General features: G+C 74.9%; 41 protein-coding genes (1 of these 41 cut by a window edge). 17 read left to right on the top strand and 24 right to left on the bottom strand.

All coding sequences use genetic code 11. The annotated features are described in order from the left end of the window. Window positions 1–100: 100 nt before the first annotated feature. The 5 genes from nudC to ACGFZP_RS06005 form a co-directional block, all read right to left on the bottom strand. Window positions 101–1,042 carry an NAD(+) diphosphatase gene (gene nudC / locus ACGFZP_RS06025; RefSeq protein WP_392929058.1) on the bottom strand — a complete coding sequence of 314 codons (942 nt, stop codon included), beginning with the start codon at window positions 1,040–1,042 and terminating at the stop codon, window positions 101–103. Window positions 1,043–1,154: 112 nt separating this feature from the next. Beyond that, window positions 1,155–2,567, bottom strand: a complete 1,413-nt coding sequence (locus ACGFZP_RS06020; protein WP_392929056.1) for a dipeptidase — start codon at window positions 2,565–2,567, stop codon at window positions 1,155–1,157. A gap of 213 nt (window positions 2,568–2,780) precedes the next feature. Continuing rightward, complete coding sequence (locus tag ACGFZP_RS06015) at window positions 2,781–5,669, bottom strand: ABC transporter permease (RefSeq protein WP_392929054.1); 2,889 nt, start codon at window positions 5,667–5,669, stop codon at window positions 2,781–2,783. Continuing rightward, window positions 5,666–6,442, bottom strand: a complete 777-nt coding sequence (locus tag ACGFZP_RS06010; protein ID WP_392929053.1) for an ABC transporter ATP-binding protein — start codon at window positions 6,440–6,442, stop codon at window positions 5,666–5,668. The genes ACGFZP_RS06015 and ACGFZP_RS06010 overlap by 4 nt, the downstream gene beginning before the upstream one ends. A gap of 71 nt (window positions 6,443–6,513) precedes the next feature. Further along, window positions 6,514–7,155, bottom strand: a complete 642-nt coding sequence (locus tag ACGFZP_RS06005) for a PadR family transcriptional regulator (protein ID WP_392929051.1) — start codon at window positions 7,153–7,155, stop codon at window positions 6,514–6,516. 78 nt (window positions 7,156–7,233) lie between these two features. Between ACGFZP_RS06005 and ACGFZP_RS06000 the strand changes: the two genes are divergently transcribed. Further along, a complete protein-coding gene (locus ACGFZP_RS06000; RefSeq protein ID WP_392929049.1) occupies window positions 7,234–8,205 on the top strand; it encodes an endonuclease/exonuclease/phosphatase family protein in 972 nt (323 codons plus the stop codon). 30 nt (window positions 8,206–8,235) lie between these two features. Here the strand turns inward: ACGFZP_RS06000 and ACGFZP_RS05995 are convergent, their stop codons facing one another. From ACGFZP_RS05995 to ACGFZP_RS05980, 4 genes are all read right to left on the bottom strand, one after another. Then, on the bottom strand, window positions 8,236–9,453 hold the full coding sequence (locus ACGFZP_RS05995) for a PP2C family protein-serine/threonine phosphatase (RefSeq protein WP_392929047.1): 1,218 nt from the start codon (window positions 9,451–9,453) through the stop codon (window positions 8,236–8,238). A gap of 191 nt (window positions 9,454–9,644) precedes the next feature. Next, window positions 9,645–12,899, bottom strand: coding sequence for a UvrD-helicase domain-containing protein (locus tag ACGFZP_RS05990; protein ID WP_392929045.1), 3,255 nt, complete (start codon window positions 12,897–12,899; stop codon window positions 9,645–9,647). Window positions 12,900–12,931: 32 nt separating this feature from the next. Then, entirely contained in the window at window positions 12,932–16,285 is a 3,354-nt protein-coding gene (locus ACGFZP_RS05985; RefSeq protein WP_392929043.1) for an ATP-dependent helicase, read from the bottom strand. A gap of 84 nt (window positions 16,286–16,369) precedes the next feature. Beyond that, the gene (locus ACGFZP_RS05980; RefSeq protein ID WP_392929041.1) at window positions 16,370–16,753 is read right to left on the bottom strand and encodes an MGMT family protein; all 384 of its coding nucleotides are present in this window, start codon (window positions 16,751–16,753) and stop codon (window positions 16,370–16,372) included. A gap of 134 nt (window positions 16,754–16,887) precedes the next feature. On the opposite strand from ACGFZP_RS05980, the gene ACGFZP_RS05975 reads away from it, so the two are divergent. Continuing rightward, the gene (locus ACGFZP_RS05975) at window positions 16,888–19,617 is read left to right on the top strand and encodes a flippase-like domain-containing protein (protein ID WP_392929040.1); all 2,730 of its coding nucleotides are present in this window, start codon (window positions 16,888–16,890) and stop codon (window positions 19,615–19,617) included. 83 nt (window positions 19,618–19,700) lie between these two features. Here ACGFZP_RS05975 and moeZ read toward each other — a convergent pair whose 3' ends face one another. From moeZ to ACGFZP_RS05950, 5 genes are all read right to left on the bottom strand, one after another. Beyond that, window positions 19,701–20,879 carry an adenylyltransferase/sulfurtransferase MoeZ gene (gene moeZ, locus ACGFZP_RS05970; RefSeq protein WP_392929038.1) on the bottom strand — a complete coding sequence of 393 codons (1,179 nt, stop codon included), beginning with the start codon at window positions 20,877–20,879 and terminating at the stop codon, window positions 19,701–19,703. A gap of 263 nt (window positions 20,880–21,142) precedes the next feature. Then, window positions 21,143–22,132 (bottom strand): NAD-dependent epimerase/dehydratase family protein, encoded by a 990-nt coding sequence (locus tag ACGFZP_RS05965; RefSeq protein ID WP_392929036.1) that lies wholly within the window; start codon window positions 22,130–22,132, stop codon window positions 21,143–21,145. Window positions 22,133–22,199: 67 nt separating this feature from the next. After that, entirely contained in the window at window positions 22,200–23,312 is a 1,113-nt protein-coding gene (locus tag ACGFZP_RS05960) for a hypothetical protein (protein ID WP_392929034.1), read from the bottom strand. Further along, complete coding sequence (locus tag ACGFZP_RS05955) at window positions 23,312–25,012, bottom strand: DUF3492 domain-containing protein (RefSeq protein WP_392929031.1); 1,701 nt, start codon at window positions 25,010–25,012, stop codon at window positions 23,312–23,314. Before ACGFZP_RS05955 ends, ACGFZP_RS05960 begins: the two co-directional genes overlap by 1 nt. Window positions 25,013–25,502: 490 nt before the next feature. After that, entirely contained in the window at window positions 25,503–26,450 is a 948-nt protein-coding gene (locus ACGFZP_RS05950; RefSeq protein WP_392929030.1) for an alpha/beta fold hydrolase, read from the bottom strand. Window positions 26,451–26,683: 233 nt separating this feature from the next. Here ACGFZP_RS05950 and ACGFZP_RS05945 point away from each other — a divergent pair, with 233 nt between their 5' ends. The 3 genes from ACGFZP_RS05945 (at window position 26,684) to ACGFZP_RS05935 (ending at window position 28,173) form a co-directional block, all read left to right on the top strand. Further along, window positions 26,684–27,364: a TetR/AcrR family transcriptional regulator gene (locus ACGFZP_RS05945; protein ID WP_392929028.1), complete on the top strand. Its 681-nt coding sequence runs from the start codon at window positions 26,684–26,686 to the stop codon at window positions 27,362–27,364. Between the two features lie 135 nt (window positions 27,365–27,499). After that, on the top strand, window positions 27,500–27,727 hold the full coding sequence (locus ACGFZP_RS05940; RefSeq protein WP_392929026.1) for a DUF3107 domain-containing protein: 228 nt from the start codon (window positions 27,500–27,502) through the stop codon (window positions 27,725–27,727). Window positions 27,728–27,855: 128 nt separating this feature from the next. After that, entirely contained in the window at window positions 27,856–28,173 is a 318-nt protein-coding gene (locus ACGFZP_RS05935; RefSeq protein WP_392929024.1) for a hypothetical protein, read from the top strand. A gap of 24 nt (window positions 28,174–28,197) precedes the next feature. On the opposite strand, the gene ACGFZP_RS05930 is transcribed toward ACGFZP_RS05935, so the two are convergent. Further along, window positions 28,198–28,923 carry a ferritin-like fold-containing protein gene (locus tag ACGFZP_RS05930; protein WP_392929022.1) on the bottom strand — a complete coding sequence of 242 codons (726 nt, stop codon included), beginning with the start codon at window positions 28,921–28,923 and terminating at the stop codon, window positions 28,198–28,200. Between the two features lie 754 nt (window positions 28,924–29,677). On the opposite strand from ACGFZP_RS05930, the gene ACGFZP_RS05925 reads away from it, so the two are divergent. The 5 genes from ACGFZP_RS05925 to ACGFZP_RS05905 all read left to right on the top strand — a co-directional run bounded on the left by ACGFZP_RS05925 (window position 29,678) and on the right by ACGFZP_RS05905 (window position 34,875). Then, entirely contained in the window at window positions 29,678–31,393 is a 1,716-nt protein-coding gene (locus ACGFZP_RS05925; RefSeq protein ID WP_392929020.1) for a DEAD/DEAH box helicase, read from the top strand. Window positions 31,394–31,538: 145 nt separating this feature from the next. Further along, on the top strand, window positions 31,539–32,426 hold the full coding sequence (locus ACGFZP_RS05920; RefSeq protein ID WP_392929019.1) for an alpha/beta fold hydrolase: 888 nt from the start codon (window positions 31,539–31,541) through the stop codon (window positions 32,424–32,426). 336 nt (window positions 32,427–32,762) lie between these two features. Further along, window positions 32,763–32,909 (top strand): hypothetical protein, encoded by a 147-nt coding sequence (locus ACGFZP_RS05915; protein ID WP_392929017.1) that lies wholly within the window; start codon window positions 32,763–32,765, stop codon window positions 32,907–32,909. A 320-nt stretch (window positions 32,910–33,229) separates the two neighbouring features. Next, a complete protein-coding gene (locus ACGFZP_RS05910; RefSeq protein ID WP_392929014.1) occupies window positions 33,230–33,868 on the top strand; it encodes a DUF6758 family protein in 639 nt (212 codons plus the stop codon). 146 nt (window positions 33,869–34,014) lie between these two features. After that, complete coding sequence (locus ACGFZP_RS05905) at window positions 34,015–34,875, top strand: PHP domain-containing protein (protein ID WP_392929012.1); 861 nt, start codon at window positions 34,015–34,017, stop codon at window positions 34,873–34,875. A 77-nt stretch (window positions 34,876–34,952) separates the two neighbouring features. On the opposite strand, the gene ACGFZP_RS05900 is transcribed toward ACGFZP_RS05905, so the two are convergent. After that, complete coding sequence (locus ACGFZP_RS05900; protein WP_392929010.1) at window positions 34,953–35,591, bottom strand: suppressor of fused domain protein; 639 nt, start codon at window positions 35,589–35,591, stop codon at window positions 34,953–34,955. Between the two features lie 442 nt (window positions 35,592–36,033). On the opposite strand from ACGFZP_RS05900, the gene corA reads away from it, so the two are divergent. Further along, the gene (gene corA / locus ACGFZP_RS05895) at window positions 36,034–37,158 is read left to right on the top strand and encodes a magnesium/cobalt transporter CorA (RefSeq protein ID WP_392929008.1); all 1,125 of its coding nucleotides are present in this window, start codon (window positions 36,034–36,036) and stop codon (window positions 37,156–37,158) included. Between the two features lie 58 nt (window positions 37,159–37,216). Here the strand turns inward: corA and ACGFZP_RS05890 are convergent, their stop codons facing one another. After that, window positions 37,217–38,179, bottom strand: a complete 963-nt coding sequence (locus tag ACGFZP_RS05890; protein WP_392929006.1) for a DMT family transporter — start codon at window positions 38,177–38,179, stop codon at window positions 37,217–37,219. Between the two features lie 147 nt (window positions 38,180–38,326). On the opposite strand from ACGFZP_RS05890, the gene ACGFZP_RS05885 reads away from it, so the two are divergent. From ACGFZP_RS05885 to ACGFZP_RS05870, 4 genes are all read left to right on the top strand, one after another. Continuing rightward, window positions 38,327–38,896 (top strand): hypothetical protein, encoded by a 570-nt coding sequence (locus ACGFZP_RS05885; RefSeq protein WP_392929005.1) that lies wholly within the window; start codon window positions 38,327–38,329, stop codon window positions 38,894–38,896. A 215-nt stretch (window positions 38,897–39,111) separates the two neighbouring features. Then, complete coding sequence (locus tag ACGFZP_RS05880; protein WP_392929003.1) at window positions 39,112–40,395, top strand: magnesium transporter MgtE N-terminal domain-containing protein; 1,284 nt, start codon at window positions 39,112–39,114, stop codon at window positions 40,393–40,395. An 85-nt stretch (window positions 40,396–40,480) separates the two neighbouring features. Continuing rightward, complete coding sequence (locus ACGFZP_RS05875) at window positions 40,481–41,047, top strand: DUF1003 domain-containing protein (RefSeq protein ID WP_392929661.1); 567 nt, start codon at window positions 40,481–40,483, stop codon at window positions 41,045–41,047. Between the two features lie 56 nt (window positions 41,048–41,103). Beyond that, complete coding sequence (locus ACGFZP_RS05870; protein ID WP_392929001.1) at window positions 41,104–42,264, top strand: Mrp/NBP35 family ATP-binding protein; 1,161 nt, start codon at window positions 41,104–41,106, stop codon at window positions 42,262–42,264. Window positions 42,265–42,349: 85 nt separating this feature from the next. Here ACGFZP_RS05870 and ACGFZP_RS05865 read toward each other — a convergent pair whose 3' ends face one another. The 4 genes from ACGFZP_RS05865 to sigE all read right to left on the bottom strand — a co-directional run bounded on the left by ACGFZP_RS05865 (window position 42,350) and on the right by sigE (window position 45,597). Next, window positions 42,350–43,024, bottom strand: coding sequence for a hypothetical protein (locus ACGFZP_RS05865; protein WP_392928999.1), 675 nt, complete (start codon window positions 43,022–43,024; stop codon window positions 42,350–42,352). Window positions 43,025–43,235: 211 nt separating this feature from the next. Next, window positions 43,236–43,679 (bottom strand): sec-independent translocase, encoded by a 444-nt coding sequence (locus ACGFZP_RS05860; protein WP_392928997.1) that lies wholly within the window; start codon window positions 43,677–43,679, stop codon window positions 43,236–43,238. Between the two features lie 170 nt (window positions 43,680–43,849). Then, a complete protein-coding gene (locus ACGFZP_RS05855; RefSeq protein WP_392928995.1) occupies window positions 43,850–44,863 on the bottom strand; it encodes an anti-sigma factor family protein in 1,014 nt (337 codons plus the stop codon). Further along, complete coding sequence (gene sigE, locus ACGFZP_RS05850) at window positions 44,860–45,597, bottom strand: RNA polymerase sigma factor SigE (protein WP_392929659.1); 738 nt, start codon at window positions 45,595–45,597, stop codon at window positions 44,860–44,862. Before sigE ends, ACGFZP_RS05855 begins: the two co-directional genes overlap by 4 nt. Before the next feature lie 326 nt (window positions 45,598–45,923). Between sigE and ACGFZP_RS05845 the strand changes: the two genes are divergently transcribed. Next, window positions 45,924–46,532, top strand: coding sequence for an O-methyltransferase (locus tag ACGFZP_RS05845; RefSeq protein WP_392928993.1), 609 nt, complete (start codon window positions 45,924–45,926; stop codon window positions 46,530–46,532). A 136-nt stretch (window positions 46,533–46,668) separates the two neighbouring features. Here the strand turns inward: ACGFZP_RS05845 and ACGFZP_RS05840 are convergent, their stop codons facing one another. After that, window positions 46,669–46,836, bottom strand: coding sequence for a DUF3117 domain-containing protein (locus ACGFZP_RS05840; RefSeq protein WP_014137929.1), 168 nt, complete (start codon window positions 46,834–46,836; stop codon window positions 46,669–46,671). Between the two features lie 297 nt (window positions 46,837–47,133). On the opposite strand from ACGFZP_RS05840, the gene ACGFZP_RS05835 reads away from it, so the two are divergent. Beyond that, window positions 47,134–47,934, top strand: coding sequence for an enoyl-CoA hydratase-related protein (locus ACGFZP_RS05835; RefSeq protein WP_392928991.1), 801 nt, complete (start codon window positions 47,134–47,136; stop codon window positions 47,932–47,934). 54 nt (window positions 47,935–47,988) lie between these two features. Here the strand turns inward: ACGFZP_RS05835 and ACGFZP_RS05830 are convergent, their stop codons facing one another. Further along, window positions 47,989–48,594, bottom strand: a complete 606-nt coding sequence (locus ACGFZP_RS05830; RefSeq protein WP_392929657.1) for a DNA-3-methyladenine glycosylase I — start codon at window positions 48,592–48,594, stop codon at window positions 47,989–47,991. 47 nt (window positions 48,595–48,641) lie between these two features. Further along, a protein-coding gene (locus ACGFZP_RS05825; protein ID WP_392928989.1) for a DivIVA domain-containing protein crosses the window boundary here: on the bottom strand, window positions 48,642–48,983 show its 3' portion. It continues 78 nt past the right edge of the window; only the last 342 of its 420 coding nucleotides appear in the window; the start codon falls outside the window, past its right edge; the stop codon is at window positions 48,642–48,644.

Genomic DNA, 48,983 nt, shown 5'->3' with positions numbered 1-48,983 from the left:
GGTTCCCCGGCCGCGGCGCGTGCGCGCACCTCCGGTGGCCGATAAGGGGGTGTGGGGTGGGGGGCGCCCCTTGGTGGCCCCCCCCCCCCAATTCGACCTATTACCAGCGTGCCGCGGAGGGCAGCGGCTCGCCGTACCAGAGTTCGACCAGATGACGTGCGATCGAGATCCCGGACGGCGGCAGGATCTCGCCGGCCGCCATCCCGGCCTTCAGCTCCTCCCGGGAGAACCAGCGCGCCTCGGCCAGCTCCTCGCCGTCCACGGTGATCGCCGTCCCGTCCGGGTGGGCCTTGCCCATGAAGCCCAGCATCAGGCTGGACGGGAACGGCCACGGCTGGCTGGCCACGTACCCGACCTCGGCGACCCGGACCCCGGCCTCCTCGAAGACCTCGCGGACCACCGCCTGCTCGATCGACTCCCCCGGCTCGACGAAGCCCGCCAGGGTCGACCAGCGGCCCTCCGGCCAGAGCGCCTGCCGCCCGAGCAGGCAGCGGTCCTGGTCGTCGGTGATCATCATGATCACCGCCGGGTCGGTCCGCGGGTAGTGCTCGGCCGCGCAGGAGGTGCAGCGCCGCACGTGCCCGGCGCCGGCCTTCTCGGTCGGGTGGCCGCAGCGCGAGCAGAAGCTGTGCAGCCGGTGCCAGTGCTCCAGCGCGACCGCGTGCACCAGCAGCCCGGCGTCCCGGTCGGACAGCATCGCGCCGACCTCGCGCAGCCCGGCCGGACGGGCGTCGCCGTCCAGTCGGCCGGGCAGGCTCTCGCCGGCCATCGCGAAGTAGGAGACGCCCTCCTCGTCGGTGCCCAGGAAGTAGCGGTCGCCGGTCTGCGGCGCCTCGAAGGAGGGCAGCAGCACCAGCTCGGTGCCGTGCCCGGTGTCCACCACGAAGGCCTCGCCGCCCGCGATCGGCAGCACCTTGGTGGTCGGGTGGCTCCAGGCGGCCGCCAGCCAGGGCTCGTCGAACCGGTGCTGGGCCGCCCGGTCCACCCCGGCCCGGGCCAGGGCCAGCTGCTGCGGGCGTTCGGTATCAGGCACGGTGCTCACTTCGTTCCATCCCCACGTGATGAGTCATCTGGGATCAGTGGTCGGGCGGCGGCGCCCCACCGCCGGGAGGCCGCGGCGCCCCGGCAGGCCAGGGCCAGGGCCAGCGGCGCCCTCACGCGTCCTCGCCGCCCGGCCGCCAGTTCTCGGCCAGGTCGCCCCACAGGTAGGCGGCCGTCTCGACGCCCTTGGCCAGCAGGTCCAGCTCGACCTTCTCGTTCACCGAGTGCCAGCCGTCCGAGGGCACCGAGATGCCGAGGAAGAGCACCGGCGCGCCGAGCACGTCCTGGAGGTCGGCGGCCGGGCCGGAGCCGCCCTCGCGGGTGAAGAGGATCCGCTGCTCGAAGGCGCGCCCCATCGCCCGGACGGTGGACTGCAGCGCCGGGTGGTCCAGCGGCGTCAGGCAGGGCCTGGTCGCCCCCGGGAAGACCAGCTCGTACCGGATGCCCTCGGGCACCTGCTCGGCCACCCAGGCGCGGACCGCCTCCCGGACCTTCTCCACCTCCTGCCCGGCGACCAGCCGGAAGGAGAGCTTCAGGTGCGCCGAGGCCGGCACGATGGTCTTGCCGCCGGGGCCCGTGTAACCGCCCCAGATGCCGTTGACCTCGGCCGTCGGCCGGGCCCAGATCCGCTCCAGGGTGGAGTAGCCGGCCTCGCCCAGGGTGGCGGAGGACTTGGCGACCTCCAGCCACTGCGCCTCGTCGAAGGGCAGCTCGGCGAAGAGCTCCCGCTCGCGCTCGGTCAGCTCGACCACGCCGTCGTAGAAGCCCGGGACGGCCACCCTGCGGTCGGCGTCGTGCAGCCCGGCGGCGAGCGAGGCGGCGACCGCGGCCGGGTTGGGGACGGCCCCGCCGAAGGAGCCGGAGTGGATGTCGGTCTGCGGCCCGTACAGGTCGATCTGGGCGTCGGCCAGGCCGCGCATGCCGGTGCAGACGGTCGGCGTGGTCTCCGACCACATGCCGGTGTCCGAGATGATCACCACGTCGGCGGCGAGCCGCCCGGCCTCCCGGCGGACCAGGTCCGCGAAGTGCGGCGAGCCGGACTCCTCCTCGCCCTCGATCAGCAGCTTGAGGTTGACGGCCGGCGCGGTGCGGCCGGTGGCGGCCAGGTGCGCCCGGACCCCCAGGGTGTGGAAGAAGACCTGGCCCTTGTCGTCGGCGGCGCCGCGGGCGAACAGCTGCTTGCCGACCACGGTCGGCTCGAACGGCTCGGTCGCCCAGCCGTCCTCCTTGGCGGCGGGCTGCACGTCGTGGTGCCCGTACACCAGCACGGTCGGCGCGGACGGATCCCCGGACGGCCACTCGGCGAACACCGCCGGCAGGCCGTCCGTCTCCCACACCTCGGCCACCGGGAAGCCGGTGTCGCGCAGCTTCGCGGCCAGCCACTCGGCGGAGCGGCGGACGTCGCCGGCCCGCGCCGGGTCCGCGGAGACCGAGGGGATGCCGAGCCATTCGGAGAGGTCGGCGAGGAAGGCGGCCTGGTGCCGGTCGATGAAGGAGCGGACGACGCTGTCCGGAGTTCTCGTCATACGGACGACTTTAGTTCGCCCGTGCGGGTGTCCGCCCCGGGCGTTCGGCCTGTGGTCGCCCCGGGGGCTGTAACCTCCGTCACCCCGGCCACCCCGGCCGCCCGGGCCGGCGACGCCGCCTCGGCCCGCCCGGACCCGACGACGCCACCCCCGGCCGCACGGGACGGCGGCCGGGGGTGGCGAAGGGGCGGGGCGAGGGCGGGGCGAAGGCGGTCAGACCGTCCGGCGCAGCAGCGAGATCCGCGAGCGGGTCAGCAGGGCGGCCAGCGCCACCGCGAGCACCGGCAGGACGATCACGGTGAGCGCCATGGTGGGCCAGGGGAAGACCACCACCGTCTGGTCCGCGGCCTCCTCCGCGGGCATCCCCGGGTAGGACTGCGCGATGCCCTCGACCTTGCGCAGCGCGACGGCCGGCACCACGCCGCAGACGGCGCCGAGCAGGGTGCCCATGGCGGCGATGACCCCGCACTGGAACCCGGAGAGGGTCCGCCGGATCCGGGGTGCCGCGCCGACCGCCGCGAGGGTGGTCAGGTCGCGCTGGGAGTCGGCGGCGGCGAGGCCGGTGGCGATCCCGGCCGCGCCGAGGGCGACCAGGGCGGCGAAGGCGGTCAGGCCGAGCGAGATCAGGTCGCGTTCGGGCCGGAAGCCGCGCTCGACCTCGAACATGGTGCCGTCGGACAGCTTGTCGAGCCCGCCCATGGCCTTCTGCTCGGCGCTGTCCGGCGGCGCCGTCCGGGGCAGCCAGACCGAGCCGGCGTCGCTGCTGGTCAGGCCGAGCCGGCGGACGGTGTCCGGGCTGACCACGGCCTGGGCGCCGACCGGGACGACCGCGGTGGCCAGGACGGCGTCGACGGTCACCTCGCTGCTGGCGGCGGTGGAGCGCTCGCCGGGCTTCTCGTCGGCCGGGTTGGTGGGCTCGGTCAGCTTCAGCACCGCCTTGCCGTCCTTCAGGTAGGCGGCGTTGAAGACCACCGCCTTGCCTGCGGCGAGCGCCTGGCCGGCGGCCGGGTCGTCGGCACCGTACAGGTTGTGCAGGAGGGTGGCGTCACCGGCCATCAGGCTGCCGAAGGAGTTGCCGCCGAACCTGTGGCCGCCCTTGCAGCGCTCGTCCTCCCTGAGGGTCCGCTGGGTCTCCGGGTTGGAGAAGTCGAGGACGTCCTGCTCGTAGACCGGGCAGCGCCGCTCCTTGGGCATGACGAGGCTGACGTAGCCGCAGGTGAGGCCGTCGGTGCTGCAGTCGCTCCTGTAGTTGACCCGCTGGACGTCGGCCCGGGGGCCGAGGCCCGGGACGGTGGACTCGACCACGGCGCGCTGCTGGGGCAGCATCCGGCCGTCGGCGGTGGCGCCCCAGCCGCTGTTGAGGGTGACGGCGTTGGCGGGGGCCGAGGCGGTGTAGTCGCGGCGCTGCTGCTCGTCGCTGCTGGCGGTGTAGATGCCGACGGCGACCGAGCCGGCGACGGCGGCCATCACCGCGGCGACGGCGGGCGCGGTGCGTCCGCGGTGGCGCACCGAGTCGCGCAGGGCGAGTCGGGGGCCGAGCGGGAGCCAGCGGCCGATCCGTCCGAACAGGCCGACCAGGTAGGGCGTCAGGGCGACCATGCCGAGCTCGGCGATGATCGAGCCGCCGAGGACGGCGGTGCTGCGGTTGCCGAAGCCCGCGGTGGCGCCGAACAGCGCGAGGGCGGAGCCTCCGAGGAGTGCCAGCAGGCCGAGCAGGGCCAGCTTGCGGTTCGGCGGCTTGAGCGAGTCGCGGCCGGTGAGCGCGGCGACGACGTCCTGCCGGGATGCCTGGACCGCCGGGACGACGGCCGCGAGCAGTCCGGTGACCAGGCCGATGACGAGGACGCCGGAGAGGTCCAGCGGCTGCAGGTCGAAGTGGCCGAACCGCTGGCCGGCGAACTGCTCGGCCTGGGTGCGCAGGAGGGCTACCAGGCCGACGGCGAGGCCGAGGCCGACGACGGCGCCGCTGACGCCGAGGACGATGCCGCCGCCGAGGACGACGGCGCGGACGTTGGCGCGGTCACCGCCGCCGGCGGCGAGCAGGCCGAGCTGCCGCCGGGAGCGCCTGGCCCCGACGGCGAAGGCGGGGCCCGCCAGGAGCACGATCTCCAGCAGGGCCATGCCGGCCACGGTGGCGAGGATGACGACGGAGGTCTTGTCGAAGTACCTGGTCCCGCCGGAGTGTTCGGCGTCGCGCTGGGCGTAGAGCGGCACGTCGGAGCGGGCGGGCGGGTCGAGGATGACGCTGCGGGAGGCCACCGTGAAGCCGTGCTTGTTGAAGTCCGCCACCTTGGGCCAGTCGAGCGCGGCCCCGGCCGGGAGCTTGACCAGCCAGCGGGTGGGCTCGCTGTTCTCGGCGGCGCGGCCGCGGCCGCGGTCGGGGACGGACAGCTTGGACAGCGGCTCGATCAGCTCGCCGGGGCGGGCGATCAGGGTGGTGGCGGCCAGGTCGTCGGGGTACTCGGCGACGGCGGTGATGGTGTACGGGGTGGCGTCCATGCCGCGCGGGGCGGTGTGGTCGCCGAGCTTGAGCCCGGCCCGGTCGAGGAACTCCTGGGTGGCGGCGATCTCGTGGGCGGCGCCGGGCGCGCGGCCCTTGACCAGGTTGACCCGGCCCTGCCAGACCCGGTCGTTGAGGTCGGCCTCGACGGTCTGCACGTTGAGCAGGCCCTCGGCGGTGCTGGTGGCGATGTAGGGGCCCTGGCGGACCGGGACCAGCGTGCTGCCGGGCGGGAGCAGCTGCTTGACGAGCTCCGGGGGCTCGGTGTCGAGGCTGCGGCGCTGCTCGGGGGTGTACTGGGGCTGCCCGTTCTCCTTCCTGGTCTCCTTGGCGTCGTCGACGGTGAAGTCCTCGTCCGGGTCCGGTGCCTGCAGCACGACCGCGCCGCGGTCGATGAGGTGGACCTCGGCGTCGGAGCGGCCCATGGTGCGCACGACCCGCTCGCCGGGGTCGAGTTCGGCGCTGCGGAAGACGACGTCCGCCCCGGTGACGCCGAGGACGGGCAGCGCGACCATGGCGACGACGAGGGCGCTGCGGCCCTTGGCGCGCAGGGCGTCGCGGCGGGCGATGCGCAGGGCGACCCGCCAGGCGCTGAGCCTCACTGTTCCACCGGGCCCTTCCCGCTGTTGGCGGCGGCGGTGACGAGCAGGCTGCCGGCGTCCTGGCTGACGCTCTCGTCGACCATGCGGCCGTCGCGCAGGAAGACCACGCGGTCGGCCCAGGCGGCGTGCCGGGCCTCGTGGGTGACCATCATGGCGGCGGCGCCGGCGTCGCAGCGGGCGCGCAGGACGGCGAGGACGGACTCGCCGGTGGTGGAGTCGAGGGCGCCGGTGGGCTCGTCCGCGAGGACGAGGCGGCGCTCGCCGATCAGGGCGCGGGCGATGGCGACGCGCTGCTGCTGGCCGCCGGACATGTCGTCGGGGAAGCGGTCGGCGAGCTCGGGGATGCCGAGCTCCTCCAGGGCGGCGAGGGCCTCGCGGCGGGCTGAGCGGCCGGAGGCGCCGTCGAGTTCGCGGGGCAGCGAGATGTTCTCGGCGGCGGTGAGGGCCGGTATCAGGTTGTAGTCCTGGAAGACGTAGCCGACCGAGCGGCGGCGCACCTCGGCGAGCCGCTTGCGGTTGAGGCCGCCCAGGGCGACGCCCTCGACGAGGACCTGGCCGGCGGTCGGGGTGTCCAGGCCGCCCGCGAGGGTCAGCAGGGTGGACTTGCCGGACCCGGAGGGGCCCATCACGGCGACGAACTCGCCCGGGTGGACCTTGAGGTCGACCCCCCGCAGCGCCTGCACCTCGGATGCGCCCTGGCCGTGGACCCGGGTGACGTTGTCCAGGTGCAGCACGGGTTGGCCGGTGCTCCTGGTCGGATCGGTGTGGGACACACTTCCCCCTGCTGTTCTGGGCCCGCACCGCTGAGCGGGAGGGGCCGGTGGTTCGTCAGGTCCGTACGGGGTCAGGCCTTGGCGGGTCGGCGCCCGGTACGGGTCTTGGCGGCCTTGGCCGCCTTGGCCGTCTCGGCCATCTGTGCCTCGGCGGCCCTGGCCTGTTCGATCTCGGCCTGCTGGGCGAGCCTGGTCTCGCAGTGGTCGAGCCAGCGGATCTCGGCCTCGGTCTGGAAGATCAGCTGTTCCAGGACGAGCAGCCAGGCGAGGTCGGCGCCCTGCGCGGCGCCGGGTCGGCGCTCGCCTGCCAGGGCGCGGCCCTTGAGCCGGGTGTAGTCCTGGAGCGCCTTGATGCTGTGGCGGCGCTGGCCCTGGACGACGGCGGGCACGTCCACCCCTGGGACGGTGACCGCCATGGCGAGCTTGATCGCCAGTTCGTCGCGCGGCGGGTTGGTCCGCGGCACCGGGGTGTCGAACCAGGACCGCAGCTCGGCCCGGCCGGCCTCGGTGGCCGCGTAGAACTGGTGCCCCTCCTCGTCCTCCCCGGCGGGCTCGACCAGTCCGTCCCGCTCCAGGCGGGACAGCGTGGTGTAGACCTGGCCGACGTTCAGCGGCCAGGTGGCGCCGGTGCGCGCCTCGAACTCGGTTCTCAGCTGGTAGCCGTAGCGGGGGCCCTGGTCGAGCAGGGCGAGCAGACCGTGACGGATGGACATACCGAGTATGTATACCCGGTATGCCCGGCGGGCTCAAGCCGCGCCCCCTCCCCCGCCGAGCGGGTACCGTCGTGCGGTGTGAGCCAGTTGCGCATCGCCACCTTCAATCTGCTGCACGGTCAGCCGCTCGCCCCGGACGGCGCTCCGGCGCCCTATCCCGCCGACGCCGGCGGGCCGTTGGCGCAGGCGGTGGCCGAGTTGGACGCCGACGTCCTGGCGCTGCAGGAGGTGGACCGGTACCAGTCGCGCTCCGGTGGCACCGACCAGGCGGCCGTCGCCGCCAAGGCGATGGGCGCCGCCGACTGGCGGTTCGCGGCCGCCCTGCACGGCCGGCCGGCGCCGGTGGCCGGCTGGGTGCCGGATCCGTCGGCGCCCGCCGGGATCCAGGTGTACGGCCCGGGCGAGGTCGGCGACGGCGCCCCGCCCGCCTACGGCACCGCGCTGCTGACCCGGCTGCCGGTGCGGCACTGGCGGGCCCGGCGGTTCGCCCCGGCACCGTTCGGGCTGCCGCTGCGGGTGGCCGGGCGGCGCGGGCTGACCCCCGTGCCGGACGAGCCGCGGGCGGCGCTGGCGGCCGTCCTGGAGGGCGAGCACGGCCCGTTCACGGTGGTGGCCGCACACCTGTCGTTCGTGCCGGGCTGGAACATGGCGCAGCTGGCCGGGATCCGCCGCTGGATCTCCGACCTGCCGCAGCCGTACCTGGTGCTGGGGGACTTCAACCTGATCGGCGCGGTGCCCCGGACGGTGCTGGGCGGGGCCACCGCGCTGGACCGCACCGCGCCGCGGGTGCGGGTGCGCGAGCTGCGCGCGGCCCGGCGGGCCCGGCCGCAGCTCGTGGCGGAGCGCCGGCGCCGGGTGCGCGAGCCCCGGGCCCGGCTGCAGGGCTGGTACGACCTGGCCCGCACGCCCACCTACCCCTCGCACCGGCCGGCCGTGCAGTTCGACCACGTGCTGGCGGTGGGCGTGCCCCGGAGCGCGGTCGGTCCGGCGCGGGCCCCGCGGACGGCGGTCTCCGACCACCGCCCGCTGGTTGTCACGGTCGGCCTCTGAGCTCCGGGCCCGGTCGGCCGCCGAGCACGGTCAGCCGCTGAGCTCGGCCTCCGGGCTCAGCCCCCTGGGGTGGGCCAGCTGCCCGTTCTGGTGGGGCAGCTGGGGGATCGGCCCCGGCGGGTCGTACTGGAGGAGCAGCATCGCGGCGTCGTCCCCGAGTTGGCGGCCGACGTGGCGTACCACGTCCTCGTGCAGGCGCTGCAGCACGTCCACCGGTCGGCCGTCCGCGCAGTGCGGCAGCCGTTCGGCGAGCGGGTAGAAGACGCCGGAGCGGTCGCGGGCCTCGATCACACCGTCGGTGAACAGCAGCACGCGGTCCCCCTGGTGGAGCGGGACGCGGTGGACGGGCGGGCGGACGTCGGCCGGGTCGAGCACGCCGAGCGGGGGCACCGTCTCGGCGAGCTCCAGCGGTCGGACGGGCTCGGTGCCGCGCAGCAGCAGCGGCGACGGGTGGCCGCAGTTGACGATCTCGGCGGTGCCGTCGGGGCGGACCCCGATCAGTACCAGGGTGACGAACTCCTCCTCCACTCCGGGGTGGTCGTTCTCGTGCAGGGCGCGGTCGAGGCTGACGGCGAGCCAGCCGGCCACCCGGTCCAGCGCGGGCTCCTGGTGGGCGGCCTCGCGGAAGGCCCCGAGCACGGCGGCGGCGGTCTCCACCGCGCCGAGGCCCTTGCCGCGGACGTCGCCGACCACGGCCCGTACGCCGTGCCGGGTGTTGACCACCTCGTAGAGGTCCCCGCCGATCCTGGCGTGCGCGGCGGCGGCCTCGTAGTGGACGGCGGCCCGGACGGTGCCGACCCGCTCGGGGACGGGCCGCAGCAGCACCCGGCGGGCGATCGAGGCGACCAGCTGGGCGTCGGCGAGCGCCTTCTCCTGGCGCAGCCGCAGGGTGGCGCTGACCCAGCCGATCGCGGCGACCAGGACGATGGCGAAGACGGTGGCGCTGTGCACGGACTCGCCGAGCGCGTCGCTGTAGGCGGCCATCAGGAAGGCCACGGCCTCGGTGCACAGGCCGATGGCGAGCGGGTACCAGGTGCGGCGGCTGACCACGGCGGCCAGCGCGGGGACGGCGGTGAGGGCCGGTTCGACCGTCACCTCGGTGTTGCTGAAGTAGTCGAGGGCGACGACCAGCGCCATGCCGATGAACGGCAGCGCGAGCGCCGTCCTCGGCCAGGTGCCGGTCGTGCCCGGAGCGGTCCCCGGGGTCGGCCCGGCGAACCGCTCTCTGATCCATCCGGTCGCGCTCAACTTCGGTCTCTCCAGCAGAAGACGCCGGTGCCCGTGGGCACCTGCGGTGATGACTGAGGGTTAGGGAATGCGGGCCTCGCTGGCGGCCGGAGCACGGGGGTTGACCGGTTACCGACCCCACAATAGGCACGAAACGTGCACTACGCACAGGTTTCGCCCGATGCCGTGATGACTTGAATGCTCTCCGTGACTCATTCTTCACTGTTCCCGATCAGGAGCCGTTCCAACTCTTTTCGGTCGGGAAGTCCTGCGGGTTGTTCGATCCGGCCGCTGCGGACGTACAGGAAGGACGCCGTGACCTGCTCCAGCGGAACGCCCAACTGTTCGGCCCAGGCCACCCGGTAGACCGCGAGCTGGAGCGGGTCGGCACTCTCCTCGCGCTGCGTCTTCCAGTCCACCACTTCGTAGCGTGACGCGCCTCCCGATTCTGACCGCCCGTCACCCTCCCGGTAGACCGCGTCGATCCGGCCGCGCACCACCCGGCCCGCCAGCACCAGCTGGAACGGCGCCTCCACCCGGTACGGCGTCCGGTCCGCGTACGGGGTGCGCAGGAACGCCTCCTTCAGCCGCTCCAGGTCCTGCTCGTCCTCGATGCCGTCGTCGTCCGCTCCGGGCAGCGCGCCCGGACCGAGCAGCAGCAGCGGCTCGATCCTGGACTGCACCCAGGCGTGGAAGCGGGTGCCCCGGCGGGCGGCGGGCTGCGGCGGACGCGGCATCGGACGGGCCAGGTCGTGCGCGAAGCCGTCCGGATCGGCGGCCAGCCGCAGCAGTTGGGTGGCGGAGAGCGCGGCGGGCAGCGGCACCTCCCGGACGCTGCGCCGCGAGCGCTCCAACTCGCCGATCAGGGCGGTCAGATCGCGGTCCCAGGACTCCACCTGGCGGCGGTCCTCGGCGGCCATCGGCTCCGGCTCGGGGGCGCTCTGCCCGGCCAGCCGGCGGTGCACCACCTCGGCGACCCGGCGGCGGGCCTGCTGGGCGGCCGGGTCCAGCGGCATCGGCCAGGGCCGCTCCACGGGCGCCGCCAGCGCCGGGTTCTCGGCGCCCTTGAGCGGCTGCTCGGCCCACTGCTCGACCTCGCCCGCACCGGGCTGCTCGCAGTGCGCCCGCAGCTCCTCCAGGAAGGCGGACGGCCCGCGCACGGTCTTCTGCGAGGGGCCCCACCAGTGCCCGGAGGCCAGCAGCAGCGAGCGCGGCCGGGTGAAGGCGACGTAGCCCAGCCGCAGCTCCTCGGTGGCGGAGTGCGCGGCGAGCTCCTGCTTGAAGGCGGCCATGGACTTGTTGTTCCACCCGCCGCGGACGTCGGGCAGGGTGGCCGCGTCGCCGCGCAGGGCGTGCGGGAGCACCCGCTTGGTGCTGGTCCACCGCTCGCGCGGGCTCCCGGACGGGAACGCGCCCTTGACCAGGCCCGGGACGGCGACGACGTCCCACTCCAGGCCCTTGGACTTGTGCACGGTGAGCACCTTCACGGTGTCCTCCCCGCCGGGCAGGCTGCTGTCCAGGCCGCGCTCGTACTCCTGGGCGGCCCGCAGGAAGCCGAGGAAGGCCGACAGCCCCGGGTCCCCGTCCAGGTCGGCGAAGCCCGCCGCGACGTCCAGGAAGGCGTGCAGGGTCTCCCGGCGGCGGGCCGCCAGCGCCTGCGGGGAGGCCGCGAGCTCGACCTCCAGGCCGGTGACCGCGAGCACCCGGTGCAGCACGTCCATCAGCGGCTCGGCGAGCGAGCGGCGCAGCTCGCGCAGCTCCCGGGCGAGCCGGGCGAAGCGGACCCTGGCCTCGGCGGAGAACGCCAGCTCGTCGGGCTGGTCCGGGTCGAGGAAGGTCTCCAGCGCGTCGGCCAGCGACACCACCTCGGTGGGGTCGGCCTCGGCGACGGCGGCGGCCAGCGCCTCCACCCCCTCGGGGCGGGCGGTGCGGACCAGCTCGGCGGCGCGCCGGCCGAGCAGGGCGAGGTCGCGCGGGCCGATCCGCCAGCGCGGGCCGATCAGCAGCCGGACCAGCGCCGCGTTGGCGGTCGGGTCCTGCAGCACCTCGCAGGCCGCCACCAGGTCGGCCACCTCGGGAAGCTGCAGCAGCCCGCCGAGCCCGACGACCTCGACCGGCACCTCGCGGGCCACCAGGGCCGCGTGGATGTCGGGGAAGGCCGCGCCGCCCCGGCAGAGCACCGCGATCCGGCCCGGGGCGGTACCGGTGCGCACCAGGTGGGCGACCGAGTCGGCCAGCCAGTCGACCTCCTCGGCGTGGGTGGGCAGCAGAGCGGCCCGTACGAAGCCCTCCTGTTCGGCGCCGGGTGCCGGGCGCAGCGCCTCGACGCCCTCGTGCATGGCGCGCAGCGGTGCGGCCAGCCGGTTGGCGAAGGCGAGCAGCCGGCCGCCGCTGCGGCGGTTCTCGCTGAGCGCGTACCGGGCGGCGGGGGCGGCGTCGGCCTTCGGGAAGTGCCGGGGGAACTCGTCCAGGTTGGCGACGGAGGCGCCGCGCCAGCCGTAGATGGCCTGGCAGGGGTCGCCGACGGCGGTCACGGCGTGGCCGCTGCCGGTGCCGGTGCCGCCGCCGTCCGGGCCGGCGCCGAACAGTCCGGCGAGCATCAGGCGCTGGGCCACCGAGGTGTCCTGGTACTCGTCGAGCAGGACGACCCGGAACTGGCCGCGGAGCAGTTCGCCGACCTCGGGCCGCTCCTGGGCGAGGCGGGCGGCGGCCGCTATCTGGTCGCCGAAGTCCATCAGTGCGCCGGCGGCCTTGCGGCGGCGGTACTCCTCGACCAGGCGCAGCAGTTCCAGTCGGGCCCGGGCGGTGCCGGGGACGGCCCGCAGGTCGTCGTTGCTGAGCCGGGCGGTGGCGAGGGCGTCCAGCAGGTCCTCGTCGTGGGCGCGCAGGGCGGCCGGCTCGACCAGGTGCTCGGCGAGTTCGCCGTCGAGGGCGATCAGGTCGGCGACCAGGTTGGTGAAGGTGCCGGTGAGGGCGGGGAACGGGCCGCGGGCGGAGCGCAGCACCTGGGCGGCGAGCTGGTAGCGGGTCGCGTCGGCGAGCAGCCGGACGTCGGGTTCGATGCCGATCCGCAGGCCGTGCTCCTTGAGCAGCCGGCCGGCGAAGGCGTGGTAGGTGGAGATCTCGGGCTCGCCGAGCGGCTCCTCGCCGTACCCGGCGGCGCTGCCCCACTCCTCGGCCGCGGGCACCCCGACCCCGCCGGCCCGCAGGGCGGTGCGGACGCGTTCGGCGAGCTCGCCGGCGGCCTTGTTGGTGAAGGTGAGGCCGAGCACCTCCTCGGGCCGAACGGCGCCGGAGCCGACCAGCCAGACCACCCGGGCGGCCATCACGGTGGTCTTGCCGGAGCCCGCGCCGGCCACGATCACGGCCGGTTCCAGGGGGGCGCCGATGGCCGCCATCTGCTCCGGGTTGAAGGGGATGCCCAGCAGGTCCTTGAGCTGGTCGGGGTGGCTGAGCACGGCGGTCACCCTTCGAGGCTAACCGCAGGCGCCGACAACCCTCACTCCACCAGCTGCGCACCGTCCCGCTGGGCGGAGCAGCTGCGGCGGAAGCCGCAGCGGTCGCAGCCGCCGCCGGTCTGCGGGACGAAGTGCTCGGCGAGGACGCGGCCGGCCGCGTCGGCGAGCAGTCCCTCGATCCACGGCTCGCCGTCCGGCGGGCCCTGCTGCTGCACCTTGGGCGCGTCCGGGGCGGCCTTGGCGGCGGGCTCGCGCAGGTGCACCAGCTCGGCGCCGCCGGTGTGCGGCGGGCCGCCCTCGAAGCCGGGCAGCTCGTTGAGCGCGCCGGCCCGGACGGCCAGCTGGTAGACGGCGAGCTGCTTGTGCTCGGGCAGCGACTTGTCGGAGGGGATCTGCTTGCCGGTCTTGAAGTCGACCACGTAGGCCCGGCCGGCCTCGTCCTTCTCGACCCGGTCCATCGAGCCCCGGATCTGCACCGCGACGCCGCCGACCTCCAGGGTGACGTCGAAGCCGTGCTCGGTGGCGACGAGGTCCCGGCCGCGCTCCAGCACGTGCCAGTTGAGGAAGCGCTCCAGGGCGGCGCGGGCCGCGGTCTTCTCCTGGTGGGACTTCCAGGGCGCGTCGAAGGCGAGCGCGTCCCAGACGGTGTCCAGGCGCTCCATCAGCACGGCGAGGTCCGCCGGGGTCCGCCCGGAGCCGACCTCGTCGGCCAGGGCGTGCACGACGTTGCCGAAGCCCTGGGCGGCGGAGCCGGCGCCCCTGGCCTTGACCTCCTTGTCCAGGAACCACTGCAGCGAGCAGTTCTCCAGCTGCTCCAGGCCGCTGCCGGACAGCCGCACCGGCCGGTCGGCGTCGCGCAGCGGCTCGGGGGCGGCGGTGGCGTCGTCCAGGCCCCACCAGCGGTCGGGGTGGGCGGCGGGGACCAGCGGCAGGCCGTCCTCGTCGGCGGCCGCCGCCAGGGTGGCGAGCCGTTCGGCGGCGGCCCGGCGCAGTTCCGGCGAACGGGCCGGGTCGACGGTGACCGCGCGCAGCTCGGCGACCAGGGCAGGGACGGACAGCGGGCGGCGCGGGCGGTGGGTGACGTCCTCGACGGTGACCTGCGGGGTGCGCCGCAGCACCCGTCCGGTCCGGGGGTCGACGTCCTCGCGGTACAGCTCGCGCAGGAACCGGGAGGGTTCGTCGCCGTCCTCGGCGGGCGCCTTGACGGCGGTGACGATCAGCCGCTCGCGGGCCCGGGTGGCGGCGACGTAGAAGAGCCGGCGCTCCTCGCCGAGCAGGGCGGCCGGGGAGAGCGGTTCGGCGAGGCCGTCGCGGCCGATCCGGTCGGCCTCCAGCAGCGAGCCGCGGCGGCGCAGGTCGGGCCAGAGGCCGTCCTGGACGCCCGCGACCACGACCACCCGCCACTCCAGGCCCTTGGAGCGGTGCGCGGTCATCAGCCGGACGGCCTCGGGGCGGACGGCCCGCACGGTGAGGGTGTCGGCCGCGATGTCCTGGGCCTCCAGCTCGGCGAGCAGGTCGAGGGCGCTGCGGTGGCCGGTGACCTGTTCCTCGGCGCGGGCGGCGGTCTCGAACAGGGCGCAGAGCGCGTCCAGGTCGCGGTCGGCGTTGCGGCCGGCGGCGCCGCCGCGCAGGGCGGCCCGCTCCAGGCGCTCGCGCCAGCGCCGGCTGCCGTCCCACAGGTCCCAGAGCGCGTCCTCGGCGGTGCAGCCGCCGGCCAGCCGTTCGCGGACCTTGCGCAGCAGGGTGCCGAGGTCGCGGGCGCGGCGGGCGTACGAGGGGTCGAGGGCGACCAGCCGCTCGGGTTCGGCGAGGGCCTCGCGGATCAGCTCCTCGGCGGGGCGCAGTGCGGCGGCGGGCAGGCCGGCGGCGCGCAGGGCGGCGCGTTCCTCCTCGCGCAGGGCGCGGCCGAGGCGGCGCAGGTCGGAGCCGTCCATGCCGCCGAGGGGGCCGGTGAGCAGGCCGTGGGCGAGTTCGGTGGTCAGCGGGTCCGGGGCCTCGGGGCCGGGCCGCTCGGGCCCGGGGCGGCGGGCGGCCTGCTGGGCGCAGACCCGCAGGGCGAGCAGCAGCTGGGCGACGGCCGGCTCCTCGCGCAGCGGCAGGTCGTCGCCGTCGATCTCCAGGGGGACGCCGGCCGCGCCGAGCGCGCGCCGGACGCCGGGGATGGAGCGGGCGCCGGCCCGGACGAGGACGGCCATCTCGCCCCAGGGCACGCCGTCCTCCAGGTGGGCGCGGCGCAGCAGGTCGGCGATGGAGTCCAGCTCGGTGCCGGGGGTGGGGTAGGTGTACACCTCGACCCGGCCGCCCTCGCGGGCGGGCAGCAGGGCGCGGTGCTGGGCGAGCTTGTCGGCGGGCAGCCGGCCCATCGGCATCCGACGGGCCAGCTCGCGGGAGGCGGCGAGCAGCACGGCGCCGGAGCGGCGGGAGACCCGCAGCACCTTGACCTCGGCGGGGCTGCCGTCGGCCTGGCGGAAGGTCTGCGGGAACTCCAGGATGCCGTTGATGTCGGCGCCGCGGAACGCGTAGATCGACTGGTCCGGGTCGCCGACGGCGATCAGTTCGCGTCCGCCGCCGGCCAGCTGGCGCAGCAGCCGGACCTGGGAGGGGTCGGTGTCCTGGTACTCGTCGACGAAGACGACCTCGTAGCGCTGCCGCAGCTCCTCGCCGACCTCGGGGCGCTCGGCGAGGAGCACGGCGCGGTGGACGAGCTCGGCGTAGTCGAGGACGCCGCGCAGGTCGAGGACGTCGAGGTAGTCGGCGAGGAAGTGGGCGGCGGCGGCCCAGTCGGGGCGCTGGACACCCTCGGCGAAGCGTTCGAGCTCGGCCTCGCCGAGGCCCAGTTCGCGGCTGCGGGCGAGTACGGCGCGGACCTCGTCGGCGAAGCCGCGGGTGGTCAGGCAGGCCCGCAGGTCCAGCGGCCAGCCGATCCGGGAGGTGCCGAGGCGGGTGTCCTCGGCGCCGCCGGCCAGCAGTTCGCGGACCATGACGTCCTGCTCGGGGCCGGAGAGCAGGCGCAGCGGCTCGGCGTAGTCCTGCGGGTCCTGGTGGGCGCGGAGCAGGGCGTAGCAGAAGGAGTGGAAGGTGGTGGCCTGCGGGGGGCGCAGGGCGGTGGACCGGGGGCCGGCGGCCGCGGCGCCGAGCCGGGCGGACATCCGGTCGCGCAGCTCCGTCGCGGCCTTGCGGCTGAAGGTCAGGACCAGGATCTTCTCGGGGTCGGTGCCGTCCTCTATCCGCCGGGCGACGGCCTCCACCAGGGTGGTGGTCTTGCCGGTACCGGGCCCGGCGAGCACCAGCAGCGGGCCTCCCGCGTGCTCGACCACGGCGCGCTGGTACTCGTCCAGCACGGGCGGGGCGGGCTGGGCGAGGGGGCTGCGCACCAGACGGTAGGGGGAGCTCACGGACGTCCTGGGGGTTGTGCTGCGGGCGACGGAAGGCGGGCCCCGCGAGGGGCCCGTCCGTATCGAGCCTACGATCCTGCCCCGTCATTCCCGTCCGCGCACCGGTTTCCGGGTTTCCGTGCGGGCTCCCGGGTACCGTCCGTCCCAGCGGGCCCGCACCAGATCGACCCGGGGCGGGTCGGCGTGCTCGCGCAGCGGGGTACCCTCCTCGCGGTAGCGGGTGAGCGCCCGCCGCTCGTGGCCGGGCAGGAGGCGTCCGTCCGCGCGGATCACGCGCCACCAGGGCACGGCGGCGCCGTACAGGGCCATCACCCGGCCGACCTGCCGGGGGCCGCCGTGGCCGAGGTACTCGGCAACGTCCCCGTAGGTCATCACCCGGCCGGGTGGAATCCGCTCGGTCAGGTCGAGCACCAGTTCGGCGAAGGGCGGCAGCACGCCGCCGTCGGTAGCGTCCGTCACCTGCGGCATTCTTCCCCACCCGGGGAGGCGGGCGGGCCCGTACGAACGATCCGCCGCGCCCGATGCGCCCCCTGTCCAGCACGGGGCGCCGAGGCATGCCACCATCTTCGGGGCGGTGAGTGGTGATACGAGGACAAGACCAGATGACCGGGACGGCAGACGTGGGCGTGGACGAGGACTCCGACGAGTCCGCAAACGCCGTGCCCGCAGGTCCCGGCGGTGGGCCCGCCGCCGAGCCGACGCCGGAAGTCTCCCTGATCAAGGACCGGACGATCAAGACCCCGCAACCGCCCGCCCCGGGGGCCGAGGCACCCGAGGCCGCGACCGGCCCGGCGCCGGCCGCCGGCGTCCCCGCGCAGCAGCCCGCTCCCCCGCAGGAGCACGACGCCCACGAGGACACCCCGCACCTGGACGTCGACGAGCCGCTGCTCGCCGCCCGCGCGCACCGGCCGTCGGACCTGATCCGCTTCCTGGCCGGCGTCTTCGGCATAGTCGCCGTGTTCGTCCTGGCCGGCGTCGCGACCTCGACCACCACCGGCATCGAGCTGGACATCGCCTCCAACGCCCCCCGCTTCTCGCCGGTGCTGTCCACCATCGCCGGCCTCGTCTCCAGCGTCGCGGTGCTCGCCGTACCGCTGGCCTTCGCCGTCGAGCGGCTGATCAAACGCGACGGTCTGCGGGTCGCCGACGGCGTCCTCGCCTCGGTGCTCGCCTACGGCGTCTCGCTGGGCATCGACTGGTGGGTCGCCGAGGGCGCCTCCGAGCAGATCCGGGACGCCCTCACCCGGTTCCCGCTGGAGAGCACCGGCACGCTCACCGACCCCGTGCACGGCTATCTGGCCCCCGTGATCGCCTACATGACCGCGGTCGGCATGTCGAGCCGGCCGCGCTGGCGGGTGGCCCTGTGGGTGGTGGTGGTCTTCAGCGGGATCACCGAGCTGTTCGGCGGCTACACCACCCCGCTGTCCCTGCTGCTCACCGTGCTGATCGGCTGGTCCGTCGCCTACGGCACGCTGTACGCGATCGGCTCGCCGAACATCCGGCCCACCGGCCAGCACCTGATGATCGGCCTGCGCAAGGTCGGCTTCACCCCGGCCAGCGCGCACCGGGCCGCCGACGCCCCCGGCGGCACCCGCCGCTACTTCGTCGCCCAGCAGAGCGGCCCGCCGCTGGACGTCCACATCATCGACCGCGAGCAGCAGGCCTCCGGCTTCTTCTACCGCGCCTGGCGGCGGCTGCGGCTGCGCTCGGTGGCCGTCCGGCGCAGCCCCCAGTCGCTGCGCCAGGCACTGGAGCAGGAGGCCCTGATCGCGTATGCGGCGGCCGCCTCCGGGGCCCGCGCGCCGCAGCTGGTCGCCACCTCCGAGCTGGGTCCGGACGCCGCGATCCTGGTCTACGAGAACGTCGAGGGCCGCACCCTGGACGACCTCGCCGACGAGGAGGTCACCGACCAGGTGATGGCCTCGCTGTGGGAGTCCGTCGGGGCCCTGCACGAGCGCCGGATCGCCCACCGCCGGCTCACCGGCGAGTCCCTGCTGGTGGTGGACGGCAAGTCGGCCTGTCTGGTCAACCTCTCCGGCGGCGACATCGCCGCCACCGACCTGACCCTGCGGATCGACGTCGCCCAGCTGCTCACCACCTTCGCGCTGCGGATCGGCCCGGAGCGGGCGGTCGCCACCGCCAACGCCGTGCTCGGCGCGGACCGGGTGGCGCAGGCGCTGCCGCTGCTCCAGCCGGTCGGGATGAGCCGCTCCACCAGGGTCGACCTGAGGAAGCTCACCAAGGAGCGCAGGACCGCCGCCCGGGCCAGGGCGCTGGAGCAGGTCGCCGCGGGCGAGCGCACCCAGCAGCAGGCCGAGGAGGACATCGCGGTGGCGGGCGAGGACCTGCTCAGCCGGATCCGCGGCCAGATCCTCCAGATCGCCCCCGAGGCGCCGACCGAGACGGCGAAGCTGGAACGGCTCAAGCCGAAGACCCTGATCATGGTCATCGCGCTGACCTTCGCCGCCTACCTGGCGCTGACCACCATCAAACCGGCCCAGCTCAAGCTCTCCCAGATGAACTGGGCCTGGGCGGCGGTGGCGCTGGCCGCGGCCGCGTTCAGCTACGTCGCCGCCTCGATGAGCCTGACCGGCTTCGTCCCGGAGAAGCTGCCGTTCCGGCGCACGGTGGCGGCCCAGATCGCCGGGTCCTTCGTCAAGCTGGTGGCGCCCGCCGCGATCGGCGGCATCGCGCTCAACACCCGCTACCTGCAGAAGGCCGGCATCCGCTCCGGCCAGGCGGTCGCCTCGGTCGGCGCCTCGCAGCTGGCCGGCCTCGCCGGGCACCTGCTGCTGCTGTTCAGCTTCGGTCTGATCACCGGCAGCCAGACCAACGGCGACCTCTCCGCCTCCCGCGCGGTGATCATCGGTGTGCTGTCCGCCGCCGTGCTCGCCCTGGTGGTCGCGGCCGTCGCCCCGCTGCGGCGGTTCGTCCTGAACCGGCTGCGCTCGCTGTTCTTCGGCGTGGTGCCCCGGATGCTCGACCTGATGCAGACGCCCAGCAAGCTGGTCACCGGCTTCGGCGGCATCCTGCTGCTCACGCTGTCCTTCACCGCCTGCCTGGACGCCTCGGTGCAGGCCTTCGGCGGCAGCATCAGCTTCTCCGCGGTCGCGGTGGTCTTCCTGACCGCCAACGCGGCCGGCTCCGCCATCCCCACCCCCGGCGGCATCGGCCCGGTCGAGGTCGCCCTGATCGGCGCCCTGACCGTCGCCGACGTGCCCCCGGCGGTGGCCACCCCGGCGGTGTTCCTCTACCGGGCTCTCACCTTCTGGCTGCCGGTGCTGCCGGGCTGGATCTCCTACAACGTGCTCCAGCGCAAGGGCGCGCTCTAGAAAGTCCGGACAGACGGAGGAGGGCCCGCCGACCGTGACGGTCGGCGGGCCCTCCTCGGCGTTCGGGGCCTTTGGGACGGGGCCTAGTAGACCGGCTTGTGCGGCTCGATCTGGTTCACCCAGCCGAGCACGCCGCCGCCCAGGTGGACGGCGTTGGCGAAGCCGGCCGACTTCACCACGGCCAGCACCTCGGCCGAGCGCACGCCCGACTTGCAGTGCAGCACGATCTTCCGGTCCTGCGGCAGCGACTCCAGCGCGTTGCCCATCAGGAACTCGTTCTTCGGGATCAGCACCGCGCCGGGGATGCTGACGATCTCGTACTCGCCGGGCTCGCGGACGTCGACCAGGAAGATGTCCTCCTTGTCGTCCTGCCACTGCTTCAGCTGCTTCGAGGTGATCGTCGAACCGGCGGCGGCGGCCTGCGCCTCCTCCGACACGACGCCGCAGAAGGCCTCGTAGTCGATCAGCTCGGTGACCGTCGGGTTCTCGCCGCAGAGCGCGCAGTTCGGGTCCTTGCGGACCTTCACCTGGCGGTAGTTCATCTCCAGGGCGTCGTAGATCATCAGCCGGCCGACCAGCGGGTCGCCGACCCCGGCCAGCAGCTTGATCGCCTCGGTGACCTGGATCGAGCCGATGGACGCGCAGAGCACGCCCAGCACGCCGCCCTCGGCGCAGGACGGGACCATGCCGGCCGGCGGGGCCTCCGGGTAGAGGCAGCGGTAGCACGGGCCGTGCTCGGCCCAGAACACGCTGGCCTGGCCGTCGAAGCGGTAGATCGAGCCCCACACGTACGGCTTGCCGAGCAGCACCGCCGCGTCGTTCACCAGGTAGCGGGTGGCGAAGTTGTCGGTGCCGTCGACGATCAGGTCGTAGCCGGAGAAGATCTCCATCACGTTGTCGTTGTCGAGGCGCTCCTCGTGGAGGATCACGTCGACGTAGGGGTTGATCTCCTTGACCGACTCCCGTGCCGACTCGCCCTTGGAGCGGCCGATGTCCGACTGGCCGTGGATGATCTGGCGCTGCAGGTTGGACTCGTCCACCACGTCGAACTCGACGATGCCGAGGGTGCCGACACCCGCCGCGGCCAGGTACATCAGCGCGGGCGAGCCCAGGCCGCCGGCGCCGACACACAGCACCTTGGCGTTCTTCAGCCGCTTCTGCCCGGCCATGCCCACGTCGGGGATGATCAGGTGGCGGGAGTACCTGCGGACCTCGTCAACGGTGAGCTCGGCGGCCGGCTCGACCAGGGGTGGCAGCGACACGGGGACTCCGATGGTCGTCGGTTCAGGTGGCCAGGGCCAACCTCTTGGGGCTTGTTGCTCCGCCACCGAGGTGGCTCTGCTAGGCCAACAGTGTCACGTGGCCCCGGTATTCCGAGACAGCCCGTCCGATGGGCGAGACGACCGGCATCGGATCGTGGGACCGGGCTCCGGGGCCGGTCAGCGTCGCGGCGGCCCCGCCGTCGACCGGCCCCGGAGGCCGCCGCGCCCGCGCCCGCCGGACCGGCCCGGAGTCAGACCCGGAGTCAGACCCGGCAGGCCGTCTCCAGCCAGACGTCCCCGAGCGACTCCTCCAGCGGCACCTGCGTCCGCCAGCCGAGACGGTCCCGGGCCGTCCGCACGTCCGCCTGCCGCCACGGCACCGGCTCACCGGCCGGCACCCGGCCCTCGGTCGGCCGCGGCTCCAGCACCCGGTGGCCCGGCAGGTGGTGCCCGGCCGACTGGTCGACCGGGCCGCCGACCTGCGCGGGCAGCAGCACCGGCCGGTTCTCCTCGACGATCGACCCCTCGAAGCCCGACGCCCGGACCAGCAGCTGCGCCGCGTCCCGGGCCCGGACGGCGTGCCCGCTGCCGATGTTGATCACACCGGTGGCGGCCGACACCGCCGCCGCCTGGATCGCCCGCGCGACGTCCCGGACGTCCACGAAATCCCGGTATCCGGACAGGTCCGGCATCCTCACCTGGGACTCCTCCCGCTCCAGCGCCCGGCGCAGCCCCTCGGCGAGACGGCCGAACAGCGAGGCGGTCGGCGACCCGGGGCCCACCACGTCGAACACCCGCAGCACCGCCGCGTCCAGCCCGGAGGCCAGCACCAGCTCCGTCCCGGCCAGCTTGGACACCCCGTAGGGGCCCACCGGGCGCGGCTCGGCGCTCTCCGCCACCGGGACCCCGCCCGGTACCGGTCCGTACTCGGCGGCCGAACCGACGTGCACCAGCCGGGCCGGCTCCCGGCTGCGCCGGATCGCCTCGCAGACGGTGGCGACGGCCAGCGTGTTCGCCCGGATCAGGGTCCGCGAGCTGCCGTAGGTGGCGCCCGCGCAGTTGATCACCACCTGGGGTGCGACCGCGTCCAGGAAGCGGGCCAGCGCACCCGGGCTCCCGGCGGTCAGGTCGAAGCGGATGTCGGCGGAGTCGCGCCGGCCGAGCACCGTCACCTGCAACTCCTGGTCCACGAGCAGACGATCGGTGACCCGGCGGCCGATGAAGCCGTCGGCGCCCAGCAGCAGCACCCTCATCGGGGGGTGTCCTTCCACGAAGCGAGGTCGGGTATCGACCTGGCGGACAGAGTGAACAGGGGGAGGTTCAGCGGTGTGCACCGGCCCGGCCGAGCACCACCGACGCATACCCGAAAAGCACGAGCGCGACCGCGCCGCCGCCGAGCAGTCCGGCGGCCGGCAGGCTCCGGCCCGTCGCGAGCAGGGCCGCGGTGAGGACCGGCCCGGCGAGTGCGCCGAGCGCGGCGGTGGCGGTCCGGCCGCAGCGGTCCAGCAGCGCGGGCAGGACCAGCAGCAGTCCCAGCACGCCCTGCGCCGCCCACTGGGCGCCGTCGGCGCGCTCGACCGCCACGTGCAGCAGCCCGCCGCCGTGGTCCGGGCCGGGGCGCGGGGCGACGGCCGTGAGCACGGCGAGCGCGGCGAAGGTCAGCACGGCCAGGACGGCCAGGTGCAGTGCGACGGCGACCGGCAGCACCGGCCGCATCCGGGAGCGGAACTCGGCGAGCGTGCCCGCCGTCCCGAGATGCCCCCGGCCGACGTGCCGGAACCAGCGGGCGGCCCAGTCCGCGGACCCGGCCGACAGCGCGGCCGCGAGGACCAGGGCGGCCGTCACCCGGCCCTCGCCGACCGCGCCACCGGGCGCCCCGGCCAGCGGCAGCAGCAACAGGCCCGCCACGCCGAGCCCGTGGGCCAGCAGCACCGGCCGCCGTGCGCGGACCGGCTGCTCCGGCGGACCGGCACCGTCGGCCCCGGCGGCCAGCGCGGGCAGCAGGACCAGCGGGACGGCCGCCGGCAGCAGCACCGGCCGGGCGGCTCCGAGAGCGGCCGCCGCGGCGCACGGCAGCGCCGCCAGCGCGGCCACCCGCAGGGCCGCGCCGCAGCGCCGCCGCCGGCCCTCCCGTCCGTCGGCCGCCTGCGCCGGACCGGGCGGGCGGCGCGGCACCCGGGCGTACAGCTCCTCGGCGAGCGAGAACAGATCGGCGTGCCGGCACCGGGCGGCCGCGGCCGCTCCCAGCCCGGCCTCCTCCAGGCCTGCGGCGATCTCCAGCGGGTCGACGGCCCGCTCGCACAGCACCCGGTGGGCGGCCATCACCTCCCGCACCGGATCGCCCGTCACCCGGCCCGCCGGGCCCCCGGCCGCCTCGTCGGCGCCCCCGCCCGGCACCGCCGGGGCGCCGGCTGTCGGGCCGCTGCCGGTCATCAGACCGCCTCGGCCAGGGCGCCGGGGCGCTCGCGCGCCTCCTCGGCCCGCCCGCCCCGCCGTCCGTCCTGCCGTCCGCCCCGCCGTCCGTCCTGCGATCCGCCCTCGGCACCGTCCGGGCCGTCGTCCGGGCCGCCGTCCGCGGCGCCGCCCGCGGCGGCCTGCGGGGCGCCCGCGCCCCGGCCGTCCGCCAGCCAGTACTCGGCGGGCCGGGCGAACGGGCGCGGGTGCTCCCCGACCGCCCCGGCACCCTCGGCCGCCGGGAAGGCGGGCCACTGCGAGACCAGCTCCAGGTAGACCTCCCGGAACGCGCCGATCACCGGTTCCACGGCGAAGCGTTCCTGCGCCCGCAGACGGCCCGCCAGCCCCAGCCGGGCGCGGCGCTCCTCGTCGCGCAGCAGCGCCAGGCAGGCGGCCGCCAGCGCCCGCGGATCGCGCGGCGGCACCAGCAGCCCGGTCGGGCCGACCACCTCCCGGGCCACGCCCACGTCCGTCGTGACCACGGCCCGCCCGCTCAGCATCGCGTCCGCCAGCAGCCGGGGGCTGCGCTGGGAGAGCGCCGAGAAGACCACCACCGTGCCGCCCTCCCACGCCTCGGCGGTCGAGGCCGGCCGGCCCGCGAACTCCACCGCGTCGGCCACCCCCAGCCGCCCGGCGACCGCCCGGCAGTGCGCCAGGTAGCCGGGCGCGGCCTGCTCGCCGTGGACCACCAGCCGCGCCCCCGGCAGCTCGGCCCGGACGCCGGCGAAGGCGTGCAGCATCAGCTCGGTGTCCCGGCCCGGCTCCAGCGGACCGGCCCAGACCAGGGTCGGCGCGGAGGGCTCGGGACCGGCCGGCGCCCGGGACACCGCCGGGGTGCCCTCGTACACCACCCTGGTGCGCGCCGGGTCGGCCCCGCAGCGCCGCTGCCACTGCTGGTCGTGGGCGCTGCCGGGGGTCAGTATCGCGGCCTGCCGGTACGTCTCCTCGGTGAGCGCCCGGAAGAAGGACAGCAGCAGCGCCCGGACCGGCCACCGGTACGGCGCCTCGCGGTAGCCGAGGTACTGCTCGCGCAGGTGCAGCCCGTGCTCGGTGACCACCAGCGGGACCCCGTGCAGCCGCTTGGCCACCAGCGCGGGCAGCGCCGCCGGCCCGCCGCCCACCACGTGGCAGAGGTCGGCCGCACCGAGACCGCCGGGCGCGGTGCCGTACCAGGGGGCGGAGAGCGGGCGCAGGCACTGCTCCAGCAGGTCCGCCGCGACCAGCACGTCGCAGACCAGCGGCTGCCCGGCCGAGGTGTCGGCCCCGGGCGAGCGCCAGACCCGCTCCAGCGCGCGGCGGGCGTGGGCGGAGGCAAGGAAGGCGGGCAGCGCGCCGTCCTCGCGGGCGAGCGCGGCCAGCCGGTACAGCCCGGCGCCGAAGGAGGCCCGCCCGCCCGGCATCACCAGGGCCCGGACCAGGTCCTCGTAGGCCCGGACGTACTGCCGTCTGCGCAGCGTCCCCGGCGTGCGGCCGGGCGGCCGCCGGCCCCACAGGGCCAGTTCGTGCACCCCGTGCCAGCGGCCCGAGGGGCTGTCGGCAACGCCCGAGCCGGCCGCCCCGGCCAGCACGTACAGCTCGAACTCGTGCTCGCCCAGGCCTTCGACCAGTCGGGCGCACCAGCCGCCCGCGCTACGCTGTGCGAACGGACGGGCGCCCTCGGTGAGCAGTGCAACGCGCACGGGAGACCTCCAGAGCAGGGCGGATCGACGGACGGGTCAACGGATCGCCGGACGGCTTGAACGGGCCGGGCGGCCGGGGCGGGCACCCTGGCGGCCCGCGGACCGCTCCGGGCCGGTCGGCCCGGCCACCGGCGGCGCCGCGATACCGGGCGGGGCACCGCCGGACGGCGGCGCGACCGCGCGGCCCGGCGGCCCGACCGCGCACTCACCGCGGCCGCTCCTCCGGGCGCACGCCCGCTCCGGCGGTCACACCCGACCCGCCGACACCCCTTGTTCGCGGCCGCCGGCCTTGTTCCGGCGCCCGCCCCTCCCCCACACCTGTTCGGTCCGACAGCAGAAAGGTAGGACCGGCCGGCGGCCCTCCATCGGTCACCTGGCTGGTTGCCACCTGAACGAGTGAACCGGCGTGACCTCGCCCCGAACCGGGGCGTTATCGCCGCCCGGTCCGGTCCGTCCGTCCGCGCGCCCGGCCGGACCGGCCGGACCGGGCCTACCGCGCGTCCGCGCCCAGCAGCTCCCGCACCGCCCGGGCCACCCGGTCGGGGTACTCCATCATCGACACGTGCCCCGAGTCCGGCAGGACCAGCAGCCGGGCGTCCGCGAAGGCCGCACAGGCCCGCCGCGCCGAGCGGTAGGAGACCAGCTTGTCGCGCAGTCCGTACACCAGCAGCACCGGCACCCGGACCCGCTCGGCCTGCCGCCACAGCGCCTGGTCGCCGCGCTCGGTGTACGCGGAGACGATCCCGCGCGCCGAGCCGATCAGCGCCGGCATCGCGTACGGCAGCTCGGTCCGGCGCCGGTACTCGGCCACCGCCTCGGCCCGCACCGCCGGGGCCAGCGCCTCAGGGTCCCCGTAGACCAGCCGCAGCAGGCCGTCGGTGGCGTCCTCCACACTGCGGCCGTTCGACGGCATCCGGCGCAGCAGGGCCGGCAGGCCGGGCACCGCGAGCAGGGCGGTCGGCCAGGCGGTGCGCTGCGGCGGGAGCTCCGGCAGCGCGGGTGAGATCAGGGTGAGGCTGCGCACCAGGTCCGGGCGCAGGGCCGCGAGCCGCACGCAGACCGCGCCGCCGAGCGAGTTGCCGAACAGGTGCACCGGCCCTCGCCCGGTCGCCTCCAGGTAGCCGATCACCGCGCGGACGTGGCCGTTGACCGAGAGGTTGCCGTCGGCGGGCGGGGCGGAGCGGCCGAATCCGGGCAGGTCGACGGCCTCGCCGTCGACCACGTCGCGGAGCCGGTCCATCAGGGCCGTCCAGTTGCCCGCCGAGCCGCCGAGCCCGTGCACGAACAGCGCGGGCTCCCGCACCCCGGCGCCGTCCGCACCGTCCACCGGCCCGCCGTCGGGGCCGCTCACCGCCAGCACCGCACCGGGGATCTCGACCGTACGGAACTGCGCGGGCTCCCCCGCCGACGTGCGTACCTGCTGCTCAGCGCTGCTCATGGTGGACGATGGTAGTGAGCCGCACCCCCGCGGGCCCAGGCCCCGGCCTCCCCCGGCCCGGTCGTCTCATCCCTTGTCGCACCACTGCCGACGGCCGTGGTCAGCGCCGTATTGTGGGCACCTGACAAGGGGGCCCGGCGCTTTTCTCACGCTCGCCAAGCGCGAATGCGGTTACCGAAAAGTAGAATCAGTCACCTTGCCCGCCCCGAACAACCCGTGAAGTGAGGAGCGCCGTGACGGCCATCCAGGAGGCGCAGGAGCGCCCGCGCGGTGCCCGCCTGCCGCGAAGCGCCCGCCGTGAACAACTGCTCGGTGCCGCCCAGGAGGTGTTCGTCGCCCAGGGCTACCACTCGGCGGCCATGGACGACATCGCCGACCGTGCCGGGGTCAGCAAGCCGGTGCTCTACCAGCACTTCCCCGGAAAGCTGGAGCTCTACCTGGCACTGCTGGACAAGCACTGCGACGCGCTGGTCGAGTCGACCCGCTCGGCGCTCGCCGCGACGACCGACAACAAGCAGCGGGTCGCCGCCACGATGGAGGCGTACTTCAACTACGTCTCCAGCGAGTCCGGTGCCTTCCGCCTGGTCTTCGAGTCCGACCTGACCAACGAGCCCGCCGTGCGCGAGCGCGTCGAGCGGGCCTCGGACGCCAGCGCGACGCTGGTCAGCAAGGTCATCCAGGAGGACACCGACCTGCCGGAGGCCGAGTCCAAGCTGCTCGCGGCCGGCGTCTGCGGCCTGGCCCAGATCACCGCGCGCTACTGGCTCTCGCAGGGGCTGCAGATCCCGCGCGACGAGGCGGTACGGCTGGTCGCCAGCCTGGCCTGGCGCGGGCTCAAGGGCTTCCCGATGCACCCGGGCGAGCCGGGCTCGGGCGACGAGGACGACGACCGGCCCCAGGCCGCTTCCGAGTAGCGATCTGCCGGGCTTCGCCGCGCCGATGATCGGGTGCTCTATGGTGAAGCCGTACGGCGCGGTCGCCGCGAACGCTTGTCCCAGGCGGTCCGGTGTCCGCGCGTGGATGGCTGCAACCCCGGAGGGACGGAAGCCGTGGAGGTCAAGATCGGCGTTCAGAACGCGCCGCGCGAGATCGTGATCGAGAGCTCGCAGACTGCCGATGAGGTCCAGGACGCGGTCGCCAAGGCGCTGGAGGGCACCGAGAAGCTCTTCTCGCTGACCGACGAGCACGGCCGCCGTGTGATCGTCCCGGCCGAGCGCCTGGCGTACGTGGAGATCGGCGAGCCGGCCGTCCGCAAGGTCGGGTTCGGCACGCTCTGAGCCGCTTCACGGTGCCCCGCCCCCTCACCGAGGGTGCGGGGCACCGCTGCGTGTACGGCCCGGCGACCGGGGGTACGGCGACAGTGCGGCCGTACCGGCGCCGCACCCGCGCCATCGGGGAGGCCCCCTTGCTGGTCGAGTCGCTCGCCTTCGTCCTCATCGGTCTGGTCACCGGACTGACCGCGCTGCTGGCGCTGCCGGCGTACTTCCCGGCCGGCCGGGCGCTGACGATGGGGACGGCGCTGGTGGCGGCCCTGCTCGGCGGGGTGACCGCACGATTCGCCCTGGACGGGCGGTACCCGGCGGCCACGCTGGCCGTCTCGGCGCTCTGCTCGGCGCTGCTCACCTCGGTGCTGGCCCGGCCGGACCTCGCGGCCGGCCGCGCACCGGCGCACCGGCACCGCCCGCACCGCCCGGGCGCCCACCGGCGGCACCGGCCCGCCTGACGGCCGGCACCCCGCGGACGGGCCCTAGGAGGCCAGCCCCAGGGCGGCCATCCGCCGGGTGTGGGCCTCGGTGATCCGGTTGAACATCTTGCCGACCTCGACCAGGTCGAAGCCCTGCACGCTGCCGCCGACCAGCAGGTTGGACAGCGCGTCCCGCTCGGCGACCACCCGCTGGGCCTGGCTGAGCGCCTCGCCCATCAGCCGTCGGCCCCAGAGCGCCAGCCGGCCGCCGGACCGCGGGTCGGCCTCGATGGCCTGCCGCACCTTGTCGACGGCGAACTGCGCGTGCCCGGTGTCCGACATCACGCCGAGCACCAGGTCGCGGGTGTCGTCGTCCAGCCGGACGGCCACCTCGCGGTAGAAGTCGGTGGCGATCGCGTCGCCGACGTAGGCCTTGACCAGGCCCTCCAGCCAGTCGGAGGGGGCGGTCATCCGGTGGAACAGCTCCAGCGGCTCGACGAACGGCCGCATCGCCTCCTGCGGGTCCGCGCCCACCTCGGCGAGCCGGTCGTGCAGCCGCTGGTAGTGCTGGAACTCGGCGCAGGCCATCCGGGCCAGCGCCGCCTTGTCGGCGAGGCCCGGCGCGAGCTTGGCGTCCTCGGCGAGCCGCTCGAAGGCGCTCAGCTCGCCGTACGCGAGGGCGCCGAGCAGGTCCAGTACGGCCGCCCGGTACCCCGGGTCGGCCGAGCAGGTCGCCCAGTCCCCGATCGAGCCGGTCGCGCCGTCCTGCGTCTCCCCATGGGTCTCCATGACCTGCCACCTTAGTCCCGCCCGGCGCGAACCCCCACCACCCGCCGCCACCGCCGGGCGCGGCCCTCCCCACCTGCCCCGGAAGGCGCCCGCAGGCCCTGCCGACCCCGCCGGAGGGGCCCGCGCCACCCGCTCGTTGCCCCTTGATCACCGCGATGTCAGACGCGTCACGTGTTCGAGTCGTCGCGTGACTGTATGGTGGTAGGGAGGCCCGTAGTGCTCGCACGGTGTCACCGCCGTCTCGGTGTGCCGGGCAAGCCCGCTCCGCAGCGGGACCGTCCACCAGGACGTGTCCGTACCGGAAGCCGGGTCCTCATGTACGCGGATGCCCGGTCGGAGAGCCGATCGGCTCCGACCATGGCTTGGACCTCAAGCCCTGGCACCGCATCAGTGGCCGAGCGAGGGCCGCCGCGGACCGCGCCGCCCCCGGCGAAGGTCCCGCGCAGGTCCCTCACGGGAATCCTCCCCGACGCCGCCGGCGACGCGCCCCGCACCGGGCCGCGCGAACCACCGGCCGGCCGCAGGGACCGGCGCGGTTGTGCGTCCGCGCAGCTGTATTCAGGGCCCTGGCCCGTACGCAGCCGCGCGGCTGCCCGCCGCTCTCTCGCTCTCGGCCCCACCACACGGAAGAGGCAGCACCCTGTCCACCACCGCTGAACCCGCCAAGACCACTTTCCGGGATCTGGGGATCCTCCCGGAGACCGCCGAGGCCCTTGAGGCCGTCGGCATCCTCCACCCCTTCCCCATCCAGGAGATGACCCTCCCGGTCGCGCTGACCGGCCACGACGTCATCGGCCAGGCCAAGACCGGCACCGGCAAGACCCTTGGTTTCGGCCTCCCGCTGATCGAGCGCGTCGTCGTCCGGGCCGACATCGACGCCGGCCGGGCCACCGAGGACCAGCTCTCCGACGGCCCGCAGGCGCTGATCGTCGTCCCGACCCGCGAGCTGTGCACCCAGGTCACCAACGACCTGCAGACGGCCGGCAAGGTCCGCGACGTCCGCGTGCTCGCGATCTACGGCGGCCGCGCGTACGAGCCGCAGGTCGAGGCGCTCAAGAAGGGCGTCGACATCATCGTCGGCACCCCGGGCCGCCTGCTCGACCTCGCGGGGCAGCGCAAGCTGGACCTGTCGAAGGTCCGCGCGCTGGTCCTCGACGAGGCCGACGAGATGCTCGACCTGGGCTTCCTGCCCGACGTCGAGAAGATCATCACGATGCTGCCGGCCAAGCGGCAGACCCTGCTGTTCTCGGCGACCATGCCGGGCCAGGTCATCAGCCTCGCCCGCCGGTACATGAGCCAGCCGACCCACATCCGGGCCGCCGCGCCGGACGACACCGGCCACACGGTGGCCAACACCACCCAGCACATCTTCCGGGCGCACTCGCTCGACAAGGTGGAGATGGTCTCGCGCATCCTGCAGGCCGAGGGCCGCGGTCTGGCGATGATCTTCTGCCGCACCAAGCGCACCGCGGCCGACGTCTCCGACCAGCTCACCCAGCGCGGCTTCGCGGCCGGCGCGGTGCACGGCGACCTCGGCCAGGGCGCCCGCGAGCAGGCGCTGCGAGCCTTCCGCAGCGGCAAGGTCGACGTGCTGGTCTGCACCGACGTCGCGGCCCGCGGCATCGACGTCGAGGGCGTGACGCACGTCATCAACTACCAGTGCCCCGAGGACGAGAAGACCTACCTGCACCGGATCGGCCGCACCGGCCGGGCCGGCGCGTCCGGCACCGCCGTGACGCTGGTGGACTGGGACGACATCCCGCGCTGGCAGCTGATCAACAAGGCGCTGGACCTCAAGTTCAACGAGCCGGAGGAGACCTACTCCACCTCGGCGCACCTGTACGAGCTGCTGAAGATCGCCCCGGGCACCACCGGTGTGCTGCCGCGCTCGGAGCGCACCCGCGCCGGGCTCGGCGCGGAGGCGGTCGAGGACCTCGGCGAGACCGGCGGGCGCGGTTCGCGCTCGGCCGGCGGCGCCCGGGGCGGCCGCGGCGCGGCGCGGGGCGGCTCCGGCCGGCCTGCCGACGCCCCGGTCGAGGCCGCCGAGGAGAAGCCGGCCCGCCGCTCCCGCGAGCGCCGTCGCACCCGCGCCGGTGAGACGGTCGCGGACGCGGCCGTGGTCGAGTCGCCCGCCGAGGCGGCCGTGGCCGTCGAGGCCGGCGCGCCCGCCGTCGAGGGCGAGGCCGCTCCGCGCCGCCGTCGCCGTCGTCCGCGCGGCGCCGCCGGCGAGGGCGCGGCCACCGCGGTGGCCGAGGCCCCCGTGGAGGCTCCCGCCGCCGACGCGGTGGAGGCCGCGGAGAAGCCGGCGAGCAGGCCGCGCACCCGCAGCCGGGCCAAGGCGAAGGCCGAGCCGACCGCCGAGGCCGCACCGCAGGGCACCGGGGACGCCCCGGCCGAGGCCGCCGCCCCGCGCCGCCGCACCCGCAGCCGCCGTCCGGCCGCCGCCGGCGAGGCCACCCCGGAGAGCTGAGCGAACGCCCGAGGGGGCGGCGGGTCCGGACCGGACCCGCCGCCCCCTCGGCTTTTCCCGCACCGGCCGCGGGCGCCGCACTACGCTCGGGGTTACCGACCGGTCACCCCGGGGCCGGCCGCCGAACCTCCGGAGGAGACCGCCCATGAGCACCCCGCCGTTCCTCACCCTCCCCAGTTGTGCGCACGCACTGCGGCTGCCGACCGCCCGGGGCGGGTTCGCCGCGCTGCGGGCCGAGCCCGCCGGGGCGGTGCGCGGGAGCGTCCTGCTGGTGCCCGGGTTCACCGGCAGCAAGGAGGACTTCATCGCCCTGCTGGAGCCGCTCGCGGCGGCCGGCTACCGGGTGACGGCGGTCGACCAGCGCGGCCAGCACGAGACCGGCGGACCGGACGACCCCGGGGCGTACGCCGTCGGGGAGCTGGGCGCGGACGTCCGGGCGCTGTCCGAGGCGCTCGCCGACGGCGACACCCCGCTGCACCTGCTCGGGCACTCCTTCGGCGGCCAGGTGGTCCGCGAGGCCGTTCTGACGGCGGCCGCGGACGGCCCGCTGCCGTGGCGCTCGCTGACCCTGATGTCCACCGGGCCGGGTGCGATCGAACCGTCCGAGGCCGCCCGGACCAAGCTGCTGATCGACGTGCTGCCGACGATGAGCCTGGAGGAGATCTGGCAGGTGCTCCAGCAGATGGAGGAGGGCTCCGGCGATCCGGCGAGGCGTCCGTCCGCCGAGGTCGCGCGGTTCCTGCACCAGCGCTGGGTGGCCAACGTCCCGCAGTCGCTCGCCACCACCGGCGGCCATCTGATCGCCGCACCCGACCGGGTCGAGGAGCTGGCCGCCGCCACGGCCGCCGCGGCGCTGCCCGTGCTGGTGCTCTCCGGGGTTCGGGACTACGCCTGGCCGGTGCCCGAGCAGACCGCCATGGCGCTGCGGCTGGGCGCCGAGCGCGTGGTGGTCGAGGACGCCGGGCACTCCCCCAACGCCGAGCAGCCGGCCGCCACGGCCGCCGCCCTGGCCGGTTTCTGGGCCCGCTCGTAGCGCGTCCCGCCGGGCCCACCGGCGTCGACGCGGGACAAAAGTCGTTAGTTGCGGTAATATTTGATTCTGTCTGGGAATCATCGTCGCCATCGACGTCATCGTCTATCGGCCGAAACCAGGACTTTACGGACGGGCAACGGCCCGGTAGCAGCACCACGACACCGTGGTCCATGCAGCACCAGCGACACGAGCAGCACCTGGCAAGCAGGGGGGAGCCCTTTGCCGCAGCAGACCTTCGAGCCGGCCGTTCTCCGCTCGACCCGACAGACCCCACGAGGGCTGATACCGACTCAGCCGCGACCGCCCCGCCCGACGGGGCCAGGAAAGGACAGGCCCATGCGCTTTGAAATCCTTCGACTCGACGACACCAACGGAAACGCCATCGACCGACTGATCGCCGACGCCGAAACCGTCCGCGAGCTCGTCCAGGCCGCCGCCCGCACCGGCGAACGCCTGCTGATCCGCCCGTGCCCGACCGTCTGACCCGGTGCGGCGCCTCCGCCCAGGAGGGCTCACCCGCCGACGACGAGCCGGGAACGTCCGACCCCGACGTTCCGATACCGGACTGACGCCCCGCCACCGCACTCGCCGATGACGGGGCGTCAGTCCGTGTGTCCGCCTCCGTCGGCCCCCGCGGCCGCCGACGTTTGCCGCCGCCCCCGACTGGACATTTCCTAGCGGAGTCGCCCGCAACGCGCCCACACCGCGCGGGCCGGGCGCCCGCCACCGACAGGTCCCGCCGAGCCCTCCGTACGGGTGATCGTCCTTGACGCGGCGGTCCGGAGGGAGGAGCGTTGTCGGCTATGAGGGGCGAGCCAAGCTGTCCGAGGTGCGCCGGCCGGGTCCGCGCCCCCGGTCTGTTCTCCGACACCTGGCAGTGCGACCAGCACGGAGCCGTGCACCCGATGCAGCCCGTGCTGCCCCCGAGCGTCGAGGCGCTCGGCGTGGCCGTCGCCCGCTCGCAGGTCCCCGTCTGGCTGCCCTGGCCGCTCCCGGTGGGCTGGCTCTACACCGGGATCGCACACGTCGGTGACGATGTCTCCGGCGCCCGCGCCACCGCCGTGGCCTGCGCGGGCCCGGCGCCGCTCGGCGGGTTCGGCGAGCTGGTGCTGGTCGCCGAGGAGCTGGGGGTCGGGCTCGGGGCCCGCTACGCGGGGCTCAACGGGCCGGATCCGGGCGAGTCCGTCTCGCTCTACAAGCCCGCCGACGCCAAGCTGATGGCGGCCGGCCGGCCCACGCCGATGTTCCACGTCCCGGACGCCCCGGCCGACCGCGCGGTGTTCGTCGGCGAGGCCCGGGGGCTCTGGCTCTGGGCGGTGGCCTGGCCGGAGCAGTCCGCGCTGGTGATGTACGACGAGCTGGTGCTCACCGACCTGCGGGAGGCCGGCGCCGAGCTCGACCTGCTGCCCTGCGGGGCGGTCTCCCCCCGTCTGTTCGGGTAGGCCCTGCTCTAAGCCCTGTCTGGGCGCTGTCCTGGGCGCTGTCCGGCCGGGGTGTCTGACGGGCCCTGAGGCGCGGCCCCCGGGCGGACGGGGCGGCGGACTATTCTGGGCGGCATCCCGAGCGCCCACCTCCAGGAGCCCGCCCCGTGCGCATCGACCTGCACGCCCACAGCAACGCCTCCGACGGCACCGACAGCCCGGCCGAGCTGGTCTCGGCCGCCGTCGCCGCGGGACTGGACGTGGTGGCGCTCACCGACCACGACACCGTGTCCGGCCACGCCGAGGCCGCCGAGGCGGTGCACGCGCTGCCCGTCGGCACCCGGCTGACCCTCGTCCCGGGCGCCGAGCTGTCCTGCGTGGTGGAGGGCGTCAGCATGCACCTGCTGGCGTACCTGTTCGACCCGGCCGAGCCCGGCTTCGCGCGCGAGCGCGAGCTGGTGCGCACCGACCGGTTCCGGCGCGGCCGGGCGGTCGTCGAGCGCTGCCGCGAGCTCGGCGCCGACATCAGCTGGGAGCAGGTCGAGCGGATCGCCGGCACCGGCTCGGTGGGCCGGCCGCACATCGCCAGCGCCCTGGTCGAGGCGGGCGTGGTGGCCACCGTCTCGGACGCCTTCACCGCCGACTGGCTGGCCAACGGCGGCCGGGCGGACGTCCGCAAGCACGAGACCGACCCCGTCGAGGCGGTCCGGCTGGTCCGGGCGGCCGGCGGGGTGCCCGTCTTCGCCCACCCGGGCGCCGTCAAGCGCGGCCGGACCGTCTCCGAGCAGGTGATCGCCGAGCTGGCGGCGGCCGGGCTGGCGGCGCTGGAGGTCGACCACATCGACCACGACGAGCCCACCCGGGAGCGACTGCGCGGGCTGGCCGCCGAGTTGGGGCTGCTGACCACCGGGTCCAGCGACTACCACGGCGGCCGCAAGACCGTCCGGCTCGGCGAGCACACCACCGATCCGGCGGTGTACGAGGCGCTGCTGGCCCAGGCGACCGGCGCGCAGCCGATCGGGGGCTGAGCCCGGCCCGTCCCGCGCGCGGGCGTACCGGTGCGTGCGGCGGTGCGGCCGCCGCACCGCGCGCCCCTGAGCGAGCGTCAGTCCAGCGGTACCCCGCGGCGGTCCGGGTCGCGCAGGTCCGTGCCGTGCTTCAGCCAGCGCTCCTCCAGCGCGGCCGCGCCGTGCACCCGCTTCCAGCCCGCCTCGTTGGGCGTCATCGGCAGCAGCGGCAGGAAGCGCACCGGGTCGGCGGGCTCGTCCAGCTCCAGGTCGGCCACCAGACCACCGGGTTCGGCGGCCAGCACGGAGGTGAACGGCGCGCCGTCCCAGAGCGGGGCGCCGAGGTCGAGGGAGCCGCCGGGGGCCAGTACCAGGCCCTCCACCTGCGGGGTCGCGGCAAAGGTGGCCAGCGTCCGGAGCACGCTGTCGCGTCCCCCACGGACCGTCAGCAGCAGTTCCGCGCGCGGCCCGCGCACCTGGTCGGCGACCGGTGCGGTCGGGTCGGCCATCGGCGCGGCGGACATCCCGAGCGTCGCGTAGCGGACCAGGCCGTCGGCGTCCGGGCCGAAGCGCAGCACCTCGATCCGGTCCGCGCCGAGGAAGGTCACCGCGGCGCGGCCACCCGGCTCGCCGAAGGTGGTCAGCAGCCGGGCCTCCACGGCGGCCAGGACCGCCGTCCGGGAGAGGTCGGAGGAGCCGCCGGAGGGATCGCCGAAGAGCGGGAAGTCGTGCGCCATGCCGGTGAGCGTAACCCGCCGCGGGGGCCCGGCCCGCGGACACCCCAGCGGCGAGGGCCGGTCAGATGTTAGTGTGAGCGACTGGCCACCGGGGATGCTTCTACCCCCGGGGCAGCGGCGCGAAGGAGGTGGTTGCGGTGGATACCAGCCGACCATGCAGTACCGGCAGCTCTACCCGGCCCGGACGCCTTCCCCGTACCCCTCGCCACGCAGGCTGAAACAACAGCAGTAGCAGCTGAATCAGCCGCGTCCGCCGAGGCGACCGAGGCAGTGTCGAGTCGGCCGGGAGAGCACCCTCACCGGCGTCCGGTCGTTCCAGCGCGTGCCCCAGCAAGGCCGAGGACCGACCGCAGGCGCCATTCCACCGGTGTTCCATGCCGTCGCACCACGGCCACCCGCCACCGTGCCGCCGTGCGGCGGCTCCTGCCCCAGGGAGCCTGCCATGTCGATGATCAACAGCCTGCGCGCAGCCGTCCGCACCAACCGCCGCCGTTCGGCGGCCGGCCTGTTCGACTCGATCCACCCGGGCCAGTCCGTCTCGGCGGTGGTGGACTGCGCCGTCTACCGGCACGGCAAGCGGCACGGTGAGACGTGCAGCCCGCGTGAGGCGGCCCGTCAGGTCCGGGCCTCGCAGCAACTGCCGGACGGTGCGGGATCGTTCAGCTGGATCGGGCTGCACGAGCCCACCGAGGCCGAGTTCGAGGGCATCGCCCAGCGCTTCGGACTGCACCCGCTGGCGGTCGAGGACGCGGTGCACGCGCACCAGCGGCCCAAGGTCGAGCGCTACGACGACGTGCTGTTCGCCGTCTTCAAGACGATCCGCTACGTCGAGCACGACCAGCTCACCCCGACCAGCGAGGTGGTCGAGACCGGCGAGCTGATGGTCTTCGCCGGGCGGGACTTCGTCATCACCGTCCGGCACGGCGGGCACAGTTCGCTGCAGGAGCTGCGCCACCGGCTGGAGGCCGACGCGGACGGCTCCGGGCTGCTCGCCAAGGGCCCGTCCGCGGTGCTGCACGCCATCGCCGACCAGGTGGTGGACAACTACCTGCTGGTCGCCGACCGGCTGCAGACCGACGTGGACGAGATCGAGTTCGACGTCTTCTCCAACAAGGGCGGCCGCGGCACCGACGTCGGCCGGGTGTACCAGCTCAAGCGCGAGGTACTGGAGTTCAAGCGCGCGGTGGCGCCGCTGCTGCGGCCGATGCAGCAGCTCTCCGAGCCGCTCCAGCGGCTGGTCGACCCGGACATCCAGAAGTACTTCCGGGACGTCGCCGACCACCTGGCCCGGGTCACCGAGCAGGTGCACGGCTTCGACGAGCTGCTGAACTCGCTGCTCCAGGCGAATCTGGCGCAGGTGTCGGTGGCGCAGAACGAGGACATGCGCAAGATCACCGCCTGGGCGGCGATCTTCGCGGTGCCCACCATGATCACCGGCGTCTACGGCATGAACTTCGACTACATGCCGGAGCTGCACCACAGGTACGGCTACCCGATGGTGCTCGGCAGCGTGGTGCTGATCTGCATCGGGATGTACCGGGGCTTCCGGCGCAACGGCTGGCTCTGAGCCCCCAGGCGGGCCGGTCCCGGCGGGCCGGTCGCCGCCCGCGGTACCGGCCCCGGCCTCAGGCGGCGTCCGGGCGGCGGCCGCCGCGGGCCACCAGGACCAGTCCGAGCAGGATCAGCACCACGGCCGGGTAGGCCGCCGCGGGCGGCCACTGGCCCAGCCAGAGCGCTGCGATCAGCGCGGCGCCCGGCGTCTCCAGCAGGATCGCGGTGGAGGTGACGGACGCGCCCAGGGTCCGCACCACCCGGTTGCTCAGCGAGTGCCCGAGCAGCTGCGCGGTGACCATCAGCAGCACGATCTGCCACCACACCGAGGCCGGCCAGCCGGACATCGGGGTGCCGGCCACCAGGCAGACCGCCAGCAGCACCACCGCCGTGGTGGCGTAGCAGACCAGGGTGTACGCGGTGGTGCTGACGGTCCTGCGGACCTCCGCGCCCAGCAGCATGTAGCCGGCCGCGGCGAGGCCCGCGCCGAGCGCCAGCGCGTCGCCGAGCAGGGCGCGCGGCGAGAGCGAGAGATCCACCCCGGTGAGCACCAGCACGCCGGCGAAGGCCACGCCCGTCCCGAGCCAGACCAGGCGCGGTGCCCGGACCCCGAGCAGCCGCATCAGCAGGATGGTCCAGAGCGGGGTGGTGGTGACCAGCGCGGTCGCCGAGGCCACCGACGTCATCCGCAGGCTCGGCATCCAGAGCGCGAAGTGGGCGGCGAGCAGCACCCCGGCCGCGATCGCCAGCAGCAGCGCCCGCCGGCCGATCCCGCGCAGCTCGCCGCGATGGCGCAGCAGCGCGTACGGGCCGAGCACGCCGACCGACATCACGTTGCGCCAGAACGCGATCGCCAGGGCGGGCGCGGCGGTGGCGCTGATCAGCGGTGCGGAGAGCGAGATGCCGGAGACGGAGACCGCGAGCAGCAGCAGGTCGACCCTGGGGAGCGGGTGCGGGGCGGCCGCGTCGGTCCGGCCCGGGGCGGGACGGTCGGGGGCGGCGGTCTCGGGCCTGGCGGCGGGCACGGCACTCCTCATGGATCGGGGTGGGTCCGGCTGGTTCGGGACGGGTCCGGCTCGGAGTTGATCCGGCCGCTCCTAAGGTAAGGCCCGTGCTGCCGCCATGGAACTGTCGCCCGCCGGGTGAGACACCCGGTGGACGCCGCAGGCCGTACGCTGTCGGCCATGGACCGTACGCCTGCCGCAGCCGCGACCGCCGACGACTTCCTCGACCGGGCCCTGTTGGAGGAGGCCGCGAAGAAGTCCGGCCTGCTCTGGGTGCGCGCGGACGGTCAGGAGCAGAGCCGGGCGCTCTGGCACGCCTGGCACGACGGCGCGGTGGTGGTGGTCGGCGACGGCGCCGAACAGCCGCTGCACGGGCTCACCGCCGGCGCGGGCGCGGTGGTGACCGTCCGCAGCAAGGACAAGGGCGGCCGGCTGACCGGCTGGTCGGCCCGGGTCTGCGAGCCGGCCCCGCAGAGCGAGGCCTGGCTCGGCGCGGTCGAGGAGCTCAAGGGCAAGCGGCTGAACGCGCCCGACACCGACACCATCGCCGACCGCTGGGCCCGCGAGTGCCGGGTGCTGCGGCTGGAGCCGGTCGGCGCGCTCACCGAGCACCCGGGCGCCATGCCGGACGGCTCGCACGCCGCCGCCCCGATGCCCACCGCCGCCACCACACGCCTGCCGATCCCGGCCGGCCTGCCCAGGCTGCTCTTCAAGCGCCGCAAGGGCCAGGGCGCCTCCTCGGCCAAGTAGCTCTTCACCTCCCTCCTCCCGGGCGCCCACGGCATCGGACCGACCGGCCTCCCGTGCAGGCCGGCGGCCCGGTCAGGGGCTCCCCGGGCGGCGCTCCGCGGCCCGCCGCACGGCCGCGGCTCACCGGGCCGGGCCAGGGGTGCGCGGGTAGCCTTGGCCGCGGGGCGCGCCCGCTCGCGCCCGTCCGTCGGGCATCGAGCGAGTCGAGGGAGTCCATGGCAGGGCCAGGCACCCGGGTCTTCATCTCGCACCTCTCCGGCGTCGCCGTCTTCGACCCGAACGGCGACCAGGTCGGCCGGGTCCGCGACGTGGTCGTCTCGCTGCGCCTGGGCGGGCGCCCGCCCCGGGTGCTCGGGCTGGTGGCCGAGGTGGTCGGCCGGCGCCGGATCTTCCTGCCGATGACCAGGGTGACCAGCCTTGAATCCGGTCAGGTGCTCACCACCGGGGTGATCAACATGCGGCGCTTCGAGCAGCGCCCGTCCGAGACCCTCGTCCTCGGCGAACTGCTCGACCGCACCGTCACCCGGGTGAAGACCGACGAGGACGTCACCGTCCTGGACATCGCGATGGTGCAGACCCGGCTGCGCGAGTGGGAGATCAGCAAGGTCTTCGTCCAGGTCGGCCGGCCCGGCCGGCTGCGCAAGTCCCGGGGCGAGACGCTCACCCTGGACTGGAAGGCCGTCACCGGCTTCGCCCTCCGCGAGGAGGACCAGGGCGCCGCCAACCTGCTGGCCACCTTCGACCAGCTCCGCCCGGCCGACCTCGCCAACGTCATGCACCACCTCTCCGCCAAGCGCCGCGCCGAGGTGGCCGCCGCGCTCGACGACGAACGGCTCGCCGACGTCCTGGAGGAGCTGCCCGAGGACGACCAGGTCGAGATCATCGGCAAGCTGAAGGACGAGCGCGCCGCCGACGTCCTGGAGGCGATGGACCCGGACGACGCCGCCGACCTGCTCTCCGAACTGCCCGGCGAGGAGGCCGAGCGGCTGCTCCAGCTGATGGAGCCGGACGAGGCCGAGCCGGTCCGCCGCCTGCTGACCTACGAGGAGGACACCGCCGGCGGCCTGATGACCACCGAGCCGATCGTGCTGGAGCCGGACGCCACCGTCGCCGAGGCGCTCGCCCGGGTCCGGGTCTCCGACCACAAGCCGGCGCTGGCCGCGCAGATCTTCGTCTGCCGCCCGCCGAACGAGACCCCGACCGGCAAGTACCTGGGCACCGTGCACTTCCAGCGGCTGCTGCGCGAACCCCCGTACACCCTGGTCGGCTCGCTGGTGGACGACGACCTGGACCCGCTGCCGCCGAACACCCCGCTGCCGCTGATCACCAGCTACCTGGCCACGTACAACATGGTCGCCGCTCCGGTCGTCGACGAGGCCGACCACCTGCTCGGCGCGGTGACCGTCGACGACGTGCTCGACCACCTGCTGCCCGACGACTGGCGCGAGGCCGCCCTGCACGGACTGGACGACGAGAGAGAGGTGGCCGGTGGACGCTGACCGCAAGGGCCGACGGGACGACTCCCCCCGCCAGCGCCTGCAGGGCGAGCTGCGCCAGCTCCGCCAGCTGCGCGAACTGCGCGAACTGCGGGCCCGCGAGGGCGGTCGCGTCCAGCGCGCCGAGGCCGTCGCCGCCGGCCCCGCCCGCGCCCGGCTCGACCAGCCTCGCACCGCCCGCCCCGGCCTGATCACCCTGCCCGCCTACGACCCGGAGGCGTTCGGCAAGCTCTCCGAGCGGATCGCGCGCTTCCTCGGCACCGGGCGGTTCATCGTCTGGATGACGATCGTGGTGGTCGCCTGGGTCGGCTGGAACACCGTGCTGCCGGACGAGGTGCACTTCGACGACTACCCGTTCATCTTCCTCACCCTGATGCTCTCGCTGCAGGCCTCGTACGCGGCCCCGCTGATCCTGCTCGCGCAGAACCGCCAGGACGACCGGGACCGCGTCAACATGGAGCAGGACCGCGCCCGCAGCGACCGCAACATCGCCGACACCGAGTACCTGACCCGCGAGGTGGCCGCGCTGCGGCAGGGTCTCGGCGAGGTCGCGACCCGCGCCTTCATCGCCTCTGAGCTGAGCGGCATCCGCTCCGAACTCCAGGCCCTGCTCAGGGAGATCGACGAGCGCCGGGAGACCTCCGAGGCGCTGTGACCCTCGGCACGCTACCGACGGGTTAAGGGGCACCGCCAGCGCCGTACCATCAAGGCATGGCCAACGAGACAGAGGTCGCGGCCGGCGTCACGGAGGACTCCGTACGCCAGGCGCTGGCGACTGTGAACGACCCGGAGATCAACCGCCCGATCACCGAGATCGGCATGGTGAAATCGGTCGAGATCGCCGAGGGCGGCGCGGTGCGCGTCGCGGTCTACCTGACCGTCTCGGGCTGTCCGATGCGCGACACCATCGTCACCCGGGTGACCGAGGCGGTCGGCAGGATCCCCGGGGTGACCGGCGTCGAGGTCGAGCTCGACGTGATGAGCGACGAGCAGCGCAAGGAGCTCTCCCAGCTGCTGCGCGGCGGCGCCCCCGAGCGGGAGATCCCGTTCGCCAAGCCCGGCACGCTGACCCGCGTCTACGCCGTCGCCTCCGGCAAGGGCGGCGTCGGCAAGTCCTCGGTGACGGTCAACCTCGCGGCGGCGATGGCCGCGGACGGTCTGAAGGTCGCCGTGGTGGACGCCGACATCTACGGCCACAGCGTGCCGCGCATGCTGGGCGTCGAGGGCCGGCCGACCCAGGTCCAGGACATGATCATGCCGCCCCAGGCGAACGGCGTGAAGGTCATCTCGATCGGCATGTTCACCCCCGGCAACGCCCCGGTCGTCTGGCGCGGCCCGATGCTGCACCGCGCGCTGCAGCAGTTCCTGGCCGACGTCTACTGGGGCGACCTGGACGTCCTGCTGCTGGACCTGCCGCCCGGCACCGGCGACATCGCGATCTCGGTGGCCCAGCTGGTCCCCAACGCGGAGATCCTGATCGTCACCACCCCGCAGATGGCCGCCGCCGAGGTGGCCGAGCGGGCCGGCACCATCGCGGTGCAGACCCACCAGAAGATCGTCGGCGTGATCGAGAACATGGCCGGCATGCCCTGTCCGCACTGCGACGAGGTCATCGACGTGTTCGGCACCGGCGGCGGCCAGACCGTCGCCGAGGCCCTCACCCGCACCGTCGGCGCCACCGTGCCGGTGCTCGGCTCGATCCCGATCGACGTCCGCCTGCGCGAGGGCGGCGACGACGGCCGCCCGGTCGTCCTGGCCGCCCCCGACTCCCCCGCCGGCGCCGCCCTGCGCGCCGTCGCCGGCAAGCTCGGCGGCCGCCAGCGCGGCCTCTCCGGCCTCTCCCTCGGCCTCACCCCGAAGAACAAGTTCTGATCCTGCGGTCGTCGGACGGGCCGGGCGGGTACGCCCGGCCCGTCGGCGTTTGCGCCCGGGCGCCGCGGGGCCGGGCCCGGGCGGGCTATGGCCGGGTGTAGGCCGAGAGGTCGGGGACGGTGGAGAAGCCGGCTCCGTAGGCGCTGACGCCGCGGCCGAAGGCGCCGAGGAGGACGCCGGGGGCCTCGCCGGCCAGGACCCAGCCGTACTCGGACTCGCGGTAGCGGAAGGGCTGCGGCAGGCCGTTCACCGGGAGGCTAAGGGTGGACCAGCCGGGGCCGGCCAGGTCGTCGGCGAGGTCCCAGGCGAGCGAGCTCTGCTGGTCCAGCCAGTCCTGGCGCAGCGCCCGGTCCAGCTGGCCCGGCCAGGTGGCGGCGAGCAGGCCGGAGCCGGCCAGCCAGGCGGCGGAGGACGCCGAGGTGGCCTCCAGCGTGCCGGTGTTGTCGGCGCTGCGCCGGCTGTCCCGGCGGGCCACCGTGACGACCACGGCGAACCTGCGCACGTCGCGCGGCTCGTAGTGCCTGGCCGGCTCCTCGCCGTGGCCGAGGGTGCCGTAGTCGACGCTGCCGCCCGCCCCGGAGCGCGGACCGCCCGCGCCGGCCTGCATCAGGTAGCGGCGGCCGGTCCAGCCGTCGTCCAGGCCGTACCAGGGGAAGTCCGCCGACAGGTAGGGCACCAGCGGGTCGGCCGGGCCGGCCTGCCCGCCGACCATCGGGCCACCGGCCGTCGCCGTCCCCACCGCATGACTCGTCGCGTCCATCCCCGGACCTCCTCAACGCACGTTTGCCTGCCGTGGCGCGCTCCCATCGTGGCGCACCCCGGCGTCCCCGCCGGGCGTCTTCGGTCCGGAACGGACCGGAAAGTGACAGACGGCACAGCGGGAACAATCAGCACAATAGCGGCGGACACGCCACCGCCCCGGCCAGCCGTGCGGCCGGGCGGGGCGGTGGCGTCGTCGCGACGACGTGGGATCAGGTGGCGTCCGGGTCGAACGGGGGGCGCTCGCCGGGCTGCAGCGGGGCGCCGGAGGCGGCGGCCGCCGGGGCCGGGACACCGGACTTGTCCATGCTCACCGTGCCGGACCGGCCGTTCACGGTGGCGGCCGGCTTGTCGTCCAGCACCGACCGGATGTCCAGGCTGTCCCGCATCTCCTTGAGGCCCAGCGGGTCCTCCTGGCCGCCCATGAGCTGCTTGCGGACGAACGTCTTGGGGTGGAGGTCCTCGAACTCGAAGTCCTTGAACTCGGGACCGAGTTCGCTGCGGATGTCCGCCTTCGCGTCGTCGGCGAAGGCCCGGACCTTCCGGATGAAGCCCATCGTGTCCTGGATCATCTTCGGGAGCTTGTCCGGGCCGAAGATGACGATGGCCATGATGACCAGGGTCAGGATCTCCAGGGCGCCTACGTCGCTGAACACCCAAACTCCCTAGCTCGGCGGACGACGGTTCCTACAGGGTAATGGCCACCAGCGGTTTCGTACCCCACGGTGTGATGAAGCCGTGGTGAAGACCCGCCGATGATCAAGGCCGTCCCGACCGGTGGGCGAGGAGCCCTCCAGGGCCTCTCCCTCGACCCGGAAGACAGGCTCTAGCGGTTCTCGTGGTGCAGCCCGGCGATGCCGGTGCTCGGGGTGCGGTACGACCCGTCGTAGGGCGGGAACGCGCTGCGGGTGGCCGCCACCGGGCGGACCGGGAAGTCCACCGGGACCTGGGCGTTCATCGGGACGTGTCCGCCGCCGCGGCCGGTGTCGCCGACCGGGCTGACCGAGGTGCCCTGCTGCTCGCCGTTCTGGGCCGCGAAGGAGCCGACCCCGCCGAGCGTCACCGCGGCGACCGAGAAGGCCCCGGCGGCGGCGAAGACGAACCGGCGCCCGCGCGGCGCGCTCTGCCGGACCATGGCGAGCCCGGTCGACGCGGCGGCGGGCCGGGGCTGCGGCTGGGCGGGCCCGGCGGGCCGGCCGGTACGGCGGCCCATCAGCGGGCGCAGCACCGAGCCGCCGCGCCCGAACGCCCTGGGGTCGACCCCCGGCAGCGGCGCGTCGGCGCCGAGCGCGCCCGCGCCGAAGGAGGCGCCCGCGCCCCGGCCGAAGGAGCCGCCGTTGAGCCGGCTGCCGCCGAGCGTGCCGCTCGCGGCCACCCCGCCGCCGGGCAGGTCGTCGTCGTCCCGGTGGGGCCGCTCGGGCGGCAGCTGGTCGTCCTGGAGGGTGCCGACGGCCATCAGCCGGGCCATCAGCGCCGAGGACGGGCCGGGGGTGCCGGTGTGGGTCAGCAGGTGCTTGACGGCGCGGCCCTCGTCGGCCTCGGCGAGGCACTGCGGACAGGTGGCCAGGTGCGCCTGGACGCGGTCGCGCGAGTCGTGGCCGAGTTCGCCGTCGACGAAGGAGGAGAGCCGCTCCCCGAGGTGGTGCTCCTCGACGGGCTCGGCGGGCCGTACGGCCACGGCGCGCAGCGTCGGCTCACCCGGCGGCGGCTCGGCGGGCAGCAGGGGTGCGTCCGGGCCGTCGTGGCCCCTGCGCCCGGGCAGCGCCCAGCCGCCCCGCCGGGCCGCGGCCCGGCTGGAGGCGTCCGGCTGGCCCGGTCCCGACCGGCCGGTTCCGCTCACGACCGCCTCCGTCCACGCCCGCCCGGCGCGCCCGCCTCACCGGCGGCGGCGCCGACCGGCACCGGCTCCTCGGAGCCGCCCCGGCGCTCCCGGCCGGGGGCCGCGCCGGGGGCGCGGTGCTTGAGCGCGGCGCGCAGGTGGGAGCGGCCGCGGTGGATGCGGCTGCGGACGGTGCCGAGCTTGACGCCCAGGGTCGCGGCGATCTCCTCGTAGGAGAGGCCCTCGATGTCGCACAGCACCACGGCGGCGCGGAACTCCGGCGCGAGGGTGTCCAGCGCCTGCTGGACGTCGGCGTCGAAGTGGGTGTCGCTGAAGTGCTGGGCCGGGCTCGGCTCGCGGCTGGCCAGGCGCTCGGCGGCGTCGTCGCCCAGGGCGTCGAAGCGGATGCGCTGGCGGCGGCGGACCATGTCCAGGAAGAGGTTGGTGGTGATCCGGTGCAGCCAGCCCTCGAACGTGCCGGGGGTGTACGTGGACAGCGAGCGGAAGACCCGGACGAAGACCTCCTGGGTGAGGTCCTCGGCGTCGTGCTGGTTACCCGTCAGGCGGTAGGCGAGGCGGTAGACGCGGGCGCTGTGCGCCTCGACGATCTCCTCCCACGAGGGCGGAGTCCAGCTCTGCGCGTCGGGGCCCTCGGTGAAGGTCGCGAGGGCGGCGGGGGCCTCGGCGGTACCGGCGGCCGGCGTCACGGTCGCGGCGGCCGACTGGTCCAGGGTGGAGTGCGCGGGCTGGTTCATCACGGGCTTCGGCGTACGGGCCGACGTGGTGCCGCGGATGTGCCGCCGCACAGGGACGTCGCCCTCGGCCACACCTCCTCGGTCGGCTCTTCTGCCCAGCAGGGCCACCACCATATCCACCTCACCCGTCAAGCCCGGATAAAAGTGCCCGGGGGTATCCGAAAGGCGTCCGTTCACCCGGTCCCAGTTCCACCAACGGCCCGCCGCCGTACGCGGTTCCCGGTCGGCCAGTAATCTGTGGCAGGAAATATCGACATCCCCTCGGCACCGGGCCGCCACCCGGGGCTCCGAAAGAGGCAGCCATCAGCGAGTTCGGGCCCGCGCGCGTGGCCCTCTCCGACACCTTCGTCGGCGAGGACGCGGTGTTGACCTACGCCCGGGCGCAGGCGGCGCGTACCGGGATCAAGGCGATCGGGCCGGGCGGCGGGGCCTGTCTGCGGCTGCTGGCGGCCGCGCTGGACGCCAAGGCGGTCGCCGAGATCGGCACCGGGACGGGCGTCTCGGGGGTCTATCTGCTGCGCGGGATGCGGCCGGACGGCGTGCTCACCACGGTGGACTCCGAGCCGGTGCGCCAGCAGCTGGCCCGGGAGGCGTACCAGGCGGCCGGGTTCGCGGCGAACCGGTCCCGGTTCATACCGGGCCGGGCGCTGGACGTACTGCCCCGGCTGGCGGACGGCCAGTACGACCTGGTGTTCTGCGACGGGGATCCGGCGGAGTCGCGGGAGTACCTGGCGGAGTCGCTGCGGCTGCTGCGGCCGGGCGGGATGGTCTGCTTCGAGGGCGTCTTCCAGGAGGGCCGGCTGACCGAGCCGGACGTGCAGGACCCGCCGACGCACGCCGTCCGGGACCTGCTCCGGGACGTGCGGGAGAGCGAGTCGCTGCTGCCGGCGCTGCTGCCGGTCTCCGACGGGCTGCTCTGCGCGGTCAAGCGCTGACGAGCCCGGGGGCCCGTCGAGTCACCGCGCCACCGGGTGCGAGGCCCGGGGCGGGAACCCGAAGGGCCCGGGTCGACGTGGTGTCGTACCCGGGCCCGGTGGCACATCTCCAGGAGATGGGGAGCACCCGCTGCGGTCAGCCGCAGGCCTTCTTCAGGGCCTCGCCGAGGGCGTCGGCCTCGTCAGGCGTGAGCTCCACCACAAGGCGTCCGCCGCCTTCGAGCGGAACGCGCATGATGATGCCCCGCCCCTCTTTGGTGACTTCGAGCGGGCCGTCACCCGTCCGCGGCTTCATGGCCGCCATGCTCGTTCCCCTTCCTGCAACCGCTCAGCTACGCACCGGCAGTCCGTCCACCGCCGGTATCGAACGCATTGATCGGAAGCCATTATCCCGCATGCCACGGCCTGATGACCAACATCACTCTCGGTGCAACCACGGCCGGACCGCCCCCAAGCGCCACATTTCCCGCCATAAGCCCCGGCGCGGCGGCGCTCCGTACGCCACCGGAAGGTGCGATACCTCACACTCCCCACCCGGCCGTACGCTCCGGCATCCTGACACACGACCGACCCCACGACGATCACTAGGGAGCCCTCGCCCATGTCCGATTCCGTGCTCTACGAGCTGGACGGCGGCCTGGCCGTCATCACCATCAACCGCCCGGAGGCGATGAACGCGCTGGACGTCGCGACCAAGGTGGCGCTGCGGGACACCGTGGCGGCCGCCGCCGAGGACCCCGCGGTCCGGGCCGTGCTGCTCACCGGCGCGGGCGAGCGGGCGTTCTGCGTCGGGCAGGACCTCAAGGAGCACCTGGGCCTGCTCAAGCGGGCCGAGGAGACCGGCGAGGGCGCGCTGAAGACCGTCGCCGAGCACTACAACCCGCTGGTGCGGGCGCTGGCGGGCATGCGCAAGCCGACCGTCGCGGCGGTCGGCGGGGTTGCGGCAGGGGCTGGCGCCTCGCTGGCCTTCGCCTGCGACTTCCGGATCGTCGCGGACACGGCGGGCTTCAACACGGCCTTCGCCGGGATCGCGCTGACCGCCGACTCGGGCGCCTCCTGGACGCTGCCGCGGCTGGTCGGGCACGCCAAGGCGACCGAGCTGCTGATGCTGCCGCGCACCGTGAAGGCCACCGAGGCGATGGAGCTGGGCCTGGCCACCAAGGTGGTGCCGGCCGCCGAGCTGGCCGCCACCGCCCGGGTGTTCGCCAAGGAGCTGGCCGAGGGCCCGACGGTGGCCTTCGGCGCCATCAAGGAGTCGCTGGCCTACGGCGCCGCGCACACGCTGAGTGAGCTGCTCGACAAGGAGGACGAGCTGCAGACCCTGGCGGGCGACAGCGAGGACCACCGGATCGCGGTCCGCGCCTTCATCGCCAAGGAGAAGCCGAAGTACCTGGGGCGCTAGGGCCGGGCTTAGGGTCCGTCAAGCCCCGGGGCCGGACAGGGCCCAGGACAGGGCCTAGCGCGGGTCGAGGGCGGTGCGGACGTGGCAGTCCGCCAGGTGGTCGTCGACCAGGCCGCAGGCCTGCATCAGCGCGTAGGCGGTGGTCGGGCCGACGAAGCGGAAGCCCTCCTTCTTCAGCGCCTTCGCCAGTGCCGTCGACTCGGGCGTGACGGCCGGCACCTCGCTCAGCGCGCGGGGGGCCGGCCGGTCCGGGTCGCCGGCGAACCGCCAGATCAGGGCGTCCAGGCCACCGTCGAGGTCACGCGCGACCTTGGCGTTGGCGATGGACGCCTCGATCTTGGCGCGGTTGCGGATGATGCCGGTGTCGGTGAGCAGCCGCTCGACGTCGGCCGGGCCGTACTCGGCCACCTTGGCGATCTCGAAGCCGGCGAACGCGGCCCGGAAGCCCTCCCGGCGCCGCAGGATGGTGATCCAGGACAGCCCGGACTGGAAGGCCTCCAGGCAGACCCGCTCGAACAGGGCGTCGTCGCCGTGCACCGGGCGGCCCCACTCGGTGTCGTGGTAGACCCGGTAGTCGTCGGCCGAATCGCCCCAGGCGCAGCGGCGCAGGCCGTCCGGGCCGAGCACGGCGCCGTCGGACGGCTCCGCGGACCCCTGCACGGGCGCCTGGGCGGGCGACTGCGCGGCGGGCTCGGCGAGCGGTTCGCTCACTGCTCCTGCACCGGCTTCGCGTCCTCGGGCTCCTTGGTGAGGGTCGCCACCGGCTCGACCACCCTGGCGAACTCCTCCAGGCCGGGCAGCGGTTCGGCGCCCGTGTCCGGGCCGCCGGCCTCGACCGCGCCGCGCAGCGTGGCGGCCGCCTCCAGCTCGGCGATCCGGGAGTCCCGGTAGGCGAGTTCGGCGCCGAGGCGGTCGAGGACGTCGTCCACCTCGTCCATCCGGTAGCCGCGCACGGCCATCGGCAGCCGGATCCCGTCCACGTCGTCCCGGCTGAGCGGACGGTCCTGCGGAAGCCGCGCCGCGATCCGGTCGTGCACCGCCTCCGGCAG

The sequence above is a fragment of the Kitasatospora sp. NPDC048239 genome, from assembly GCF_043202015.1.
In the GTDB taxonomy this organism is placed as follows: domain Bacteria; phylum Actinomycetota; class Actinomycetes; order Streptomycetales; family Streptomycetaceae; genus Kitasatospora.
Note: the sequence above shows the minus strand (reverse complement) of the source record. Positions and strands in the feature narration are given on the sequence as shown.

What these genes read in the sequence shown, in the direction of transcription:
- ACGFZP_RS06020 (WP_392929056.1), bottom strand. Translation starts at nt 2,567, where the DNA reads ATGACGAGAACTCCGGACAGCGTCGTCCGCTCCTTCATCGACCGGCAC.
- ACGFZP_RS06005 (WP_392929051.1), bottom strand. Translation starts at nt 7,155, where the DNA reads ATGTCCATCCGTCACGGTCTGCTCGCCCTGCTCGACCAGGGCCCCCGC.
- ACGFZP_RS05980 (WP_392929041.1), bottom strand. Translation starts at nt 16,753, where the DNA reads ATGCCGCAGGTGACGGACGCTACCGACGGCGGCGTGCTGCCGCCCTTC.
- ACGFZP_RS05975 (WP_392929040.1), top strand. Translation starts at nt 16,888, where the DNA reads ATGACCGGGACGGCAGACGTGGGCGTGGACGAGGACTCCGACGAGTCC.
- ACGFZP_RS05965 (WP_392929036.1), bottom strand. Translation starts at nt 22,132, where the DNA reads ATGAGGGTGCTGCTGCTGGGCGCCGACGGCTTCATCGGCCGCCGGGTC.
- ACGFZP_RS05960 (WP_392929034.1), bottom strand. Translation starts at nt 23,312, where the DNA reads ATGACCGGCAGCGGCCCGACAGCCGGCGCCCCGGCGGTGCCGGGCGGG.
- ACGFZP_RS05950 (WP_392929030.1), bottom strand. Translation starts at nt 26,450, where the DNA reads ATGAGCAGCGCTGAGCAGCAGGTACGCACGTCGGCGGGGGAGCCCGCG.
- ACGFZP_RS05930 (WP_392929022.1), bottom strand. Translation starts at nt 28,923, where the DNA reads ATGGAGACCCATGGGGAGACGCAGGACGGCGCGACCGGCTCGATCGGG.
- ACGFZP_RS05925 (WP_392929020.1), top strand. Translation starts at nt 29,678, where the DNA reads ATGACCCTCCCGGTCGCGCTGACCGGCCACGACGTCATCGGCCAGGCC.
- ACGFZP_RS05920 (WP_392929019.1), top strand. Translation starts at nt 31,539, where the DNA reads ATGAGCACCCCGCCGTTCCTCACCCTCCCCAGTTGTGCGCACGCACTG.
- ACGFZP_RS05915 (WP_392929017.1), top strand. Translation starts at nt 32,763, where the DNA reads ATGCGCTTTGAAATCCTTCGACTCGACGACACCAACGGAAACGCCATC.
- ACGFZP_RS05910 (WP_392929014.1), top strand. Translation starts at nt 33,230, where the DNA reads ATGAGGGGCGAGCCAAGCTGTCCGAGGTGCGCCGGCCGGGTCCGCGCC.
- ACGFZP_RS05900 (WP_392929010.1), bottom strand. Translation starts at nt 35,591, where the DNA reads ATGGCGCACGACTTCCCGCTCTTCGGCGATCCCTCCGGCGGCTCCTCC.
- corA (WP_392929008.1), top strand. Translation starts at nt 36,034, where the DNA reads ATGTCGATGATCAACAGCCTGCGCGCAGCCGTCCGCACCAACCGCCGC.
- ACGFZP_RS05890 (WP_392929006.1), bottom strand. Translation starts at nt 38,179, where the DNA reads ATGAGGAGTGCCGTGCCCGCCGCCAGGCCCGAGACCGCCGCCCCCGAC.
- ACGFZP_RS05885 (WP_392929005.1), top strand. Translation starts at nt 38,327, where the DNA reads ATGGACCGTACGCCTGCCGCAGCCGCGACCGCCGACGACTTCCTCGAC.
- ACGFZP_RS05880 (WP_392929003.1), top strand. Translation starts at nt 39,112, where the DNA reads ATGGCAGGGCCAGGCACCCGGGTCTTCATCTCGCACCTCTCCGGCGTC.
- ACGFZP_RS05870 (WP_392929001.1), top strand. Translation starts at nt 41,104, where the DNA reads ATGGCCAACGAGACAGAGGTCGCGGCCGGCGTCACGGAGGACTCCGTA.
- ACGFZP_RS05865 (WP_392928999.1), bottom strand. Translation starts at nt 43,024, where the DNA reads ATGGACGCGACGAGTCATGCGGTGGGGACGGCGACGGCCGGTGGCCCG.
- sigE (WP_392929659.1), bottom strand. Translation starts at nt 45,597, where the DNA reads ATGAACCAGCCCGCGCACTCCACCCTGGACCAGTCGGCCGCCGCGACC.
- ACGFZP_RS05840 (WP_014137929.1), bottom strand. Translation starts at nt 46,836, where the DNA reads ATGGCGGCCATGAAGCCGCGGACGGGTGACGGCCCGCTCGAAGTCACC.
- ACGFZP_RS05835 (WP_392928991.1), top strand. Translation starts at nt 47,134, where the DNA reads ATGTCCGATTCCGTGCTCTACGAGCTGGACGGCGGCCTGGCCGTCATC.